Source organism: Roseivivax sp. CAU 1761 (assembly GCF_054482755.1).
In genome coordinates this window covers 1-56577 of record NZ_JBTLRM010000019.1, presented here as the reverse complement: position 1 = coordinate 56577, position 56577 = coordinate 1, and the positions used below count along the sequence as shown (strand labels likewise).

General features: G+C 64.7%; 52 protein-coding genes and 3 pseudogenes (1 of these 55 only partly in view). 22 read left to right on the top strand and 33 right to left on the bottom strand.

What is annotated here, in order from left to right:
- The 3 genes from ACXYMW_RS12720 to ACXYMW_RS12710 all read left to right on the top strand — a co-directional run.
- A protein-coding gene (locus ACXYMW_RS12720) for a hydantoinase B/oxoprolinase family protein (protein ID WP_459035703.1) crosses the window boundary here: on the top strand, window positions 1–744 show its final stretch. It extends 879 nt beyond the left edge of the window; 744 of the gene's 1623 nt are visible here — the last part of the coding sequence; the start codon falls outside the window, past its left edge; it ends in the stop codon at window positions 742–744.
- A 20-nt stretch (window positions 745–764) separates the two neighbouring features.
- Window positions 765–1106, top strand: coding sequence for a GYD domain-containing protein (locus ACXYMW_RS12715; protein WP_459035702.1), 342 nt, complete (start codon window positions 765–767; stop codon window positions 1104–1106).
- Window positions 1107–1206: 100 nt separating this feature from the next.
- Window positions 1207–2142: a LysR family transcriptional regulator gene (locus ACXYMW_RS12710; RefSeq protein WP_459035701.1), complete on the top strand. Its 936-nt coding sequence runs from the start codon at window positions 1207–1209 to the stop codon at window positions 2140–2142.
- Between the two features lie 326 nt (window positions 2143–2468).
- Here ACXYMW_RS12710 and ACXYMW_RS12705 read toward each other — a convergent pair whose 3' ends face one another.
- From ACXYMW_RS12705 to ACXYMW_RS12690, 4 genes are all read right to left on the bottom strand, one after another.
- On the bottom strand, window positions 2469–3296 hold the full coding sequence (locus tag ACXYMW_RS12705) for a TRAP transporter large permease subunit (RefSeq protein ID WP_459035700.1): 828 nt from the start codon (window positions 3294–3296) through the stop codon (window positions 2469–2471).
- Entirely contained in the window at window positions 3283–3471 is a 189-nt protein-coding gene (locus tag ACXYMW_RS12700) for a TRAP transporter large permease subunit (RefSeq protein ID WP_459035699.1), read from the bottom strand. The genes ACXYMW_RS12705 and ACXYMW_RS12700 overlap by 14 nt, the downstream gene beginning before the upstream one ends.
- A gap of 226 nt (window positions 3472–3697) precedes the next feature.
- A complete protein-coding gene (locus ACXYMW_RS12695) occupies window positions 3698–3838 on the bottom strand; it encodes a hypothetical protein (RefSeq protein ID WP_459035698.1) in 141 nt (46 codons plus the stop codon).
- Window positions 3832–4152, bottom strand: coding sequence for an aminotransferase class I/II-fold pyridoxal phosphate-dependent enzyme (locus ACXYMW_RS12690; RefSeq protein WP_459035697.1), 321 nt, complete (start codon window positions 4150–4152; stop codon window positions 3832–3834). Before ACXYMW_RS12690 ends, ACXYMW_RS12695 begins: the two co-directional genes overlap by 7 nt.
- A gap of 270 nt (window positions 4153–4422) precedes the next feature.
- Here ACXYMW_RS12690 and ACXYMW_RS12685 point away from each other — a divergent pair, with 270 nt between their 5' ends.
- Window positions 4423–5322, top strand: coding sequence for a fumarylacetoacetate hydrolase family protein (locus ACXYMW_RS12685; RefSeq protein ID WP_459035696.1), 900 nt, complete (start codon window positions 4423–4425; stop codon window positions 5320–5322).
- 38 nt (window positions 5323–5360) lie between these two features.
- Here ACXYMW_RS12685 and ACXYMW_RS12680 read toward each other — a convergent pair whose 3' ends face one another.
- From ACXYMW_RS12680 to ACXYMW_RS12670, 3 genes are read right to left on the bottom strand one after another with little or no spacing between them, the layout of a single operon-like run.
- Complete coding sequence (locus ACXYMW_RS12680; RefSeq protein WP_459035695.1) at window positions 5361–6053, bottom strand: GntR family transcriptional regulator; 693 nt, start codon at window positions 6051–6053, stop codon at window positions 5361–5363.
- Window positions 6054–6109: 56 nt separating this feature from the next.
- Entirely contained in the window at window positions 6110–6883 is a 774-nt protein-coding gene (locus tag ACXYMW_RS12675; protein ID WP_459035694.1) for a glutathione S-transferase family protein, read from the bottom strand.
- The gene (locus tag ACXYMW_RS12670) at window positions 6883–7440 is read right to left on the bottom strand and encodes a cupin domain-containing protein (RefSeq protein ID WP_459035693.1); all 558 of its coding nucleotides are present in this window, start codon (window positions 7438–7440) and stop codon (window positions 6883–6885) included. Before ACXYMW_RS12670 ends, ACXYMW_RS12675 begins: the two co-directional genes overlap by 1 nt.
- Window positions 7441–7609: 169 nt before the next feature.
- On the opposite strand from ACXYMW_RS12670, the gene ACXYMW_RS12665 reads away from it, so the two are divergent.
- The 3 genes from ACXYMW_RS12665 to ACXYMW_RS12655 all read left to right on the top strand — a co-directional run bounded on the left by ACXYMW_RS12665 (window position 7610) and on the right by ACXYMW_RS12655 (window position 11323).
- The gene (locus ACXYMW_RS12665; protein ID WP_459035692.1) at window positions 7610–8542 is read left to right on the top strand and encodes a TAXI family TRAP transporter solute-binding subunit; all 933 of its coding nucleotides are present in this window, start codon (window positions 7610–7612) and stop codon (window positions 8540–8542) included.
- A 100-nt stretch (window positions 8543–8642) separates the two neighbouring features.
- Entirely contained in the window at window positions 8643–10562 is a 1920-nt protein-coding gene (locus ACXYMW_RS12660) for a TRAP transporter permease (protein WP_459035691.1), read from the top strand.
- Window positions 10559–11323 carry a sulfite exporter TauE/SafE family protein gene (locus ACXYMW_RS12655; protein WP_459035690.1) on the top strand — a complete coding sequence of 255 codons (765 nt, stop codon included), beginning with the start codon at window positions 10559–10561 and terminating at the stop codon, window positions 11321–11323. The genes ACXYMW_RS12660 and ACXYMW_RS12655 overlap by 4 nt, the downstream gene beginning before the upstream one ends.
- A gap of 155 nt (window positions 11324–11478) precedes the next feature.
- Here ACXYMW_RS12655 and ACXYMW_RS12650 read toward each other — a convergent pair whose 3' ends face one another.
- From ACXYMW_RS12650 to ACXYMW_RS12620, 7 genes and pseudogenes are all read right to left on the bottom strand, one after another.
- The gene (locus tag ACXYMW_RS12650) at window positions 11479–12144 is read right to left on the bottom strand and encodes a FadR/GntR family transcriptional regulator (protein WP_459035689.1); all 666 of its coding nucleotides are present in this window, start codon (window positions 12142–12144) and stop codon (window positions 11479–11481) included.
- A 173-nt stretch (window positions 12145–12317) separates the two neighbouring features.
- Window positions 12318–13844, bottom strand: a complete 1527-nt coding sequence (locus ACXYMW_RS12645; RefSeq protein WP_459035688.1) for a tripartite tricarboxylate transporter permease — start codon at window positions 13842–13844, stop codon at window positions 12318–12320.
- A gap of 2 nt (window positions 13845–13846) precedes the next feature.
- Window positions 13847–14296: a tripartite tricarboxylate transporter TctB family protein gene (locus ACXYMW_RS12640; RefSeq protein WP_459035687.1), complete on the bottom strand. Its 450-nt coding sequence runs from the start codon at window positions 14294–14296 to the stop codon at window positions 13847–13849.
- A 173-nt stretch (window positions 14297–14469) separates the two neighbouring features.
- Window positions 14470–15435: a Bug family tripartite tricarboxylate transporter substrate binding protein gene (locus tag ACXYMW_RS12635; protein WP_459035686.1), complete on the bottom strand. Its 966-nt coding sequence runs from the start codon at window positions 15433–15435 to the stop codon at window positions 14470–14472.
- 548 nt (window positions 15436–15983) lie between these two features.
- A complete protein-coding gene (locus ACXYMW_RS12630) occupies window positions 15984–17504 on the bottom strand; it encodes an aldehyde dehydrogenase (NADP(+)) (RefSeq protein ID WP_459035685.1) in 1521 nt (506 codons plus the stop codon).
- A 2-nt stretch (window positions 17505–17506) separates the two neighbouring features.
- Window positions 17507–18232 carry a ribonuclease activity regulator RraA gene (locus ACXYMW_RS12625; protein ID WP_459035684.1) on the bottom strand — a complete coding sequence of 242 codons (726 nt, stop codon included), beginning with the start codon at window positions 18230–18232 and terminating at the stop codon, window positions 17507–17509.
- A gap of 667 nt (window positions 18233–18899) precedes the next feature.
- Window positions 18900–19257 (bottom strand): annotated as a pseudogene (locus ACXYMW_RS12620) (IS3 family transposase); the annotation flags it as partial.
- 72 nt (window positions 19258–19329) lie between these two features.
- Here ACXYMW_RS12620 and istA point away from each other — a divergent pair.
- Both istA and istB read left to right on the top strand, forming a co-directional pair.
- On the top strand, window positions 19330–20568 hold the full coding sequence (gene istA, locus ACXYMW_RS12615) for an IS21 family transposase (RefSeq protein WP_459035683.1): 1239 nt from the start codon (window positions 19330–19332) through the stop codon (window positions 20566–20568).
- Window positions 20568–21383 carry an IS21-like element helper ATPase IstB gene (gene istB / locus ACXYMW_RS12610; RefSeq protein WP_459035682.1) on the top strand — a complete coding sequence of 272 codons (816 nt, stop codon included), beginning with the start codon at window positions 20568–20570 and terminating at the stop codon, window positions 21381–21383. Before istA ends, istB begins: the two co-directional genes overlap by 1 nt.
- Window positions 21384–21420: 37 nt before the next feature.
- Here istB and ACXYMW_RS12605 read toward each other — a convergent pair.
- The 3 genes and pseudogenes from ACXYMW_RS12605 to ACXYMW_RS12595 form a co-directional block, all read right to left on the bottom strand.
- Window positions 21421–21914 (bottom strand): annotated as a pseudogene (locus tag ACXYMW_RS12605) (beta-keto acid cleavage family enzyme); the annotation flags it as partial.
- A 208-nt stretch (window positions 21915–22122) separates the two neighbouring features.
- Window positions 22123–22980, bottom strand: coding sequence for an alpha/beta fold hydrolase (locus ACXYMW_RS12600; RefSeq protein WP_459035681.1), 858 nt, complete (start codon window positions 22978–22980; stop codon window positions 22123–22125).
- Complete coding sequence (locus tag ACXYMW_RS12595; protein WP_459035680.1) at window positions 22977–23357, bottom strand: hypothetical protein; 381 nt, start codon at window positions 23355–23357, stop codon at window positions 22977–22979. The genes ACXYMW_RS12600 and ACXYMW_RS12595 overlap by 4 nt, the downstream gene beginning before the upstream one ends.
- Window positions 23358–23637: 280 nt before the next feature.
- On the opposite strand from ACXYMW_RS12595, the gene ACXYMW_RS12590 reads away from it, so the two are divergent.
- A complete protein-coding gene (locus tag ACXYMW_RS12590; protein ID WP_459035679.1) occupies window positions 23638–24513 on the top strand; it encodes a dioxygenase family protein in 876 nt (291 codons plus the stop codon).
- Between the two features lie 96 nt (window positions 24514–24609).
- Window positions 24610–25500 carry a LysR family transcriptional regulator gene (locus ACXYMW_RS12585; RefSeq protein ID WP_459035678.1) on the top strand — a complete coding sequence of 297 codons (891 nt, stop codon included), beginning with the start codon at window positions 24610–24612 and terminating at the stop codon, window positions 25498–25500.
- Window positions 25501–25540: 40 nt separating this feature from the next.
- Here the strand turns inward: ACXYMW_RS12585 and ACXYMW_RS12580 are convergent, their stop codons facing one another.
- The 12 genes from ACXYMW_RS12580 to ACXYMW_RS12525 form a co-directional block, all read right to left on the bottom strand.
- Complete coding sequence (locus tag ACXYMW_RS12580; RefSeq protein ID WP_459035677.1) at window positions 25541–26239, bottom strand: ABC transporter ATP-binding protein; 699 nt, start codon at window positions 26237–26239, stop codon at window positions 25541–25543.
- Entirely contained in the window at window positions 26232–26975 is a 744-nt protein-coding gene (locus ACXYMW_RS12575; protein WP_459035676.1) for an ABC transporter ATP-binding protein, read from the bottom strand. The genes ACXYMW_RS12580 and ACXYMW_RS12575 overlap by 8 nt, the downstream gene beginning before the upstream one ends.
- Entirely contained in the window at window positions 26968–27972 is a 1005-nt protein-coding gene (locus ACXYMW_RS12570; RefSeq protein WP_459035675.1) for a branched-chain amino acid ABC transporter permease, read from the bottom strand. The genes ACXYMW_RS12575 and ACXYMW_RS12570 overlap by 8 nt, the downstream gene beginning before the upstream one ends.
- A 4-nt stretch (window positions 27973–27976) precedes the next feature.
- Window positions 27977–28846, bottom strand: coding sequence for a branched-chain amino acid ABC transporter permease (locus tag ACXYMW_RS12565; protein ID WP_459035674.1), 870 nt, complete (start codon window positions 28844–28846; stop codon window positions 27977–27979).
- A 56-nt stretch (window positions 28847–28902) separates the two neighbouring features.
- Entirely contained in the window at window positions 28903–30075 is a 1173-nt protein-coding gene (locus ACXYMW_RS12560) for an ABC transporter substrate-binding protein (protein ID WP_459035673.1), read from the bottom strand.
- A gap of 43 nt (window positions 30076–30118) precedes the next feature.
- A complete protein-coding gene (benD, locus tag ACXYMW_RS12555; RefSeq protein WP_459035672.1) occupies window positions 30119–30898 on the bottom strand; it encodes a benzoate diol dehydrogenase BenD in 780 nt (259 codons plus the stop codon).
- A complete protein-coding gene (benC, locus tag ACXYMW_RS12550; RefSeq protein WP_459035671.1) occupies window positions 30895–31917 on the bottom strand; it encodes a benzoate 1,2-dioxygenase electron transfer component BenC in 1023 nt (340 codons plus the stop codon). The genes benD and benC overlap by 4 nt, the downstream gene beginning before the upstream one ends.
- 71 nt (window positions 31918–31988) lie before the next feature.
- Window positions 31989–32516, bottom strand: coding sequence for a benzoate 1,2-dioxygenase small subunit (benB, locus tag ACXYMW_RS12545; RefSeq protein ID WP_459035670.1), 528 nt, complete (start codon window positions 32514–32516; stop codon window positions 31989–31991).
- Between the two features lie 12 nt (window positions 32517–32528).
- Window positions 32529–33917, bottom strand: a complete 1389-nt coding sequence (gene benA, locus ACXYMW_RS12540) for a benzoate 1,2-dioxygenase large subunit (RefSeq protein WP_459035669.1) — start codon at window positions 33915–33917, stop codon at window positions 32529–32531.
- A 27-nt stretch (window positions 33918–33944) separates the two neighbouring features.
- A complete protein-coding gene (locus tag ACXYMW_RS12535) occupies window positions 33945–35093 on the bottom strand; it encodes a muconate/chloromuconate family cycloisomerase (RefSeq protein ID WP_459035668.1) in 1149 nt (382 codons plus the stop codon).
- Window positions 35094–35892: 799 nt separating this feature from the next.
- Window positions 35893–37086, bottom strand: coding sequence for a Fic family protein (locus ACXYMW_RS12530; RefSeq protein WP_459035667.1), 1194 nt, complete (start codon window positions 37084–37086; stop codon window positions 35893–35895).
- 835 nt (window positions 37087–37921) lie between these two features.
- A complete protein-coding gene (locus tag ACXYMW_RS12525) occupies window positions 37922–38254 on the bottom strand; it encodes an antitoxin Xre/MbcA/ParS toxin-binding domain-containing protein (protein WP_459035666.1) in 333 nt (110 codons plus the stop codon).
- Between the two features lie 565 nt (window positions 38255–38819).
- Here ACXYMW_RS12525 and ACXYMW_RS12520 point away from each other — a divergent pair.
- The 6 genes from ACXYMW_RS12520 (at window position 38820) to ACXYMW_RS12495 (ending at window position 44372) form a co-directional block, all read left to right on the top strand.
- Window positions 38820–39674, top strand: coding sequence for a transketolase (locus ACXYMW_RS12520; protein WP_459035665.1), 855 nt, complete (start codon window positions 38820–38822; stop codon window positions 39672–39674).
- Complete coding sequence (locus ACXYMW_RS12515) at window positions 39671–40702, top strand: transketolase family protein (protein ID WP_459035664.1); 1032 nt, start codon at window positions 39671–39673, stop codon at window positions 40700–40702. Before ACXYMW_RS12520 ends, ACXYMW_RS12515 begins: the two co-directional genes overlap by 4 nt.
- Window positions 40703–40746: 44 nt before the next feature.
- Window positions 40747–41499: an SDR family NAD(P)-dependent oxidoreductase gene (locus tag ACXYMW_RS12510; RefSeq protein WP_459035663.1), complete on the top strand. Its 753-nt coding sequence runs from the start codon at window positions 40747–40749 to the stop codon at window positions 41497–41499.
- Window positions 41500–41566: 67 nt separating this feature from the next.
- Window positions 41567–42532 carry a TRAP transporter substrate-binding protein gene (locus tag ACXYMW_RS12505; protein WP_459035662.1) on the top strand — a complete coding sequence of 322 codons (966 nt, stop codon included), beginning with the start codon at window positions 41567–41569 and terminating at the stop codon, window positions 42530–42532.
- Entirely contained in the window at window positions 42532–43104 is a 573-nt protein-coding gene (locus tag ACXYMW_RS12500) for a TRAP transporter small permease (RefSeq protein ID WP_459035661.1), read from the top strand. The genes ACXYMW_RS12505 and ACXYMW_RS12500 overlap by 1 nt, the downstream gene beginning before the upstream one ends.
- An 11-nt stretch (window positions 43105–43115) precedes the next feature.
- Window positions 43116–44372 (top strand): TRAP transporter large permease, encoded by a 1257-nt coding sequence (locus ACXYMW_RS12495; protein ID WP_459035660.1) that lies wholly within the window; start codon window positions 43116–43118, stop codon window positions 44370–44372.
- Window positions 44373–44379: 7 nt separating this feature from the next.
- Here ACXYMW_RS12495 and ACXYMW_RS12490 read toward each other — a convergent pair whose 3' ends face one another.
- Window positions 44380–45366 (bottom strand): LysR family transcriptional regulator, encoded by a 987-nt coding sequence (locus ACXYMW_RS12490; RefSeq protein WP_459035659.1) that lies wholly within the window; start codon window positions 45364–45366, stop codon window positions 44380–44382.
- Window positions 45367–46471: 1105 nt separating this feature from the next.
- On the opposite strand from ACXYMW_RS12490, the gene ACXYMW_RS12485 reads away from it, so the two are divergent.
- The gene (locus tag ACXYMW_RS12485; protein WP_459035658.1) at window positions 46472–48853 is read left to right on the top strand and encodes a PAS domain S-box protein; all 2382 of its coding nucleotides are present in this window, start codon (window positions 46472–46474) and stop codon (window positions 48851–48853) included.
- Window positions 48854–48991: 138 nt separating this feature from the next.
- Here ACXYMW_RS12485 and ACXYMW_RS12480 read toward each other — a convergent pair.
- Together ACXYMW_RS12480 and ACXYMW_RS12475 are read right to left on the bottom strand one after the other, a co-directional pair.
- A pseudogene (locus ACXYMW_RS12480) lies at window positions 48992–49346 on the bottom strand (DDE-type integrase/transposase/recombinase); the annotation flags it as partial.
- Window positions 49347–49472: 126 nt separating this feature from the next.
- Window positions 49473–49970: a lactoylglutathione lyase family protein gene (locus ACXYMW_RS12475; protein ID WP_459035657.1), complete on the bottom strand. Its 498-nt coding sequence runs from the start codon at window positions 49968–49970 to the stop codon at window positions 49473–49475.
- A 103-nt stretch (window positions 49971–50073) separates the two neighbouring features.
- On the opposite strand from ACXYMW_RS12475, the gene ACXYMW_RS12470 reads away from it, so the two are divergent.
- From ACXYMW_RS12470 to ACXYMW_RS12455, 4 genes are all read left to right on the top strand, one after another.
- The gene (locus ACXYMW_RS12470; protein ID WP_459035656.1) at window positions 50074–50964 is read left to right on the top strand and encodes a LysR family transcriptional regulator; all 891 of its coding nucleotides are present in this window, start codon (window positions 50074–50076) and stop codon (window positions 50962–50964) included.
- A 187-nt stretch (window positions 50965–51151) separates the two neighbouring features.
- Window positions 51152–52513 (top strand): MBL fold metallo-hydrolase RNA specificity domain-containing protein, encoded by a 1362-nt coding sequence (locus ACXYMW_RS12465; RefSeq protein WP_459035655.1) that lies wholly within the window; start codon window positions 51152–51154, stop codon window positions 52511–52513.
- A gap of 81 nt (window positions 52514–52594) precedes the next feature.
- Window positions 52595–53080: a VIT1/CCC1 transporter family protein gene (locus tag ACXYMW_RS12460; RefSeq protein WP_459035716.1), complete on the top strand. Its 486-nt coding sequence runs from the start codon at window positions 52595–52597 to the stop codon at window positions 53078–53080.
- Window positions 53081–53328: 248 nt separating this feature from the next.
- Complete coding sequence (locus ACXYMW_RS12455) at window positions 53329–55962, top strand: cation-translocating P-type ATPase (protein WP_459035654.1); 2634 nt, start codon at window positions 53329–53331, stop codon at window positions 55960–55962.
- 14 nt (window positions 55963–55976) lie between these two features.
- Here ACXYMW_RS12455 and ACXYMW_RS12450 read toward each other — a convergent pair.
- Window positions 55977–56577 (bottom strand): VIT1/CCC1 transporter family protein (locus ACXYMW_RS12450; RefSeq protein WP_459035653.1); only part of this gene is annotated, 601 nt, incomplete at its 5' end.

Here is a 56577-nt window from a genome sequence, read left to right as displayed (position 1 = left end):
TGCGTGAAATCGGCGCTGACCTCGGACGACGTGCCGTTCAACGACGGCGTTTCGCGGGCCATAACGGTCACCGCGCCGGAGGGCTCCCTGCTCAACCCGCGGCGGCCGGCAGCGGTGCGTGCCCGGCTGCTGGCCAGCCACCGGGTGTTTAACTGCGTGATGAACGCGCTAGCACAGGTCTGCCCGAACCGGGTGATCGCCGAGGGCTTCGACACCACGACGCCGATCTGCCTGACCCACAAGGGGCCGGCGGGCTACAACATCTATCTCGAGATCCTTGGTGGCGGCTACGGCGCCGGGGTCGAGACCGACGGCGCCGACGGCGTCGACTGCCCGCTGTCGAACTGCGCCAACATCCCCATCGAGGCGCTGGAGATGGACTACCCGTTCCTGCGTATCGAGCGCTACGCGCTGCGCCCGGGATCCGGCGGACGGGGCCGCAACCGCGGCGGGCTGGGCTTCGAGCGCAGCTACCGCATTCTCGACCACGACGTCACCTTCTCGACCTATTCCGACCGCTTCGCCACCGCGCCGCGCGGCCTCCTGGGCGGCGAGCCGGGGCAGCCCTGTTCGATGCATGTGGAGCGCGCGGGGAACCGGATTCAATTGTCCTGCCGGGCCTCGTTCCGGCTGCGGAAGGGCGACCTGCTGGTGGTGCGGACCGGAGGCGGCGCGGGCTACGGCGCCCCGGAAGAACGTTCCCCGGATCGCGCCGAAGCCGATCGGCGCCTCGAACTGACCTGAATGAAGTTAGGAAATCTGAAATGACCGTGAAAGTCCTGTACCTCGTAAAATACGAGAACGACCAGAAGGCAGCGATGTTGAAGGCGCCGGACATGCGAGAACGCGCTGCCATTCACCGAAAGGCAATCGCCGATTTCGGGGGCACGCCGATCGCCCAGTTCGGCGCCTTCGGCGAATACGATATGGTGTACATCTACGAAATGCCGGACAATGCGCATCTTGCCGCGAACCTGCACCTGACCGACTCCTTCGGACTGGCGAAGTACTCAAAGGCCATCGTCCTGATGGATGAGACAGAGTTTGCGCAGTCGATGGCAGTGGCGGCGGAGACCGCGACCGACTATTCTCCCGCCGTTACCTAACGCGGGTTGGCGGCCGCGGTCCTGCGGCGCATAGTGCCGCTCACCCGCTCCGGGCGGACACTCCGTTGCCACAGTCCCGCGCCGCCATATCAAGACCTCCATGCCCAGCCATCCCACCTTCCACCAGCTGATCGCCTTCCGGACCGTGTTCGAACAGCGCAACATCACCAAGAGCGCAGAGGTCCTGAACTCCTCGCAACCTGCGCTCAGCCGCAGCATCAAGGAACTCGAGGACGCGATCGGGCGACCGCTCTTTACCCGCACGACCCGGTCGGTAAGCCCGACCGCTGCAGGTGAGGAACTTTATATCTGGGCCGTCCGACTGCTCGAAGACCGGGACCGCTCGATCATTGCCACGCGGGATGTCGCCGATGGTCGCACCGGAAAAATCAGTATCGGATATATCGATTTTGCGATCGTCGGGCGGCTGCCCGAGTTCATGCGGCGCTTCAGCGAGGCGCATCCCCATGTCCACCTGGATCTTCAAGGTCTGGTGACGCAGGAGCAGCTTCGACTGCTTAAGATCGGGGACATAGATATCGGCTTCGTCAGCGGAAAGCCCCAACACCCGGGAACCGTCCAACGCGAACTCTACAGCGAAGGGCTGGTTGCAGTGCTTCCAAGTCACCATCGCCTGGCATCGAGGCCGAGCCTTGTCCTGTCCGAACTGGAAAACGAGGCATTTGTAACCGGTGGTCACCAGTGGCGTTATTACACCGACCTCGTTATGGCGCTCTGCCGCGAAAGAGGCTTCCACCCACCCGTTTCACAAATTGCGCCTAATCGGGACGGAATTTTAAGCCTGATACTCGCTGGGGTCGGCATTACTGTATATCCGGAATGCATTCGAAATTCCCCGCGCCATGGGTTGAGTTTCGTCCCCATAGAGGATGTCGGCCGCCCGGTTGTGATTTCGGTTGTGTGGACTGAAGAAAACAAAAATCCCGCAATGCGCCGTCTTCTCTCCCAGATTCTTTCACCGGAGCAGAACTTGGGAACCGTTGTGACCCGCTCCACCAAAAAGTCCGCGAGTTGACGTCAGGGTCTGAACCCATGTGCCCCCTTTCAAACGACGCGGCGGTGTAATTCCCGCGTATGTGTCGGTCGGAGAAGTTGGGCAGCCTGCGGGACGAGGTCGCCGGGATTGTCCAGAACATCCTTCGCGAGACCGCCTTCCGAGACATCGCGCACTTCGTGCCGTGGTTCACCGAAGCCGAGTTCAGCACCCGGTTTTGAGAGGCGCCCCGCCCGCGCATCAGCCGTGCTTGGTTTCGCGGAGAGTGCCCGCGCGGCCGGAACCGATCCCTACGCTAGCCGCTGGTCACCGCAGGGTCAGGCTCTCACCGGATCGCCGGCCTTCACCTAGTTCTGGATCATCAAGTCCGGCAGCAGGCTAGTCAGGCTCGGCGCCAGGATAAGCAGACCGAACAGCGCCGTCTGCATCAGCATGATCGGCAGAACGGCCCGATAGATGTCCTGGATATGAAGTTCAGGCTGCACGCCCTGTAGCACGAAGAGCAAGAAGCCGAATGGCGGTGTGATGGTCGCCAACTCAATCTGGATCAAGAGCAGGACCGAAAACCAGATCGGGTCGATCCCGAGCAGTTTGATGATCGGGTAAAACACCGGAATCGTGATCATCATGATCGAAACGCCGCCGATATTGCAGCCGAGAAACATCACGATGCCCATGGCGATGACCACGAAGAGCAGCGGCGTCAACTCGATCATCAGCACGGCATCGAGCAGGCCGCGGATCACCTGGGAGCCGGCGAGCAGCTGGCTGAACGCGGAAGACCCGACAATGATCAACAGGATCATCGATGTCGTTGTAACGGTGCTCATTGCGGCGTCGCGGAGCAGCGGCAGGGTGAGCCGGCCGTAAAGGCCCACCGTCACAGCTGCACCGGCGACTCCGCGAGCGGCAGCTTCTGTCGGGGTCGCGATGCCGAGGAAGATGGAGCCGGTGACGATTACCATCAGCAGCAGCAGCGGGATCAACCTCAGGGTGCCGAGCAGGCGCTGTGACAGCGGTAGGCTCTCGCCCTCGTAGGCCGGCGCGAGGGCCGGGCGGGTCAGGGCGCGGAGGTAGAAATAGAGCGCGTAAATTGCAGCCAGGCAGGCCGGGCAGGATGATGGCGAGCAGGAACTTCGAGATCGACACCATTGCGAGCGATCACAAGAGCACACCCAATGCGCTCGGCGGGATCAGGATGGCGAGCCCAGAGGAGCCGAGGATCGGGCCGGCAATCATGCTAGAATGGTAGCCCATGCGGCGCATTTCCGGGGCGATGGTCAACCCCAGCAATGCGACCGAGGCCATGCTGGCGCCGCTGACCGCGCCGAACACGGTCCCGCCGCCCACGGCAACGACGCGTGATCGAGCAGCTTTGAACGATTGCGCTGATGGCGAGCCTGTCAGTTGGCGGTTCGCTCCCGCCAAACCGGATCGTGTCGCTTCAGGCTCAGGTCCGGGCCTTCTCGAAGGCCGAGGACAGGCCCACCCACATAGCCTCGGTCAGGCTCGCCTCGCGCCCCTGCAGGCCGGCGCCAGGTATGCCGAAGCATCCGAGATGCGCGCGAACTGCATGTCAGGGCTTCAGGATCACGCGATCGGGGGTCGAGCGCAGCACCGACCGGTAGGCTTTCGCCGCGTCGCCCAACCCGTAAACCGTCTTGGGATTGATCGGAAAGGGCTTCAGCAGCCCGTGTTCGAACTTCGGCTTCAGCACGTCGAAGATCCGCGCACCATGCACGCTGTCGAGAACCAGAGTGTCGAAGCGGTCCACAGGCCGTCCAGCATCGCCTCGAAGGTGATCTCGCGCCTTATCGGATCGTAATAGGGCAGCTGCGCGAACCGGGCGCCGGCGGCGGTCAGGATCGGGACGTAATTGCCGTAGGTCGGGGTCTGCAGCCAGACCGTGGGGCGGCCGGGCATCTGGGCCAGAAGTTCGGCCATGACGCGCAGCGCCACCGCCCCGCCCGACGTCTGCGCCGCAACCCGGGCCGCGCCGTAGGCGGGGCCCAGGATCTCGTGCCCCAGCACGGCGCAGCGCCTGGTCCCCTGACCGCCTCAGGCAAGCCCATCGTCGATGTCAACACTGCCAAATGAACGAAGGCCCCGCCAACCGAATACTTCCAGCGATGCTTGGCCGGGCGGGCGGTTGGCTCAACTTCGGCATCGATTTTGCCCATCGTTGATGCCGCGATGCCGGCACCGCCGGCCCGGTGGCAGTGCGACTTACATAAAAATCGATTTTAATTGCAATAGATGTGGATAATCGCTAACTTTGACTGAGTAGCAAGGAGATCGGATATGAAACTACTGGTGGGCGCCCATGCAGGCCGCCGCTCGGTCTTTCTCGTGCGGGGGGATGCCGCGCATGACCTCACCGTCCGGTTCGGCGATGTCGGGGAAGACCTTTCCGGACTCATCGCCCGGCCGGATCTGATGGCGGAGATCGCCGGAGCCGAAGATGCGGGCCCGTTGGTGCCGCTCGACAAGATCACGCCGGAACTGCCGCTCGCACGACCCCCCAGCATCATTTGCCTCGGGCTGAATTACATCGAGCACATCAAGGAAGGTGGCTACGAGATCCCCGACTATCCGGCTCTTTTCATGCGCGGCCCGAACTCCATCATGGCCGCCGGCGCACCGATGGTACGCCCGGCCTGTTCGACACGCCTGGACTACGAGGCCGAGCTGATGGTGATCGTCGGCCGCGGCGGCCGCCACATCACCGAAGCCAACGCGCTGAAACATGTGTTCGGCTATACCGTGTTCAATGACGGTTCGGTGCGCGACTACCAACGCAAGACCCACCAATGGACGCCGGGCAAGAACTTCGACAACACCGGCGCCATTGGTCCGGTGGTCGTGACGCCGGACGAACTGCCCGAGGGTGCAGCTGGCCTGCGGATCGAGAGCCGTGTCGGCAGCGAGATCCTGCAAAGCTCTAACACCGCGAACATGATCTGGTCGGTGAGCCGAGCCATTGCGATCATTACAGAATACACGACGCTAGAGCCGGGCGATATGATCGCCATGGGCACGCCGCCGGGGGTGGGCCATGCCAAGAGCCCTCCGCGCTGGCTCACGCCCGGCGAGACTGTGGAAGTCGAGATCGAAGGCATCGGCATCTGCCGCAGCCCTATCGTGGATGAAGACCGTCCCGCCACACCGGCGCAAATGTCATCCGCTCCGGTCGGCGCCTGAGCGTTGCGGGCTGAGGGCGCGCCCGGACGGGGGCGCCCTCAGCCGATTACAGCGTTCGGCCGGTCCTCAAGCAGCTCGGCCAGGAAGGCGCCGGTTTGGCGGTAATGCGCCAATAGCCGCGCCGAGGCGAGGTCTGCATCTCGCGCGATTGTCGCCTCAAGAATATACTCGTGCTCCTCCGCGACGTTGCGCTTGACGTAGTTCAGCGACTTTCCCGCGATGTATCGATAGCGAATATTGAGGTCGTAGAGCTGAGAGCAGAGTTTCAAGAGGATCGGCGAGGCGCAGCGCGCCAAAAGCGCCATGTGGAACTCCTTATGAGCCTCCTCAAAGGCCTCCGCCTCGCCGCCGGCGCGGCGCACCATCCGGTGATGCACCAGCACGAGAGCTTCTTCATGCGCCTCATCCATCTGCGCGATGCTTTGACGCAACGCCATATCCTCAAGGGTACACCGTAGACGCAGGATCTCATGGAAGTTTGCGGGCCCTACCGTGGCGACGCGAAAGCCGCGCTGATCGATGCGTTCGACAAGGTTGTCGGAGGTCAGAAGGCTCAGCGCCTCCCGGATCGGCGAGGCGCCCAGGCCCAGCCGTTCGCGCAGCCCGTCGATCTTGAGCTTCTCCCCGGGGGCGATCCGCCCGAGCACGATCAGCCGGCGCAACTCCAGGTAGGCGCGCTGCGTGGCGGACCCGTCGGGGGTTCCGTTTGGTGGATAGGATTCCAGGACCATTCCGGCAGGATTATCGATTTTCCTGCCGGAATCAACCGCCGGTTTCTGGGTCCGGCTCATACCGGCTCGGTCGCGTCGTCGGCCAGCAGCGCCCGTAGCTTGTGGGTTTCGGACAATCGCGTGCCGGGATACATCGCCTTGGCGTAACCCGGTCGTGCCTTAAGACGTTCGAACCAGTCAGCGACCAGCGGGTAATCCTCTTCCCAGATCCACGCCATGCCAAGATCATGAGTCCGGTCGATGAGCGGCGCGGCAACCGCATCGGCCAGCGTGAAGCGCTCCCCCGCGAGCCATGGTCCGGCCTCCAGAGCGCGCTGCATCCGCTGGCTGGTGAGCGTCAACTGGTCGATAGATTCCTGCACCGCAGCCTTGTCGAAACCGCGCTCTGACATCTTGAGGTAAAAATGCTTGCGCAGCGGACGCGGTCCGGCCTGCTGTTCGGCAAACTCCTCGTTCGTCAGCCCGTCGAAACGGTCGAGGAAGGCGCGGTTGAACGATGGCACGCGCACGGCGTAGGTAGGCACTTCCTCGAGAAACCGCATCCAGGCACGCATCCGCGCGCGCGATGCCGCATCGGGCCCCGAAAGCGCCGGCTCCGGGCAGACCTCTTCAAGGTATTCGCAGATGACGCTAGAATCGATGATCGGCTGGCCGTCGTGCACCAGCGTCGGCACAACCCCGTTCGGGTTGAGCTTCAGATACTCGGGGTTGAGTTGGCCCTTGTTGGCCAGATCCACGAGGCGGCTATCGAATTCGATCTCCTTTTCGGCTAACACTATGCGGACTTTCTGGCTGCAGGTCGAATGGTGCGCATGATAGAGCGTGAACATTATCCCTGCCCTCCCGGAAGCCTTCCGGTGCCATCGATCAGCACGAAGGCTATCGTGCACGGCTGATCATAGCAGTTCGACCAGGCGTGGTTCGTCCCGCGCTGGATCACCACATCCCCGGCCGACAGCTCCACATCGTCCTTTTCATCGTCCATCAGCATTTTGATGCGTCCCGAGACGACCACCGCGTAGTCGACGGAGTCGGTGCGGTGCATGAAGGGATGGCGGTCGTTGTCTTGGATATTCGCCGCGGCGCCCATTTCGGCAAAGGCCGCACGGCCGTCGAGAGTTTTCAAAACCTCGGGATCCTCGGGCTCGAAGGTCACGTAGCGAAAGACCGAACCGCCCTTCGGCGGGTGCAGGACGAGCGGTCCATCGACGGTTTCCTCGGGGCCGTCGAAGGGCGCCGGGGTTTCATGCGTCTGCCAGAAGTTGGTCAGCGTCACGCCGGGGCGGTTGGGTCGCTGCAATATGCAGGTCGCAGGCGCGTCGGAGACGACGACGGCGCGGCCGGCGGCGTCGTGGCCGGTGACGACGCGCCGAATGCTGGTGGTCATGGTGAGATCTCCCGTCAAGGTTTCTCGGGCCAGTGTATCCGACATCGTCCGGATCGCAATAAAAATCGATAATTATTCCTCCGGCTACAAAAATCGATAAAAATGTTGACTTAGGCTTCGATATCGAGAAGATCGAGGCAGGGGAGACAGTCTTTTATTGGGAGGAGCCATGAAAATCATACGACGCCTTGCCACCGGCGCCGCGCTTTGCGCGGCCGTCGCAGGCCCCGCCGCCTCCGTCGCAGCTGAAGAGTTGCGCATCGGCACTGCCAGCCTCGGGGGCGCATTCTACCCCGTGGGTCAGGCGATATCGAACCTCGTCAACAAACACGCCGACGGGCTGACCATGGTGCCCGTTGTGACGCAGGGCGGCACCGAGAACCCGCGCCTCGTCGGCAGCGGCGAGGTCGACGTGGCCATCGGCAATGCTAACACCTCGTTCTACGCGCTCAAGGGACAGCCGCCCTATGACACGGCGATTGACCTGCGCGCGCTCGGAACCCTGCACTCCAGCATTCTGCACATCGCGACTCTGGCCGGCTCGGACATCGAGAGCGTCGAGGACCTCAAGGGCAAGCGCGTCGCGGTCGGCCCCGCAGGTGGCGGCACCATCAACCTGCTGCGAAACGTGCTCGAGGCGCATGACATGGAGTTTTCGGACATCGCGCCGAGCTTCCTGTCCTATTCCGACGGCTTCAGCCAGCTCGCCGACGGATCCGTAGATGCCAGCATCGCCCTGGCGGGCTATCCCACCGCGGCGGTAATTCAGACCAGCACCACCAACGAGCTGGCCTTCGTGCCCATCACGGACGAGGCGATGGAGCGGATCATCGAGGCGCATCCCTATTATTCGCCGGTCGAGGTGCCCGCCGACACCTACGCCGCGCCGATCGAAGGCCGGGCACTTGGAACCCGTAACATCCTGATCGTCCATGCCGACATGGACGAGGACCGCGCCCACGCGATTACCGCGGCGGTCTACGGCAATCTCGAGGAATTCGCCGCCGAGAACGCCAACGCCAAACAGATCGTGGCCGACAATGCCTTCGACATTGCCGTGCCGCTGCACCCCGGCGCGCAACGGTTCCACGAGAGCCGCTGACGCCACCGTCGGCGGCCGGCCCTCCCCCGGCCGCCCGACACTTGCATCCGCGCGGCGCGGCCCCGGCCGGCGCCGCCCTGGCCAAAGGGGCAGCACCGCCATGGCTTCCGCTCACCTTTCCCTCGCCTTCGTCATCCGCTGGCTGGCCATCCTTCTGGGGATCTGGCATCTGGCGCTGGTGTCGGGGTGGGTTTCTCTCTCGACGCTCGAAGTTCGCATCGCCCATCTCTCGGTGATGCTGGTGCTGGTCTTCCTGTCGCTCGCCCGATCCCGCGCGGAAAGCGGCGAGGGCCAGGGCCGGATCGGTCACGCCATCGACCTCGGGCTCGCCCTGGCGGCCGCCGCGACCGGATATTATCTTTACGACCGCTGGATGGACATCGCGTTGTCGGGCGGCCTGACGACGCACACCGACGCGCTGGTCGGCATGGCGGTGATCGCTCTGGTGATGATCGCGGCGCTGCGTAAGATCGGCTGGTTCCTGGCGCTGATCGTCTCGGCCTTTCTGGTCTATCCGCTGGTCAGCCCGTGGCTTCCCGGTGTCTTCGCCGCCCGCGGCTACCCGGTAGAGCGTCTGGCGGGATTTCTCACCACCTCGTCCGAGGGCGTCTACGGCATCCCGCTGGGGGTCTCGGCGACCTACATCATCATGTTCTCGATTTTCGGGGCCTTCCTGTCGACATTCGGCGCGGGCGAATTCTTTTTCCAGATTTCGCGCCGCATTACCGGCGGCGCGCGCGCCGCGGGCGCCAAAACCGCGGTGATCTTCAGCACCCTTCTCGGCATGGTCTCCGGCTCCGCGGCCGGCAATGTGGCGGTCACCGGCACGATGACGATCCCGATGATGAAGCGCGAGGGCTACGAGCCGCACCAGGCCGGGGCTATCGAAGCGGTGGTCTCGACCGGCGGGCAGATCATGCCGCCGGTGATGGGCGCCGCGGCCTTCATTATGGCCGAGATCATCGGCGTCCCCTATGCTTCCATTATGGCGGCGGCGCTGATTCCGGCGCTGCTTTTCTTCGCCTCGATCTTCTTCGTGGTCCACCTCCAGGCTGTGCGGCTTGGCATCGGTGCGGGCGATGCGGGCGATAGCGACGCGGAAGGTGCGCAGGCAAGCCTTGCCGCCGTCTTGTTGCCGGGATTGCGCTTCGTGGTGCCCTTCGTGCTGCTCGTAGCGATGATGGTGCAGGGCTATTCGCCCTTCCGCGCCTCGTTCGTTGCGCTCGGCACGCTGCTGTTGGGCTGCGCGTTCTACGAATTACGCGACCTCGCGAGCGCCCGCCGCTTTGGCGCACGCATTCTCGAGGCTCTTGAGGCCGGCACTATGTCGGTGATGTCCATTGCGGTAGCTTGCGCAGCCGCAGGCATCATTGCCGGAGTACTGGCAATGACCGGGCTGGGATCCAAGATTTCGGGCCTGATCGTGGCTGCCTCGGGCGGTCTGCCGGTGGCGGCGCTGCTCCTGACCATGCTGACCTCAATCGTGCTCGGCATGGGTCTGCCGACGACCGCGGCCTACTTGATCCTGGCAACGGTGGTCGCCCCAGCGCTGGTCGAGATGGGTGTTCCGGTCATGACCGCGCATTTGTTCGTCTTCTTCTACGGCTGCATATCCACCATCACGCCGCCGGTGGCACTGGCCTCCTACGTGGCAGCCGGCATCGCCGGGGCCGAGATCAATCGCACCAGCTGGACCGCCTTCGCCTATGGCATTACCAGCTTCGTGCTGCCCTATATGTTCTTTTTCGGCCCCGGTCTGCTTATGGACGGCAGCTGGCACGAAGTGGCTCTGGCGGCGGCGTCGGGGCTGGCAGCGGTTTTCTGTTTCGCAATCGCCGTGACAGGTTACTACGTACGGCCCCTGAACGCCGCACTGCGGGCGGTTTTCGCGGCGACCGGGGGGCTGCTGATGTACCAGTCGCTGCCCACCGACATCATCGGCATCGCGATCCTTGCCGGGGCAGGACTTTTGCTGCGCGGGCGCGGCCCGCGAGCGGCGCTGAACGGCCGGTCGGGGTGACGCTGGTGCCCCTCGACTCGCCGGAGGGTCTGGCGGCGGTTTTCGCCGCGCTCTTCCTCGGCGGCCTCGTGAAAGGGGCAACCGGCGCAGGGCTGCCGGTCGTCGCCATCCCGGTGATCAGTGCAGTCTACGACGTTCGGGTGGCGGTGGCGCTGATGGTGACCCCCAATATCGTTACCAATGTCTGGCAGATTTGGCGGCACCGCGCCGAGGCCGTCGCGGGCGGATTCGGCTGGCGCTTCGCCGCTTGGGGAGCGCTCGGCGCGGCGGTGGGCACGGTACTGTTGGTTCGGTTGCCGCTTTCGGCTGTGCAACTCGCGATGGCGGCGCTCATTTTGTGCTACATCGCGCTACGGATAGCGCGGCCGGACGCTGCGATCACGGCGGGACAGGCTGATCGCCTCGTCGGCTGGGCCGGCTGCACCGGCGGGGTGCTTCAAGGCGCGATGGGCATTTCCTCGCCGGTCTCGGTGACGTTCCTCAGCGCCATGCGGCTGTCGCGCGGCGCATTTATTCACTCCATTTCGTGTTACTTTGCGATAATGAGTTTGGCACAGGCGGCGGTCCAACTGCCGCTGGGTCTGCTGACGCCGCCGCTTGCGCTTCTAGGTCTCGCCACGCTCGTGCCGATGCTGCTGGCGCTGCAGCTGGGCGACCGGATCGGTCGACGGGTCGGCGCGCAGGTCTTCGACCGCACGATCCTCGTGCTCCTGGCCCTGCTGTCGATCCGGCTGATCTGGGCGGAGGTCGCCGGCCATTGAAGCGGCCGACCGGATCGTTCGACCGTCGAACGGACCTCCCGCAGGTCTGAAAATGCGCTCGCCTCGAGAGTTCATCCAAGCTCAAACCGCAATCGTTCGGGTTTCCGGTGGAACGGCGGTACATTCATCGGCGAACTAATAAGCGCGGAGGGACATCAATCTTCCTGCGTGCCTACGAACATCCGATCCTTCGCGGCCGTGATATGGTGGCGCATCGTTGCTTGTGCCACCTCAGGCTGTTTCAGCCGTATCGCGTCGAGTACCGCTCGGTGTTCGGCCAGCACCAGTTCCTGCCGCCCGGGGGTGTCGAGCAGGGTCAGCGAGCGCGACAGCTTGACGCCGAAGGCAATTTGCTCGTGAAGCGATTCCAGCACTGAGGAAAAGAACGGGTTCTTCGAGGCCCGTGCCACAGCCAGATGAAGCCGCTGGTCGGCATCAACGCCAAGCGCGTTCTGCTGGTAGGTCTGCTCCATCAACTGATAGGCGGCGTACATGGCCGCCAGGTCTTCGTCATCGCGCCGCCGCGCGGCCCAAGCCGCTGCCGCCCCCTCGACATCGATGCGAAACTCGTAGCAGCGCTGAACGTCCGAGATGGAATCTAGCGGCACGAAGCTGACCAGCTGACGGTCAGGACTCCTCAGAACATAGCTCCCGGAGCCACGCCGCGATTGCACGATGCCATCGTCGCGCAATCGAGACAGCGCCGCGCGCACGATCGGACGTGATACGGCGAAGCTCTTGGCCAGCGCCTCTTCGGTCGGCAACCTGCTATGGACAGGGTACTCCTCCTCGAGGATCTTGCGCAGTAGCTGGTCGTACACTTGATCCGCCAGCGAAGGGCGCCTCGTATCTGACAACGTGATCTCCTTGTCTTTGCCGGAAACGTGTGCAGTGCCTGATTATACCGCGCAATCCAACGATGCAGCCACCGCCATCAGCGAGCTCACAAAGCGCGCGACCGCCCGCGGGAATGGGGCGGCCCCGAAGCGCTTGATTATTTCGTCTGGGCGACCTCAGGAGTCCCGGCCGGCTTTCGGATCACCAGGAAGTAGACAAAAACCAACGTCAGCACGACAAAGAAAAGGCTGTCGGGATTGGTCACGAAGGTCGTCGGATCGCCGTTCGACAGCGCCAGCGAGCGCCGCAGGAACTCTTCGAGGTTGGGTCCGAGGATGTAGCCCAGCAGCATGGTGATCACCGGAAACCCGTTGCGCCGCAGATAGAACGCCAGGACCCCCATGCCGAGGGCCATGAACATCTGGAAGGTCGAGTAGGTGGACACAAAGCTGCCGACGACGGCCAGCAGGGCGATGACGGCATAGAGCACGTCCTTCCGGATCAGGACGATGCGGATGAAGTACGGTCCGATCAGGTAAAGCGTCAGCGGGATGAGCACCACGGCGCTGAACAGCAGGGCTGCGAGCATCGGCGCGATCAGCCCGGCCTGGTCAGCCATCAGCTGCGGGCCCGGCTGTATGCCATTGATGACGAGAACACCCAGCATGATTGCGGTGATCGGATCGCCGGGGATGCCGAAGGTCAGCATCGGCACCATGGCTCCGCCGCAAACCGCGTTGTTGGCGCTTTCCGATGCGACGATGCCTCGCGGATTGCCTTTGCCGAAGGTCTCGGGCTCGTCCGACGTGCGGACGGCTTCGGTATAGGCTAGGAACGCCCCCATTGATCCCCCTGCCCCCGGCAGCGTGCCGACGGAATAGCCGATCAAGCAGGACTTGAGGTAGCATCCGAGGCCGATCTCTCGGATCTGCGAGAGCGGCGGCACGAAATCCTTGCGCCGGATTTTGGTCTTGCTCGCAGAGGCGGTGGCGGCGCTGATGTCGCTGGACGAGCTGGCCTGCGTCAGGATTTCGGCGATGGCGAAGGTCCCGATGATAACGGGCATCAAGGCAATTCCGGCGGTCAGGTTGCTGTAGCCAAAGGTAAAACGTGTGATCGGCTCCATCGCATCCAGTCCGACGGTGGCCAACATCAGTCCGATACAGGCCGCCAGCCCGGCCTGCGGGATACGCCCTCGCTGAGCGATCACCACCACGATGATCGCGAAGGCCAGCAGAGAAAACTTGCCTGTCGTCTTCACCAATAGCGCAAGCTGAGCGACGAAGGGGGCAAGCGCGATCAACAGCAGCGCACCGACGGCACCGCCGAACATCGAGGCGAGGGCAGCGTGGCCCAGTGCCAGCGCGCCCTTGCCCTGCTGCTGCAAGGGATAGCCGTCCAGTGCGGTCATCATCGATGAGGGCGCGCCAGGGATGTTGATCGTCGTCGCGGTGATCGACCCGCCGCACATCCCCGCCATGTAGATACTGGCGCAGGCCATCAGTGCTGTTTCGACGCTTAGCGTGTAGGTGACCGGCAAGAGCAGGGCCATCGCCAGCGTCGCGGTCAGGCCCGGGATGGCGGCGAAGATCGTGCCGATCACGAAGCCCAGGATCACGTAGGTCAGGTTGAGCGGGTCCAGCAGCAGGCTGAAGCTGCCGAAGACTTGCAGAATGAAATCCATGATCAACCCCAAATCGTCGGCAGACGGACGCCGAACAAATGCTGGAACATCAGGTAGGTCAGCCCGACGATTGCCGCCGCGATGAAAGCCTTTTGCACGAGCTTTTCGAAGGCCGAGAACAGCAGGATCAGCGCGAAGACGAACATCCAAGACGAAAGGAAGAACCCTGCGGTCCTGAACGCCGTGATGTAGGCGAAAATCGCGGCGATGACCCACAGGTGGGTATAGGTGCCGTGGCCATCTGCGCGTTGCTCGGCAGGAGCCTCGCGCAGTTTCCGCACGATCAGGATGCTGGCGAAGACGATGGCTGTGGCACCCACGACGATGGGAAAGAAAGAAGGCGTCAGGCCACTGGAGGAAAACGGCTCCCCCAGGCTCATGGCGGAGATGAGGTATCCGACCGACATGGCTAGAGTGACATAGAGAAATAACAGATGCCGGTTCATGAGCATCGACGCCTCCCGCGATGTTGAGGTGGGGGTTGGCGCGAAAGGCTGGCCCGTGTGATCAATGCGCTCGTCCCGACCGGTCAGAGTTTCATTGCAGCGGCCGCCTGTACGCGACGGAACCCGCGCGGGGTCCCGGAAACATGCCTCCGGTCCGAAACCGGAGGCATGCTTTGGATTCACAGGTCCAGATCGTCCATCAACTTGAACGTCCGGGTCTGCAGACCGTCGATCCATTCTTCGACCCCGTCCGAGCCCAGCCAGTCGGCGGTCACGCCGACCTGAGCCAGCCAGCTCTGGAATTCGTCGGTGTCATAGGCCGCCTTGAACGAGGTCTCGAGCGTCTCGACGACCTCGTCCGGAGTGTTCGCCGGGGCTGCCAGGATCAGAAAGCTGCCGGTTTGCAGATCGTGGCCCTTGGACTTGATCGTCGGAACGTCGGTGTAGGTTTCGTTCTGCACCGACGACAGCTCGATCACGCCCTTGGCATCGCCGGATTCGATGATGCCGCTGAAATCTCCGAGGCTTGAGATCGCCGCGTCCAGCTCGCCCGACAGCAGCGCCTCGGCCTCGGCGCTCGACGAGCCGGCATAGGTGATGACGTTGAAATCGACGTCCAGCAGCTCTTCGAGCTGCATGGCCGACAGGTAGGGGCCCGAGCCCTTGGGGGCCACGCCAAGCCGCACTTCGCCCGGGTTCTCCTTGGCCCGCGCGACAAGCTCCTCGAAGGTCTCGATACCCGTGTGCTTGGAGACGACGATGGCGTCGGCTTCGGTGGTGATGCGGGCGATCAGTTTCATGTTGTCCAGCGCGTAGCCGGGCACCATCTGCCCCCGCGGGAGGGTGATGACGCTGTCGTAGGTCAACACGCCAATGGTGTGCCCGTCGGGACGCGCATTCGTCATTTGGATCAGGCCGGTCGCAGTAACGGCGCCGGCAATGTTTTCGACGTAGATCGACTGCGGCAGCTCTTGCTCCGCGATGTTACTGATCTTGCGCGAAATCGCATCTGCACCGCCGCCTGCAGGCCATGGTACGATCAGCCGAATATCCCGGGTTGGGAAGTCGGCGGCAGCCGCCGAAGCGGCCACCACGCAGGCCCCCAAAGCCAGCGCGATCTTGCTTTTCACGTTTCCTGAAAACATGGTTTCTGTTCCTCCTAAAGATATCGCTTCCCAGACCCGCCTGGAGAAGCTGGTTGACCTGCGGCACAGGCCGTCGGTTGCGCGCCGTCGCGTAATTGGCTTTCGGGCAGCGCGGCCGATGGGCTCCCCACGGCTCGCGCAGCGGTCAGAGCGGAAATTTGGGATCCGCAATGGCCGGCATTCCGCGCGCCCTAACCCTTCGGGCTCGGTTTTTGCGGTGCGGCAGAACCGCGACACGAAGAACGCCTGGTAACCTCTCCCTCATTACCGGTTGGCGACACCTGAGCCTCGCCCCATGCAGTGGGCCCTCCAGACGTCTCCAAGGACCATAGAGGCGTCCTTATTACAAATCAATACATATTTTTACTAATTGTGCCTCATTTTGCTCAGGAAAAATGTCAGAGGGTCGCAAAAACGGGCGGGACTTGCAACGGGCGTGGCCGAAGCCCAAACAAAATGTAAATATATGTTATATCAGGGGGCACCCACCAGCTGGAACCGCGCTGCCAATCGAAGGGCGCGGACCCCGCTGGCGGGTGCCGGCATCGTCACACGTCGACGAGATCAGACGGAAGAAGCGCCTCGGGAATGTTCTGGTAGCAGACTGGGCGCAGGAATCGGCGGATCGACAACGTGCCGACCGAGGTGGCGCCAAAGTTGGTGCTGGCCGGGTACGGACCGCCATGCACCATGGCGTCACAGACTTCCACGCCGGTCGGGAAACCGTTCGCCAGCACACGTCCCGCCATGCGTTCGAGCGTTGGCAGCAGATCGCGTCCAAGACCGATATCACCATCATCCATCTGGATCGTCGCGGTCAGCTGCCCCCTGAAACTTGATGCAACTTCAAGCATCTGCGCCTTATCCTTGACGCGAACTATCAACCCTAGCGGGCCGAAAACCTCTTCGGACAGCTCCTCATTGGACAGCCAGAGTTCGGCCGACACCTCGAAGAGATAAGGCGCGGCTGTACGGCCGTCGCAAGAGGTGGTCAGCAGTGATTTCACGCCCACCCCTTCGGACACCCGGCGGGCGCCGTTTCGATAGGCTTCCGCTATGCCTTCGGTCAGCATGGCCTGCCCCGCCACGCTCGTCAGTTCTTGCGTTGCAGCCGCGACAAAGGCATCGGCCCCGGGGCCGTCGATCACGACGGCGACCCCCGGGTTAGTGCAGAACTGACCGACCCCCATGGTCAGGCTGCCTGCCCAGCCAATACCTAGCTCCGAACCCCGTGCGTTGGCGGCCTCGGGCAGGACGAACATTGGGTTAACGCTACCCAGTTCGCCGTAGAACGGGATCGGCTCGGGGCGAGCGGCGCACAGATTGTAGAGTGCGCGTCCGCCGCCGATGCTGCCGGTGAATCCGACGGCCTTGATGCGCGGATCTGTCACGAGCGCCGCGCCCACAGCACGGTTTCCGCCCTGGACAAGGCTGAAGATGCCGGCATCCATGCCCAGCTTGTCCAGCGCCGAGACGATTGCGTCAGCCACGACCTCGCTCGTGCCCGGATGGGCTTCGTGCCCCTTGACGACGACCGGGCAGCCCGCGGCCAGCGCCGCTGCGGTATCGCCACCGGCAACCGAAAAGGCGAGCGGGAAGTTTGAGGCCCCAAAGACGGCCACCGGCCCCACCGGGCGCTGCATCATCCGCAGATCCGGCCGGGGCAGTGGCTGGCGGTCGGGCAACGGTCCGTCGTGGCGACGATCGAGGTAATTTCCATCGCGGATATGTGCCGAGAAAAGGCGAAGCTGCCCGGTGGTGCGTCCGCGCTCGCCCACCAGGCGAGCCGCGGGCAATCCAGTTTCCGCGACGCCAACCTCGGTGATCTGATCGCCGGAGGCGTCGATCTCATCAGCGATGGTCTCGAGCAGTCTCGCCCGTTCTTCTCTCGTGGCCGAGGCGAAACCGGGGAAGGCCGCATCGGCGGCGGCACAGGCCTCGGCCACCAGTTCGGGCGAGCCCATCGCGTATTCAAAAGCCTCGCCGCTAGCCAAAGCGGAAGGAAATGTGGTTTCCGCGCCGACGCGCTGCCCTGCGATCCAATGCTCTCCGTGTGGATTGAACGTCATGCTTACCGTCCCTTCATTCCGCGCCACTCGTTGTACTTCATGAGATTTTCCTCATCGGTTCCGGGATAAAGCCCGATAATCCCCGCGCCTTCGTTGACACGCTCGAGCACGAAGTCCTCGTAGGCTTCCATCTCCGTGCATTCCGCCGCGATCTCCTCGGCCAGATGCGCCGGAATCACCATCACACCGTCGCTGTCGCCCAGCATCACGTCGCCGGGGAAAACCGGCGCGTCGCCGCAAGAGATCGGCACGTTGATCTCGATCGCCTCGTGCAGTGTCAGGTTGGTGGGCGCCGAAGGGCGCGCGAAATAGGCCGGCATGTCGAGCGCGCCGATACCTGCGGCATCGCGAACCCCCCCATCCGAGACCACGCCCGCGACGCCCCGGTTCTGAAGCCGGGTGACCAGGATCGAGCCGGCGGTCGCGGCGCGGCAATCCTTGCGCGCGTCCATCACCAGCACCTGGCCCTTGGGGCAAGTCTCGACAGCAATGCGCTGCTTGTGGTCGCGATCGCGGAATACGGTAATCGGGTTGCGATCCTCGCGTGCCGGGATGTAGCGCAGGGTAAAGGCCTGACCGACCATCGTCACCGGCTTGCGCTCGACCTGCGTAACGCCCTGCACGAACTGGTTGCGCAAGCCCCGCTTGTAGAGCGCCGTGGCCACCGAGGCCGTGGAAACCTGGCGCAACTTTTCGCGCGTTTCGTCCGACAGGATGTATTCGCTCATTGTCTCTTCCTATGGTGTGCGGCTGCCAGCCTTGGGTGAAGCGGGCTCGGTCTCGCCCTCGATCCGTCCCGGCGGCATCGCGCCGATGCGAAAACTTGCGCGAGGCACATGACGTCCCCTTGGCGCTGGATTGATCCCTACGGGCATGCGCCAGATGTGTCAATATTTGTAATAAAAATTCACGGTCAAGGGGCGCAGGTAAGCGGGTATGTCCGACAAATTTTTACTTATCAGTGGTCCTGCGCATGCGGGCTTACCTTGTAAGACGCACGGCCAGGCTCCTGCCCTTCTCCGCAGCGTGCTGCCCACGTCGACATTTCGTACATTCTCAAAAAATGGAAACGAACAACATCATCCAACTCACAGCCCATGGACGCCCTAGGAGGCTTGCAATCCTTCGCCTCAAGAAGCGGCGCAGTCCGGCCTCGCTGACTGCCCGAGAGATCGCCTTGGCCTCGACTACGCCCGGAGCGCCCGGAACTTTCCCTGCCCCGGCCCTTAACTCTGCTCGAGGGAGCCGCAGCGATGTCTGACCGAAAGTTCGATGTCTTCATCTGCACTTGCAACTCGGCCCGGTCGATCTTCGCTGAAACCTTGCTGCGCAAATAACCGGGCGATCGGTTCGAGGTGTTCTCCGCCGGGACGCGACTGAATAGCCCCGCGTTTCTTAGACGCCCTCGTGCCTCAGTTTCTGCTGCCGCTCGAACTCGAGGGGCGACAGCATTCCGTTCCGCGCGTGCTTGCGCTTCGGGTTGTAGATCATCTCGATGTAGTCGAGCGCGTCTCGCCTCGCTTCCTCTCGAGTGCGGTAGGTGCGCCGCCTGATCCACTCACGCTTGAGCAGGTTAAAGAAGCTCTCGGCGACGGCATTGTCGTGGCGGCTGCCTCGACGGCGCATGGAATGCTCGAGGTCGTGAGCTTTCAGGAAAGCGGCCCATGCTGGTGAACTGGCTGCCCTGATCGGAATGGATAAACTTCTCAGACTTCGGCTTTCTCCGCCTTGTGGCCCTGAGCAGAGCCTGGAGCTGTCGGGCGCCATGGAAAACTACCCCCCTGACGACATGAGGAACTGACCCCCTTTGTCGGAAGGAGGTCACATGACGGAAGAAGTGTCGGAGATGCTGGCACTGAAGGCGCGTGGTTGGGGTTCGAAGCGCATGGCGGCGGAACTCGGCGGCTCGCGGAACACCGTGAAGCGATGGTTGGCGACGGGAGGTTGGCGTGCGCCGTCACCAGTGGTGCGGGCGAAGGCGCTCGGCGGCCTGGAGGATTGGGTGGCGGAGCGCTTTCGGCGGCATGCCGGGAACGCGGACGTCGTGCGCCAGGAGCTGGCTGCGGAGATGGGCATCACGGTCAGTCTTCGGACCGTGGAACGGGCGGTCGCGCCGTTGCGGCAGGAGCTTCGGGCTGAAGCGCGGGCCACGGTTCGCTTCGAGACACGTCCCGGTCAGCAGTTGCAGATCGACTTCGGCGAGCGCCGTGTGGAGATCGGCGGCGCGAAGGTGAAGGTGTTCTTCTTCGTGGCCACCCTCGGCTACTCCCGGCGCCTGCATGTGCGCGCCTTCCCCGGGGAACGCCAGGAGCACTGGTTCGAGGGCATGGAAGGCGCCTTCCGCCGCTTCGGCGGTGTGCCGGAGGAAGTGCTGCTCGACAACGCACGCGCCCTGATCTCCCATCATGATCCGGTGACGCGGGAGGGGACGATCAATCCCAGGTCCCACGCCTTTGCCCGCCACTGGGGCTTCCGGGTCCGGGCCTGCGCGCCGTATCGGGCGCGCACGAAGGGAAAGGACGAGCGCGGCGTGGGCTACGTGAAGCGCAATGCCATCGCCGGGCGCAGGTTCGAGAGCTTTGCCGCGCTCGAAGCGCACCTGGAAGCCTGGATCAGGGAGGTCGCAGATGTGCGTGTCCACGGCACGACCGGTGAGCCGCCCTGCCTGCGGTTCTCCCGGGAAGAGGCTCACCGGCTCAAGCCTGTCGCCGGCATCCCGGCATTCCTGACCAGTCGCGACCTCGTCCGTCGGGTCTCGTCCGACTGCGCGGTCGAGGTCGACGGCAACGCCTACTCGGTGCCCTGGCGGCTGATCGGAGAGCGGGTCAGTGTGCTGGTCACCGGCACGGAGCTGCGCGTCAGCCATGCCGGTCAGGAGGTCGCGTGCCATCGGCTGAGACCCGGGCGCCGGTCCCGGATCGTGGACAGGACCCACTTCGAAGGCATCACGGGCAGCCCGCTGGCCCGCGCCGGAGAACAAGTTGACCCCGAGACAGCCGCCGCATTGCCGGAGCTTCTGCGGCCGCTCAGCGAATACGAAGCCGTGGCGGGAGGATCCTGGTGATGGCCTTCGAGACGCCAGACCACCTCGAGCGGATGCTGACACGGCTCAAGCTGACCGCGATCCGCGACCAGCTCGACGGGCTCCTCGACGAGGCCGGTCGCGGTGAGCTGACGACCCGCGAGGCCCTGACGCTGTTCTGCGAGCGGGAGATTGCCCGCAAGGACCAGCGCCGGATCGAGATGAGCTTCGGGCTGGCCCGCTTCCCCTTCGTGCGGGACCTCTCCGGCTTCGACTTCGAGGCCCAACCCTCGGTCGACAAGGGTCAGATCCGCGACCTGGCCACCGGGCGCTTCATCGCGAACGGCGAGGCCGTGCTGCTGCTGGGACCTCCCGGAGTGGGAAAGACCCATCTCGCCGTCGCAATCGGCCGGGAGGTGATCGTGGCGGGCTATACCGTGCTCTTCGTGCCGGCCATGACGATGGTCGCCACCCTGGCCAAGGCGCACGCCGAGGGGAAACTGGATGAGAAGCTGACGCACTTCGCCAAGCCGAAGCTGCTTATCGTCGACGAACTCGGCTATCTGCCCTTCGAGCCGGACGCAGCGCACCTGTTCTTCCAGCTGGTCAGCCGCAGATATGAGCGCGGCGCACTGCTCGTCACCTCGAACAGGGCCATCGGCGAGTGGGGAAGCGTCTTCGGCGACGCTGTCGTCGCCACCGCGATCCTCGATCGAATGCTCCACCACAGCCACGTCATCACCATCCGGGGCGAGAGCTACCGATTGCGCGAGAAGCGCCGGAGCGGCCTTTTGCAAAAGGCCGCTCCGGCGCACTCCACCATCAACATATCAAGCAGCGAGGGGGTCAGTTCTTAGTGTCGCCAGGGGGGCAGTCCCTGATGTCGCTGGACAGCGTGCCCGCCAGCTGACCCTTCTCAGCCATCCCCTTCGCTTTCAGGATATGGCTCAAGTCGAAGGCCTCGATCTCCGGCTTCACGTCGTGGGCCAGCATTTCGGAGGCCAGCCAATCGACCAGATCCGGCGGGTTCTCGTAGACACGCGTCGGGAAATTGTTCGACCCGACAGAAAGGGAGGCCATGTCCGGCCGGGGGGCAGCATGCCGCCCCGTGTCCGACCGGCGCCCGACCGGCCGCCGGTCGAGAACTGCACGATCATGCCGGGGCAGTGTTTCTCGATTCCCTCCTTCAGAGCGGCGAACTTCTCCGGGTCCGAGGAGGGCGTTTGATCATCGTGGCGCACATGGGCATGCACGATGGTGGCGCCGGCCTCGAAGGCTTCGTGAGTCGACTCCAGTTGCTCCGACACGGTGATCGGAACCGCGGGGTTGTTGGCCTTCGTCGGCAGGCTGCCGGTGATGGCCACGCAGATGATACAGGGCTTGGTCATAGTGGCTTCCATTCTGGCGCCTCACCCCAGTGGCGGGGCGGTGGGTCTCAGGGGCGGCTTGGTGTCTCGGTCGCTTTGCGCGTGTCGAGGCGCTCACGCTCCTCCTTGGTGAAGAACATCAATGCCGCCTCGGCCTGCGTATGTCTCCTGCACCCCGGACAGGGATTATCGGCGTGCTGGCACATGGCTCCTCCTCCCGTGCTGTGGATCAGGCCGCATTCGCGATGGCTGTCGGCATTTTCCCGAGCGCCTCGACGAAGAACGGGCGGAAGCCTTCGGGGTGTTCGCTCATCGGGAAATGGCCGAGTTTGTCCATGACGGCGAGCGTGGCGCCGGGGATGGCTCTGGCGGTGCGCGCCGCATCCTCGGGCGTGCAGGTCAGGTCATAGGCGCCGACGATGATATGAACAGGCGTCCGGTCCGTGTCGATCGTGGGCAGGCGTGCGATCAGGCTGTCGTCGCGCGTGTAGAAGCTCAGATCGCCGCGGAAGACGCCCGGCCCGCTCTGCATGAACATCCAGAGGGTGTTCCAGCGCTCGGTATCGGGCGCGTAAGGAGAGATGTTGGCCGAGACCAGCGCCGCCCCCATCTCACCGCCGTGGGCGTCGGGACGGTGGAACCAGTCGATGTCATACCAGGCCGGCTGGAAATCCGATGCTTCGATGGCGATGAAGCCGCTGAACCGATCCGGGTGGAGCGCGGCCAATTGCAGCGCGATCCGTCCGCCCATGGAACAGCCCGCCAGCACGGGGCGCTCCAGCCCCAGCCCTTCGATCACGGCCAATACCGTCTCGATATAGGCCTCGGTCGTCAGCAGGTATTCCTGCGTCTCGAACCCCTCGGGGGGCAGCGACTTGCCGTGCCAGGGCATGTCGAAGGCGATGAGGCGGTTCGACGCCGCGATCTCGGCATCGGTCATCAGGTGGCGCCACTGCCGGGTGTCGGCTCCGGCGGTGTGCAGGCAGAGCACGGGACGGCCCTGACCGGCCTCCTCGAAATAGATGCGACGCGGTGCGCCGGCCACGGTGACGGTCAGGTAGCGTCCGGTGATGGGTTCGATGGTCATGCCGCTTGCTCCTCCTTCTCGCGTGCGAGGGTCAGGACCTCCTTGAAGAAGCGTAGGTTCTTGACGAGGGAGAGGATGTCACCGTCGATCCGGCCGCGGCCGATCTTCACCAGGCCAAAGATGTCGTGGAAGCCGGGTTCAGGGGGCGACTGCCAGAACTTGTGCAGCACCTCGGCATCCGCGCGCAGGGCAAAACGCCACGGTGTCTTGCGGCTGGGGCCGGGGGTGACGGACGCCAGCCGACCCTTGTCGAAGGACAGATAGAACTCGTCGCCGTCCACCTCGATCAGCACCGTTTCGGAGAAGAGACGCCCGATCCGCAACAGGTGCGGCGTGCCGTCGAGCCTGGATTGAATTGCCTTGAAAGTGTCGATCACCTGAGCCTCCCGCTGTCACGTCTCGGGCTTGTGCTGCCATGATCGGAGGCGTTCGGGCCATGCCACTGCGGGTATGGCGCGATACTTTCCCTTGTCTTCCGGTCTGCCGGAGGAATTTTTCGAATTGTTTCAGGCTATCGTTCCGGGGCGCCCGGCGATGGTATTACCCGATACCGCCGAGGGCATTCCGAGACGGGCGAAATTCGGGAAACTCTTGGTCCGACGGGAGGCGATGCCGCGTCCCGCACCGGAACAACGGACCGCCAGGAGGAGGAACCCCATGGGCATCGTCAATCAGGACAATATCACCGACGTGGTGATTGACAGCCTCGGCAAGCATGGCGAGATCACGGATCGTCAGCGTGAAATTGCGACCGGGCTGATCAAGCACATGCATGCCTTCGTCAAGGATGTGAAACTGCAGCACAACGAATTCCTCGCGGCCTGCGACTACCTCGCCCGCGCGGGGAAGCTCTGCGACGACAACCGGCAGGAATTCATTCTGCTGGGCGACATCCTCGGGGTCGAGGTGCTGGTCGACATGATGACCAACCCGGTCGAGGGCGGCGAGAGCGAGTCGACCGTGCTGGGTCCGTTCTACCGCGAGAACCCGCCGGTTCTGCCAAAGGGGGCGTCGACCATCCAAAAGCATTACCAGAACGAGGAAACCGCCTTTTTCGAGGGCTACATCCGCGATGAGAACGGCAATGGCGTCGCCGGCGTGACGCTGGACGTCTGGGAGGACGCGCCGAACGGCATCTACGAGAACCTCGACCCCGATCAACCGGAATACAACCTGCGCGGCCGGTTCGAGACCGACGAGACCGGGCATTACGCCTTTGTCGCGGTGCGTCCCGTGCCCTATCCGATCCCGGATGACGAGACCGCGGGCGAGCTCTTGCGCTTCATGGGCCACCACCCGAACCGCCCCGGCCACATGCACTTCATCATCTCGAAGGACGGCTACCGCTCGCTGATCAGCCAGATCTACGACGCCGACAGCGCCTGGCTGGAAGACGACAGCGTGTTTGCCGTGAAGGAGAGCCTGATCGGCAAGTTCAAGCCGGCGGCCAAGGACCTGGGCACCGACCTGCATTTCGAATTCGATTTCGTGCTGAAGGCGCAGACCGCCGTGCAGGCCGTCGCCGCCGAGTGACCACCGGAACCTCCCTGTGAACTGGCCCCCGGACTTAGGGGGCCTTTTTTCGTTTGGCGCGATCGCCTAACGTAAATCATTGGGGAGCGGGGAAAAATGAACCTCAGGCAGTTGACCTACTTCATCGCCGTCGCAGAAGAGCTACATTTCGGACGCGCGGCAGAACGGCTCGACATGGCGCAACCCCCGCTCAGCCGCGCGATCAAGCAGCTCGAGGACGAGCTGGGTGCGATCCTCTTCAACCGTGGACGCAGCGCGATCACCCTCACCCAGGCCGGCGAACGGCTGCTGGCGCGCGGCAAGGCGATCCTCGCCCAGATGGAAGACACCCGGCTGGAGGTGCGCAGGCTTGGGCAGGGTGCCGAGGGGCGCCTGCGGATCGGGTTCGTCGGTTCCTCGACGTTCGGCATCCTGCCGAACATCATACGGTCCTATCGCGCGAATTACCCCGAGGTGAACCTTAGTCTGAACCCGATGAACAATGCTGAATTGCACAGAGCTCTGGTTTCGCGCGAGCTCGACGTTGTGTTCGCCCGGCCGACGCTGAAGGATCCGGAATTCCTGTCGAAGCACCTTGTCGAGGAGAAGCTAATCCTGGCGCTGCCCGATATCGTCGACACGGGCGGGCGCACGGTGGCACGGCTCGAACGCCTGATGACCCACAATCTGGTCCTCTATCCGGAACGTCCGCGGCCGAGCTACGCCGACTTCGTCCTGAAGGCGGTCGAGGATGCGGGGTTCGAGGCGCCTCTACGGATCTGGTGCATGGATCTGCAGACCGCGCTCAGCCTCGTCGCCGTCGGCGAAGGGGTCTGCATCGTGCCGGAATCCGTGGCCAATGCTCCGCGCAAGGGCATGAAATTCCTGAAGATCGAACCCGAGATCGCCCGGACGGAACTGTCGGTGAACTACCGTCTGGACGATCAGGGCGTGCATGTGAAGAACTTCGTGAGCATTGCGCTGAAGGTGGCGCGCAAGACGTTCTGAGGTGATCGTTTGCGCGGCCCGAATGCCCGGCCGCGCGGGGTCACACGCCCAGCCAGGTATGCTGCGCCTGGTCATCGGCCCGGATCTCTTCCGCACTGCCGGTCCAGACCACCTGACCTTTGCCGACGACGACCACGTCATCTGCCAGGGACGTGGCGAAACCGAAATTCTGCTCGACGATGATCATCGACAGACCTTCGGCCTTCAGCTCCAGAAGCTTGTCATGGATCAGCTTGACGATGATGGGAGCCAGCCCCTCGGTCGGCTCGTCCAGGATCAGCAGCCGCGGGTTCATCAGCAGCGCCCGCGCGATGGCAAGCATCTGCTGCTCGCCGCCCGAAAGCTGCGTGCCGCCATTCTCCATCCGCTCGCCCAGACGCGGGAAAAGGTCCAGCACGCGATCCATCGTCCAGTCCGGGGCGCTGCCGCCGAACCGTTTCGCCGCGATCTCGAGGTTCTCGCGTACAGTGAGCGACGGGAAGATGTCTCGCGTCTCCGGCACGTAGGCGATGCCGCTTTTCGCCACGTCGAATGACCGCGCCGGGATCGGCTTGCCGTCGAACACGATCTGCCCGGACTTCAGCGGCAACAGCCCCATGATCGTCTTCAACGTGGTCGATTTGCCCGCGCCGTTGCGCCCGAGGATGGCCAGCACGCGGCCCGCCTGCGCCTCCAGCGACAGGCCATGCAACACCTGCGTCTCGCCGTAACCGGACTCGATGGCGTTGAGTTCAAGCATCTTCCCAGCTCCCCAGATAGATTTCCTTGAGCAGTTTCGATCCGCGCGCCTCTTCGGGCAGACCGTCGAAGACGACCTCGCCGTAGTTCAGCACGGTGATCGTGTCCGCCACGTCAAAGGCGAGGTCCATGTCGTGCTCGATGATGAGCATGGTCAGGTCGCGCGGCAGGCCCGCCAGCAGGTCGTGAAAGCCATTGGACATCTCGGGGCCTACACCGCTGGTGGGTTCATCCATCAGCAGGACCAGCGGCCGCGTGGCGAGGGCAACACCGACTTCAAGCTGGCGACGCACGCCGTAGCTGATCTCGGACACTTTCGCGTGGAGGAAGGGCATCAGGTTGACCTGTTCCGCCACCTCCTCGACGATCTCGCGCACCTCCGGTTTCGCGAGGCTATCGGACCAGAGCCGCGTCGCGTGGCCGGTATGCACCGCCGCCGCGAGGCCGAGGTTCTCCTCGACCGTGAGCCCGTCGAAGAGCGTGTTCTTCTGGTAGCTGCGCGACAGGCCGCGGCGGGCGCGTTTCGCCACCGGCAGCGCGGTCACGTCCTCGCCCGCCAGGTGAACCGACCCGCTGTCGGGCGTCAGTTCGCCCACCAGCTGATTAAAGAGCGTCGTCTTGCCCGCCCCGTTGGGCCCCAGGATCACCCTGCGCTCGCCGCGTTCCAGTTTCAGGGACACATTCCGGGTGACGTGAACGGCGCCGAAGCTCTTGTTCAGGTTGCGTGTCTCAAGCATCGCTCAGCACCTCCTCGGGCTCTTGTTTGCGTGATGCGTCGGCCAGGCGGCGCTCCAGCCGGGCGCCCCAGCGCGCCTCGATCCAGCCGAAAATGCCGTTGGCGCGGCTCATCACGACGGCGATCAGGATCAGGCCGACGACGAGGTGCCAGTAAGTGGTGAGGCCGCTCAGTTCGTGTTTCAGCATGACGAAGGCGGCGGCCCCGACCAGCGGGCCAACCAGCGTGCCCAGTCCGCCCAGGATCACGACGACCAGCGCCTCGCCCGAGACGGTCCAGCCCAGCAGCCCAGGCGAAATATACATAATGTGCTGTGCGGCCAGCGCGCCGGCGAGACCGGCGATCATGCCCGACAGGCCGAAGACGTCCGCCTTGACCCGCCAGACCGTCAGCCCCAGCGCGCGCATCCGCTGTTCGTTGTGCATGACACCGGTCAGCGACCGGCCCAGCCCCGACCGCAGGACCAGGCCCGCCGCGCCGTAGACACCGACAAGCACGGCCAAGCAGAACAGGGCAAAGCTGCGGCTGTCGGTCAGGTCGATCCCGATCAGGCTCAGGTCCAGCCTCTCGATACCGCCCATGCCGTCGCCGCCGCCAAAGATCGGCGCCTCGAAGACATAGGAATAGGCCATCTGGCCAAAGGCCAGCGTCGCCATGATGAAGTAGATTCCGTGGCTGCGCGCACAGACCGCGCCGATAACCCAGGCGGCAGCCCCGGCGAGCGCGACAGCCCCAGCCATCGCGACCGGCGGCGCCAGCCCCACCTTGGTCGACAAGGTCGCATAGGCGTAGGCCCCGACGCCCATCAACGCACCGTGGCAGAGCGAGACCATGCCGCCGAACCCGGCCACCAGGTCGAGCGCCAGAACCAGCATGGCGAGGATCAGGATCTCGGTCAGGATTTCCAGCCCGAAATACTCCGCGGTCAGCGCCTGGAACAGCGCACCGGCGGCCAGCAGGCCGAGGACTGCGTAACGAAGAGGCGTGTGACGAAACATCGTCTTATCCTTTCGCGGGGAACAGGCCGACCGGCTTGATCACGAGGATCGCAGCCAGCAGGGCGTAGATGAGGACGGAAGCCAGTTGTGGCGCCAGAACTGCTCCGAAGGTCTGAACGAAGCCGTAGATCAGAGATCCGGCGATGGCGCCCTTGAGCGAGCCGAGACCGCCGATCACGATGACGATCAGCGTCGGGATCAGGATCTGCAGGCCCATCTCGGGCGTCACGCTCAGCAGCGGCGCCGCAACGACTCCCGCCAGCCCGGCCAGCGCGCAACCGAGGCAGAAGACGATAAAGAAAAGCCGCTCGACGTTGATGCCGAGGCAGGAGGCCATGGCGTCGTTGTCGACACCCGCGCGGATCATCGCGCCGATCTGGGTCCGCCCCAGGACGAAGGCGAGCGCGCCAAAGATCGCGAGCCCCAGAAGGATCACGAACAGCCGGTAGGTCGGATATTCGACGCCGAGGAACACCACGCGGCCCTCGAGCAGCCCCGGTGCGTCAAGCGCCAGGGCAAGGTCACCCCAGAAGATGCGCGTGAGATCCAGAATGGCGAAGATAAGCCCGAAGGTGACCAGCACCTGCGCCATCGGCCCGGATCTGCGCATGCGCTTGATGAGGCCCGAGTAGAGAAGGACGCCCACGCCTGCGACCGCGACGGGCGCCAGGAAAAAACCCATCCAGTAGCCGCCGACCGCCGCCAGGGATGCGCCGAAATAGGCCCCCATCGCGTAAAGCGATCCGTGCGCCAGGTTCACGAAATGCATCAGCCCGAAGATGACCGTCAGGCCGATGGAAAGCAGGAAAAGAAGCATGGACAGTTGCAGCGCGTTCAGCGTTTGCAGCGTCCAAAAGCCAAGATAGTGTGTCATGGGAAGCCTCCTCCGAAGGGTTGCCCGGCCGCTCCTCCACGGCCGGGCCTTTTGGATCAGTTCGAAACGGGCGCCATCGCGCAGCCATTCACGGGATCCTGTTCTGCCGGGAGTTCCGCGAGGACCTGCTGGGTCAGGCCGTTCTCGCCTTCGATGGTCTCATAGACGTAGATCGGCTGGACCAGGTTGTTGGTGGCAGGGTCGATCGACAGCGTGCCGCGCGGCCCGTCGAAGCTGACCTGCCGCAATGCGTCAGCGAGCGTGGCGCGATCGGTCGCGTCCGTCTTCGTTGCCTCGACCAGCGCGCGGGCCGTGTCGTAGCCATGCACTGCGTATTCCGAGGGCACGCGGCCGGTGGCGGCGGTGAAGGCTTCGGCAAAGGCTGCGTTTGCGGGGTTGTCGATTGTGGGGACGTAGTGCAGTGCCGTCACGACGCCCTCGGCCGCCGGCCCTTCGGCCTCGACGTAGAGGGCCGAGGTCAGGAAGCCCGCGCCGTAGAGAGGCAGATCGGCCTTGAGACCGAAGCTGTCATACTGCTTGACGAAGGAAATCGCCTCGCCCCCGGCATAGAAGACATAGACCGCGTCCGCCCCGCTGGCCTTGGCCTGCGCGAGATAGGGGCCGAAATCCTGTGTTTTCTGGAAGGGCGTAAACTCCTGCCCGACGATCTCTCCGCCCGCGGCCGTGAAGCTCTGCACGAAGCCGTCGATCATCTGCCGGCCCGCGGCGTAATCCGGGGCGAGGGTGTAGACCTTCTGCACGCCCTGCCCGTGCAACCATGTGCCCATCGGACGGTTCACCTGCCCGTTGGAGAAGGACATGCGCGTGATGAAGGGCGAGCAGTTCACGCCTGTCGCCTCGTCATTTCCGGCGTTGGCCACGATCAGCGGCACGCCCGCGCCGTGTACCATGTCGCGCACCGCGCCGAGGACGCCCGAGCTGACGATACCGGCCATCACGTCGACCTTGTCCTGAAGGATCAGCTTCTTGGCCTTGCCAAGCGCGACCGGCGGTTTGACCTCGGTGTCCTCGCGAACGATCGTGAAGGTCGCGTCTGTCTGGTCGCCGAATTTTTCGAGCCCGAGGTTGAAGCCCGCCTCGATATCGTTGCCGAGGGCGGCATAGACGCCCGAGAAGGGCAGCAGCAGGCCGACCTTGATGTCTTCGGCAGCGGCAGGCATAGCGAGGCCGGTGGCGAGCCCGAGGGCCGCCAGGATCGTGCGTTTCATTGTTGGATCTCCTCCGTTTGGTATGGCGGCCCCTCCTCAGGGCCTATCCAAGATCGCCTCCACCGACCGGCACGGTGACGCCGGTGATGTAGGAGGCATCGTCCGACGCCAGGAACAGGATCGGGCCTGCCTGCTCGTCGAGCGTTCCGTATCGATTCATGAACGAGGACTGGATCGTCTGGTCGATGATGGTCTGATACCAGTCCTCGCGCTGTTCCTCATCCGCGTTGGGGTTGCGCGGCACGACGCGTGGCGGCGCCTCTGTTCCTCCCGGCGCGGTGGCGACGACACGGATGCCGCGTTCCGCCACTTCCCAGGCGAGGCTTGCGGTGATTGCGTTCACGCCCCCCTTGGCCGCCGCGTAAGGCACCCGGTTGAGTCCGCGCGTCGCGATGGACGAGACGTTGACGATCACGCCCGCCTCGCGCGGCAGCATGTGGTCCAGCGCCGCCCGGCAGCAGTAGAGCGTCGGGAACAGCGACCGCCGCACCTCGGCGTCGATCTGCTGCGGCTCGTAGTGTTCGTAGGGCTTGGCCCAGATCGTTCCGCCCACGTTGTTCACCAGAATGTCGATGCGCCCCCAGAGGTCGACGGCCGTCTGCATCGCCGTCTCGCACCCGTCCCAGGTTTCGAGGTCGACGCTGATTGCCTCGGCTTTCCCGCCCGCTTCGCGGATGGCGGCAAGCACCTCATCGCGGGCGGGCGAGCGGTCGACGATCAGCACGCGCGCACCTTCGGCCGCGGCGCGTTCCCCGACCCGACGGCCGATGCCCTGGGCCGCGCCGGTGACGACCATCACCTTGTCATCGAAACGGCGGGTCATGCGGCGGCGGCCTTGGCTTCGGCTTCGGTGGGGTTGAACTTCTCGTAGTGGAAATTGGCGGGCTCGACCCCGAGCTTGCCGAAATGCGCGCGCACCGCGTCGACCATCGGCGGCGGACCGCAGAGGTAGACGTCGCAATCGCCGCCGTTCAGATCGTCGCTGGCCAGGTGATCGGTGACGAAACCTGTGCGCGCGTGGTCGCCCTCGGCCAGAACGGTGATCACGGTGACATTGCCGATCCGGTCGGCCAGCGCGCTTACGCGGTCGAGTTCGACAAGATCGGCGGCCCGACTGACCGCGTAGTAGAGCGTGATCGGATGGTCCGAGCCCTGTTCGGCTACCTGCTCCAGCATCGACAGGAACGGCGCCAGGCCGGTTCCGCCCGCCAGCCAGAGCTGCGCGCGCTCGATGGGTCGCAGGTAGAACGCGCCTATCGGACCGGTCAGCGTCACGGTGTCGCCGGGTTGAACGCGATCGCCGAGGTAACCGCTCATGACGCCACCCGGCAGATTGCGGATGAGGAACGTCGCCTCCTCCGCCCCCGGCGCCGAGGAAAACGAATAGGACCGGTGGGCGTCCGTGCCCGGCACTGTGACACTGACGTATTGCCCCGGCAGGAAACTGACGGGTTTGCCCAGTTTCACCCGGAGGCTGAAGGACGTCTCCGACAGCGCGTCGACGCCCAGCACTTCGCCCTCGACCGCCTCGGGCGCGGTCTTGCACACGGCGGACGACGCGGGGACGCGCAGCACGCAGTCGCTTTCGGGGATCATCTGGCAGGTGAGGACGTAGCCCTGTTCGGCCTCCTCGTCGCTCATGGACTCGTCCATGTAGAATTCCAGCTCGTATTCGCCCTTTTCGGCGAAACACTTGCAGGTCCCGCAGACGCCGTCGCGGCAATCCATCGGCAGGTTGATCTTCTGGCGAAAGGCCGCGTCGGTCACCTTTTCGTCTTCATCGCACTGGATGACACGGGTGACGCCGTCCTCGAAATTCAGGGCAACGGAATAGGTCGTCATGGCATGCTCCTCCCTTGGCCGCGCACCGGCTGTCGGTGCGCGGTGGCGCGGTCCGGTCCGGAGGGACGGGATCAGATGTGGTAGACGTCGATCACGTGGTGGATGTGATCGTTTTTCAGGACCACCTTCTTGTCGGTGATCAACGGGCGCGGCCCGCTTGTGTCGATCGTGTAGAACGACGTGCCCCAATGCTGGTCGGTCTCGCCGTAGCGATAGCTCAGCGTGTGCCAGTTGAAGCGCAGCCTAATCTCGGCGCCCTCGCGGCCAAGGACCTCGATGCCCGAGAGGTAGTGGTTGGTGCGGGGCTCGGGCAGGGACGTGGCCGAGGACCGGTCGGTCTTGATCCGGAAGATACGATCCTCGATGCCCTGTTTGTTGGGGTAATACATCAGCGACATCTCGCTCTGCGGATCTTCCGTCAGCGTGTCGTAATCGTCCCAGGACGGCATCCAGAACGGGCACTCCTTGTGGTAGAAGCCCAGCCAGGTGTCCCAGTCGCGGTCATCCAGGGCGCGGGCCTCGGCAAAGAGGAAGGCCTGGATCGCCTCATAGCTCATGGCGGTCTTGTCGGCGGGGCGGTCAAGCGTTGCTGTGTCCATGGTGTCTCCTCCTCATTCGGCCGCGACGCGCGCATCGGGCGCGGTGTCACGTTCCCTTGCGATGGCCTCCCCCATGCGCTGCGACCAGTTGCTGTGCTGGATGACGAACAGGCCTTCGTCCTCGGTGCGGGCGCCGGACAGGATCGGCTGGATTCCCAGCGCCTGCGCGTCCTCGTCGGGGCCTTCGATCCACTGGGTCGCGCCGCGGGTCAGGTCGTTCCACTTGGCATGGGCGGCGCCGGCATAGCCGCGCTGCGTCGCCCGGAATTCCTCGGTGTCGTCCGGCGTCGCCATGCCGGAAGCGTTGAAGAAGTCTTCATACTGGCGGATGCGGCGGGCGCGGGCCTCCTTGCTCTCGCCCTTGGGCGCGATGCAGTAGATCGTGACCTCGGTCTGGTCGACGCTGATCGGGCGGAACACGCGGATCTGGCTCGAGAACTGGTCCATCAGGAACACGTTCGGATAGAGGCAGAGGTTGCGCAGAACGCCCACCATCCACTCGGCCTTGGTCTGACCATATTTCCCGGTCCATTCCTCCAGACGCGGGTAGTTCGGGCGGTTCGTCGGGTCGGCCCATTGCGTCCAGAGCAGGATGTGACCGTTCTCGTAGGCGTGGAACCCGCCGCGCTGCTTGGCCCATTTCGAGGCATCCGTCGCCTTGATCTGGTCCTCCTTGCCGTCGTCAGTGCGGTGCGCGGTGGTGGCGACGTAGTTCCAGTGCACGGCCGAGACGTGGTAGCCGTCCGCGCCATTCTCGGCCTGCAACTTCCAGTTGCCGTCATAGGTGTAGGTGGACGAGCCTCGCAGCACCTCGAGCCCCTCGTCGGCCTGGTCGACGATCATGTCGATCATCTTGCGCGCCTCGCCGAGGTAGTCTTCCAGCGGCTGCACGTCGGCGTTGAGCGACCCGAACAGGAACCCGCGATAGTTCTCGAACCGCGCCACCTTCGTCAGGTCATGGCTGCCATCCTGGTTGAACTGCTCGGGGTAGCCCGCGCCCTTGGGGTCCTTCACCTTCAGGAGCTTGCCGGTGTTCGAGAAGGTCCAGCCGTGGAACGGGCAGGTAAAGGTCTTCTGGTTGCGGCGCTTGAAGCGGCAAAGCTGCGCGCCGCGGTGCGAGCAGGCGTTGACCAGCGCATGCAACGCGCCCTCCTTGTCGCGGGTGATGACGACGGGCGTGCGGCCCATGGTCAGCGTGAGATAGTCGCCGGGGTTCGGGATCTGGCTTTCATGCGCCATGTAGATCCAGTTGCCCTCGAAGATGTGCTTGATCTCGAGCTCGAAGAGCCCCTCGTCGGTGAAGATGTCCCGGCGCGCCCGGTAAATCCCGTTCTCGGGATCTTCCTGCACGGCGCCCTCGATGCGGGCCTCGAACTCGTCGAGATTGGATTGCGTGAACATTTCTGGGTCTCCTCCTTCGTGTTGCGATTATTCGCCCGCGACGGCATGCAGGCTGCGGCCACGGTCGCGGCCGTAGAAGGCGATCTTGTCGGGGTCGAGCGCGACGCCGATCCCCGGACCACGCGGGATCTCGACGCAGAAATCGCGGTAGACGAGGGGATCTGCGAGAATCTCGTCGGTCAGCAGAAGCGGACCGAAGAACTCGCTGCCCCAATGCAGCGTCTCGACGGTAGCGAAGAGCTGCAAAGCCGCTGCCGTGCCAAGGCCTGTTTCCAGCATGGTGCCCCCGTAAAGGCCCAGCCCGGCAGACTGTGCGATGGCCACGACCTCGGAAGCGCGCTTCAGCCCGCCGGATTGCGCCACTTTCACCGCAAAGACATCGGCTGCCCGGGCGGCGGCGACCTCAAGCGCATCCTCGGGCCCGTTCAGCGCCTCGTCCGCCATGACGGCGATCGCGTATCCGTGGGTGAGCTCTGCCATGGCGCTGCGAAACCGGGCCGGAACGGGTTGTTCCACCAGTTCGCAGCCGGCATCCTGAAGCCCCCTCAAACCCCAACGCGCATCCTGCAAAGACCACGCCGTGTTCACGTCGACCCGCACGCTGGCGGCATCGCCGACGGCGTTCTTGATGCGCGCGACATGGGCCACGTCCTGCGCGACCTCCCGCTTCCCGATCTTCAGTTTGAAGACGTTGTGGCGACCAGTCTCGATCATCTCCTGCGCCTCGGCAATATCGGTGTCCGAGTTGCCCGAGGCCAGAGTCCAGGCCACCGGGAGGCAGTCATGGACGGACCCGCCGAAGAGCTGCGAGACCGGCACGCCGAGCCGCTTGCCCAACCCGTCCCAAAGCGCGATTTCCACGGCCGTCTTGGCGATACGATTGCCCTTCACCAGCCGATCCATCATCTGGATCGCGCCGTTCACGTCGTCGCCGTTCCGACCTGAAAGCGCCGGGGCGATGTAGGTGTCGATGGCGGAGCGAATGCCTTCGGGGCTTTCCGCGCCATAGCTCAGCCCGCCGATCGTGGTGCCCTCGCCGATGCCCTCGCTGCCATCCGCGAACAGGATCCGGACCAGAACCGCGGTCTGGACCCGCATCGTCGCCATCGAGAGCACGTGCCCCCGGATGGTCGGGATATCGAGAATGGTCGTCTCGATCTGGTCGATCTTTGTCACTGGGGTCGTCCAATCTGCGTGTTCCATTGGACTGCAGCTTGCTCACCAAGACCGGGTTCAGTCGATGATGGCTGGGGTCTCGAGTGATACCCTGGCGAGGGGATGGACTGCGTTTGGGACCAGCAAGCGATGCGGAAGATCGCTTCCATTTGAATGTCCGGTTTAATTCACCGGCGTAAACGCATCGCGCTTGCAGCGAAGGCCCGCAATTCCCCCACTTTTACAACGCTTCCGGCACGAGCCCGAATGAGCATCAAATCGCAGGTCGCCGATCTCACCTGCGGTCCGATGCAGTCCTCCGGCGGAAGCGACCATGCCCTGCGCATCGACCGCCCCGGTCTCGGATGCCGAACTGGTCGCCCTGACCAGTACCCGGCAGGAGCCGAGCGTCTTCAGCAACTTGATGGGCTAGATCGAACGGGGCGAGATACGGCCCGTGCTCGCATAAACCTAAGAGCCGCGCGCGGCGCAGGGGGCGTTGATCGAGAGGGTGCATATGGACAAGATCGGGTTCTCGGTCGCGGGATGACGCTTGGCCCAAGCCGGGACGCTGGCCGGTCCTGGCATGCAGCGTCGCGATCTCAACGGCCGTTTTGGCCTCGAACTCGGCGCTGTGGTTGGTCCGTTTTCGGCCACGCTTTTCGTCCCGGCCATCGTCTACGAGAAGCTGCCTGGGACGCCCACGAGATGCCGCAGAGCGGTCGAAGCAGCGCATAGCAATTCATTTCCCAGCCGGTGGAAGATTTCCGCAGGCCTCTCGACCAGCCGGATCAGAAAAATGCAGGCATCGACCAAACGATTACTGCTCTGGAAAGAGGCCCGGCATCCAGCGCCCCGCAAGCGTTGCGGGGAAGGCCAGAACCAGCGGCGCGCGCGAGCTGTCCGATGTCAACGCGCCGGCATCGATCAGGGCCGATGTCACGCGTCGCGCCGTCCGCTCGCTCACCCCGAGCATATCGGCCACCGCGCCGCGCGGAAGTTCGCCTTCGTACAGGATCGCGCGCAGGACGGCGTCGGATTTCGGGGGCAGCCGTCCGCCCCGCATTTGTTCCTGCGCCCAGATCATGATCCGGTCGCGCAGCCGGTCCGGCTTCATTAAGCCTTCCATGCAGTCCACCTGATCGATGCAGGTTTGCAGGAAGAATTTCGTGAACGACGCGAGCGCCGCTTCGCTGAGCGTGCCGCGGCCGTCACGGTCGCCGCGCCGCGGCTCGTCGCAGGCCTGCAGATGCGTCTTGTAGGCCGCCTCATTGCGGGCCAGGCCGCGCGCGACCGACCAGAGCCCGCCGGTGTTCAGTGAGCCGCGCAGCATCGCAGAGGACATCAGGCGGGCGACGCGGCCGTTGCCGTCCAGAAACGGGTGCACCCACAGGAGTCGGTGATGTGCGCAGGCCGAGGCGAGGATCGACTCGATCCGGCCGGCCCTCCGGTAGGCCTGGTGCATCCGGTCGAGGAAGCGCGGCACCGCGCCCGGGCTGATCGCGACATGGCGACCGACCACGATATCGCGGTCCCTGAACTCCCCCGGCACGACAGGAAGGCGCTCGCCGGTGCCGGGCATCTCCACGTAGAGAAGATCTTCGGGCAGCAACTCGCAGAACCGCCGGTGGATCTCCCGGATCATCGCCGGAGATGTCGGCGGCTCGGTCAACCCGCCCTCGTCGATCCATCTCTGGACCGCGATATGCGCCTTGGCTTCGAGTTGCAGGTCGCGCTGCTCGGGATCGGCGCTGTAATCGTCCTGCAAGGCGCGCTCGATATCGATCGGGTGCGTGGCATGGCCTTCGATCAGGTTGCTGTAATAGCAGTTCATTGATCGGATGAGCGTGGCCAAAGCTGACGCGACCTGATCCGGCAGGCTGCTTCGGAAGGCGGCGGCGCGTTCCGCCAGATCGAGGGCCAGGTCGTTCAGCTCGGCGCGCTGGGGCGAACCCTCGCTGACCATCAGCGGCTCGAACAGACCGATCGTCTCCTTGTCGTCTCGTGGCGTCATGTGTCCTCTATTTGGCCGCTTCCTTGCCAGCCGTCAGTGGTAAGATTTCCTTAATATTAAATAAGTTTATTCAGAATGACACCAGGTTCATGGCCGGTTCTTTGGCCGGTTTCCCGGTCGCGTCTACTGGTGGCCACCCGAGGTGCTGCGGCGCGTCACCCGAGGAAACTGTGTGGCCCACCCCAATCCGGCCAGCGGGGAGCTCTCGGGCGTCGCGGAAGCAGGGCCGGTGCCGACCGGATGCGGCGTGCGGCGCCCCATGCGTTAGACGCATGCCTGTTGTGCACGTGCCACCGTTGTGCTGCGCTGCAGCGCAGCCTATGTCGAGGGATAGGCACACGAAGCGTGCACAGGAATTTGCCGGGCTCTCCTCCTCCCTGAGTCCCGCAATTATGCGGCGGCCCCACTCCTCCTCCCTTGGGGCCGCCGCTTTTTTCGCGGCGGTGCTGCGCAGAGAGCGTAGACCCCGGACTTTGCCCTCCCCGGGACGTACTCTTCCCCCACGGTCAGTGACGCGCATGCCGAGCGCGGTGTAGGCGTTCGGGACGTCGAGCTCGGCCGGAGCATTCTCGCACGCGTGGCCTATGACGGCCGGGATTGGATGAAACTGGCATCCACCCGGCGCAGGTTGATGGATGGCTGGCCCCCCGAGAACCCGGGCGCCCGCATGCCGGACGCGGTCGTCTCGCGCCCGAAACCGACTGGATGTAATCGTTGGCCGTGATGTCGCCTTGTTCCCGGGGCCCGCTTGCGAACGTCGCCGCACACTCCGAGGACAGGCAGTTCGTCCCCGTGCCACAGGGTCGTGCAAGCTGCAGGCCTCCTGCCCGCGAGTTCAGGTATACACACCATACTCGATCCGGGTCAGATAAGCCCGGACGGTTTCCACGCCGCCCGGCTCCCGCAGGACTTCGCCCGGCGTCCGATTCTCCAGGCCCATGGCGGGCCTCTGCAGCCAGGCGTGCGCAGCGCCTTCCGATCCCAGCACGCGTGCCGCAAGAGTGTGGATGTCCCGGGTCGCGTTCGCGGACACCCCAAAGGAGGAAGGACGGCCACGCGCCGCTTGTCGAACTCGAAGACGACGAGCCACGGGCCTCAGCCGCCCACCCATGAGCGCGGCAACCCCGAAACCCGCTGTGATCGCGAGGCAGACCGCCAGCAGGTTCATCTTTCGCGTCCCTTTCATCGTCGCCGTCCTCGTCACTGGTCACATGATCAAATTGGCACGGTAGCCCGTAAGCACGAATTTGGAACTCTGCCCACCCGGTCCCATTTGCACCTCCGCCCGACGCCGCATGATGGCCTGTGCGACCGTCATCGCTGCGATCGCCACGACAGCGCGCAGCATCCGCCGGCATTCGCACAAAGGTCCTTGATCGCATTTTGCCGCGTTACCGGCGCTTTACCGCATGGAGCGAGATCGACCATCTGGCCCGGAACTTCGGCGGGCAGCATTGCGGCAGCGGGTCATGGGAACCCTTCGGATGAACTGTCGGACTGTCATAGCGGACCAACTCCCCGCACAATAAGACACCGCCCTTCTGAGCCACGGCGAAGTAATCCGTTGCCGCTGCGGTGCGGCCTCGGTCGGCCCGGCCGGCGCCGTGCAGCATGGCCTGCCTCCTGGTTGTTAAGCCAAGCTACAGACCTCTGAAAGACTGCGTTACGGACGACGGCGCTGTGCCGATGGTAGACATCTCTCGACAGGCTTCCGGCCAGTTAGGGAGGACATCATGACAGCCGAACGTCGCCCGCACGCGACATCCAACGTTTCGCTGGCGCAGCGCGCCTGGAACATCCGCCGCAAGGCGCTCCTGATGGGCGAGGTGCAGGGCCAGGGCTATATCGGGCAGGCGCTCGGCGTCGCCGACGTGCTCGCCACCTCGTATTTCCATGCCCTCGAATACCGGCCCGAGGACCCGGAATGGGAGGGGCGCGACCGCTTCTATCTCTCCATCGGGCACTACGCCATCGCGCTCTACGCGGTGCTGATGGAAGCCGGCATCCTGCCCGAGGACGAGCTCGAGACCTACGGCATGGATGACAGCCGCATGCCGATGTCGGGCATGGCCTCCTACACGCCGGGGATGGAGATCACCGGCGGCAGCCTCGGCCACGGGCTCGGCATCGCCGTCGGCGCCGCGCTGGGGCTGAAGCGCAAGCAGAGCCCGGCCTTCGTCTACAACCTGATGTCGGATGGCGAGCTTGGCGAGGGCTCGACCTGGGAGGCGGTGATGTCGGCGGTGCAGTGGAAGCTCGACAACCTGATCTGCCTCGTCGACTTCAACGACCAGCAGGCCGACGGCAAGTCGACCGCGGCGCTGGCGCAGGGCCGCGAGGAAGAGAAGTGGGCCGCCTTCGGCTGGCACGCCCAGCGGGTCGACGGCAACGATCTCGACGCCGTGGTCGCCGCCTTCGACGCCGCCCGCGCGGCGCCCGAGGGCCGGCCCCGGGTGATCATCTTCGACACCCGCATGTGCAAGGGCGTGGGCTTCCTCGAAACCCGCGAGATCACCCATTTCGTGCGCGTCGAAGCCGACGAATGGGCCAAGGCTCTGGCCGTTCTGGACGAAGGAAAGCCGCAATGACCCTCGCCTCGATGCAGCGCAAATACGAGCCGCGCAAGGTGCCGGAAACGAAGGTCGCGACCTCGGCGATGATCGCCTCGCTGGCCGCCGAGGGCTACGACACGGTCTCCGCGCCCTTCGGCCACGCCCTCGTCGACGCCGCGAAGAAGGACGACCGGATCGTCGGGCTCTCGGCCGACCTCGCCAAGTACACCGACCTGCACATCTTCGCCAACGCGATGCCGGACCGGTTCTACCAGATGGGCATGGCCGAGCAGCTTCTGATGTCGGCCGCCGCCGGGCTGGCGCGCGAGGGCTTCAACCCCTTTGCCACCACCTACGCGGTCTTCGCCTCGCGCCGGGCCTACGACTTCATCGCCATGGCGATTGCCGAGGAGAACCTCCCCGTCAAGATCTGCTGCGCCCTGCCCGGCCTGACCACCGGCTACGGTCCGAGCCACCAGGCGACCGAGGATCTGGCGATCTTCCGCGGCCTGCCCAACATGACCATCGTCGATCCCTGCGATGCGGACGACATCATCGGCATGGTGCCGCAGCTCGCCGCCCATGACGGCCCGGTCTACACAAGGCTGCCGCGCGGCAAGGTGCCGAGCGTGCTGACCCGCCACAAGCCCGACTACAAGTTCGAGCTCGGCCGGGCGCAGACGATCCGCGAGGGCCGCGACGTCCTCGTCATCTCGACCGGCTTCATGACCATGCGAGCGCTCGACGCCGCGGTGGCGCTGGAGGCTGACGGGGTCGATGTCGGCGTGCTGCACGTGCCGACGATCAAGCCGCTCGACACCGAGACCATCCTCGCCGAGGCGGGCCGCGGCGGCCGGCTGGTCGTCACCGCCGAGAACCACACCGTGGTCGGCGGCCTGGGCGAGGCGGTGGCGCGCACCCTGATGACCGAGGGCGTCACCCCGACCTTCCGCATGATCGGCCTGCCGGATCAGTTCCTCGAGGCCGGCGCGCTGCCGACCCTGCACGAGATGTACGGTCTGACGGTCGACAGGATCGCCGAACGGATCAAGGGCTGGCTCTGAGAGCCCGCCCGTCACCTGACAATTCCGAAGGGAGGAGAGAGGCCATGGGGCTTCTACAGGACAAGTATGCCATCGTGACCGGCGCGGCCTCGGCCCGCGGTCTCGGCAAGGCCACGGCGCAGATGTTCGCCGAGCACGGCGCGCGGGTCGCCATTCTCGACCTCGACGGCGGCGCGGCGGAGGCGGCGGCGGCCGATCTGGGCGCGGGCCATGCGGGCCTTGCCTGCAACGTCACCGACAAGGCGGCCTGCGACCGCGCGGTCGCGGCGCTGCTGGAGCAATGGGGCCGCATCGACGTGCTGGTCAACAATGCCGGCATCACCCAGCCGCTGAAGATCATGGACATCGCGCCCGAGAACTACGACGCGGTGACCGACGTGAACCTGCGCGGCACGCTCTACATGAGCCAGGCGGTGATCCCGGCCATGCGGGCGCAGGGATCCGGCGCCATCGTCAACCTCTCCTCGGTCTCGGCGCAGCGCGGCGGCGGCATCTTCGGCGGGCCGCATTACTCGGCGGCCAAGGCCGGCGTGCTGGGCCTGACCAAGGCGATGGCGCGCGAACTGGCCCCCGACGGGGTGCGGGTGAACGCCATCTGCCCGGGCTTCATCGCCACCGACATCACCGCCGGCAAGCTTTCGGAGGAACAGCACCGCATGGTGCTCGCCGGCATCCCGATGGGCCGTGCCGGGGCCGCCTCCGATGTGGCGGGCTGCGCGCTGTTCCTGGCCTCCGACCTCTCGGCCTACTGCACCGGCACCGAGGTCGACGTGAACGGTGGCTCCTTGATCCATTGACGCTTTATAGCGGCACCCGGAGGAGGGTGCCGCATTCACCCAGTCTTCGCAAAGGGAGGACCCACTCATGAAGACCGCAATACTGGCCGTTCTGGCCGCCTCGACCGCCCTCGTCGGCACCGCGCAGGCCGATGAGGTGATCTTTGCCCACGGCGCCAACCCGGGCAATCCGCGCTTCGTCGCGGCGGAAAAATGGGCCGAGCTTTTCGCCGCCTGCAGCAGTGGCGCGCACAGCGTCAACCATGCGCCCTCCTCGACCATGGGTGACGATGCCGAGATGCTGACCTCGGTCACTGCGGGGATCATCCAAATCACCGCCAACAGCCAGGGCGCGATGAGCCAGATCGTGCCCGAGATCGGCCTTCTCGGCCTGCCCTTCCTGTTCGAGGACCTGCCGACCGCATGGGCGATCCTCGACGGCGAGGTCGGCACGATGATCGACGAACGGGCCCAGAATGCCGGGCTCAAGGTGCTGGGCTTCTGGGACAACGGCATCCGCCATGTCACCCACATGAGCAAGCATGTCGCGACACCAGGCGACCTCTCGGGCATGCAGATCCGCACGCCCCCCGACCAGATGACCGTCGACATCTTCGAGGCACTCGGCGCGGCCCCTGCCCCGCTGGCCTGGTCGGAACTGCCGAGCGCGCTGCAATCGGGCGTGTTCGACGGTCAGGAGAACCCGCTGACCAACATCCACTCGGCCAAGCTGCACGAGATCACCCCCTACGTCACGCTGACCGGGCACCAGTACCAGGCGACCCCGGTGGTGGCCGGCATGGCCTGGTGGTCGGGTCTCGACGAGGCCACCCAGGCCTGCGCGCTCGAGGCCACGGCCGAGGCCGGGCAGATGCAGCGCGACCTCGTGCTCGCCTCGGACGAGGAGCTGCGGCCGCAGATGGAGGCCGAGGGCGCCCAGTTCGCCGAGGCCGATCGCGCCGCCTATATCGCGGCCACCCAGCCGGTCTACGACGCCTATGCCGAGCGCTTCCCCGAGCTCGCCGCGGCCCTGCGCGAGGCGGCGGGCCTGTGATGCGGGCCGGGGACACACCGTCCCCGGCAGCGGACAAGGCGGGGCGCGCCACGCGCCCCGTCCTCCGCACCGCCCGGGGGCTGACCACCGCTCTGGACTGGAGCGGCCGGGTCATCACCGTCGCCTGCCTGCTGGCGATGTTCGTGGCGCTGCTGGTCAACGTGGTGCTGCGCTACGCCTTCGGCTCCGGCATCGCCTGGGCCTACGAGATCCACGCGCTGCTGCTGCCCTGGCTGGTGGCCGGCGGGCTGACCATCGCCTCGGCGCGCAGCGCCAATGTCTCGGTCACCCTCCTGGCCGACCTCTTGAGCGCCGAGCGCCGGCGCCTGCTGATGCTGGTGGTGCAGGCCGCGATCCTCGTCATCGCGATCAGCGTGCTCTGGAGCAGCCAGCCGATCCTCAAGGCCTCGCAGTTCCAGTCGCTGTCGACGCTCGGGATCAAGCAGGTCTGGGGCTATGCCAGCCTCGTCTACGCCTTCGCCGCGATGGCGGTGATCGCGCTTCTGTCCATCCTGCGCACGCTGGCCGGTGACGACGTCGCCGACCCCGATGCCATCGTCAGCCTAAGCTGAAGGAGACTGCCATGACCGCGCCCCTGATCTGGATCTTCTTCGGCCTGATGCTGCTGTCAGTGCCGGTGGCCCATGCCATGCTGGGCGGCGTCGCCGCGGCGCTGTGGCTGGACGGCAAGCCGATGGCGGTGATCGCCCAGCGGCTCTACACCCCGACCCAGAGCTTCCCGATGCTGGCCATCCCGTTCTTCATCCTCGCCGGCAACCTGATGATGTCGGGCAAGTTCGGCGTCTATCTCGTCAACGTCGCCCGGCTCCTGGTCGGCAACTTCAAGGGCGGGCTCGGGCAGGTGTCGATCATCGGCTCGGTGATGTTCGGCGGCGTCTCCGGCTCCGCCGTGGCCGATGCCTCGGCGCTCGGCAACGCGCTCATCCCGGTGCAGAAGGCCGAAGGCTACCCCTCCGGCTTCGCTGCGGCGATCAATTCCGCCTCCTCGACCGTGTCGGTGCTGATCCCGCCCTCGATCCCGCTGATCCTCTACGGGCTGGTCTCCAACGTCTCGATCGTCGACCTGTTCATCGCCGGCATCCTGCCGGGCGTGCTGCTGGGCGTGGGCATGTTCGTCGCCGTCGCGGTGGTGGCACAGGTGAAGAACCTGCCGCGCTCGCCGCTCGCCGGGGGCTTCCGCGCCTTCCGGGCGCAGATCGTCGTCGCCCTGCCGGCGCTGCTGATGCCGGTCTTCGTCATCGGCACCCTGCGCTTCGGCGTCGCCACGCCCACCGAGGTCAGCGTGATGGCGGTGGCCTATGCGCTGCTGGTCAGCGGTCTGGTCTACCGCGACCTGTCGCTCAAGGGCATGTGGAGCGCGGCCGTCGATACCGGCCTGATGACCGGCGCGGTGATGATCATCATCATGGCCTCCTCGACCATCCAGTGGGTGCTGACCGCCGAGCGGGTGCCGCAGGAGCTAGCCGAGTTCGTGCAGGCGACCTTTGCCGAGCCGTGGATGGTGATCCTCGCGCTGAACGTGGTGATGCTGATCGTCGGCGCCTTCCTCGACCTGCCCGCCGCGGTGCTGCTGCTGGGGCCGCTCTTCGTGACCATCGGGCAGGCCATCGGGCTCGACCTCGTGCAGCTTGGCCTGATGATGGTGGTGAATCTCGCCATCGGTCTCTACACGCCGCCGGTCGGCACCACCTTGTTCATCTCCTCGGCGATCTCGGGGGCCCGCATCGGCGAGACGGTCAAGGCGCTGCTGCCCTTCTACCTCGTCGCCCTCGTGGTTCTGCTGCTGATCTCCTACGTGCCGGCCCTGACCATCTACTAGGGCCGCACTACAGCCCCCAGGGCACCACCTCGATCAGCTCCGGCCCGGCTTCGGGCCGGAACTTGCATCCGAAGCCCGCCAGCAGGGACCGCGCCTCGGCATCGTGCTCCTCCGCCCTCCGGGTCAGCCATTGCGAGAACCGGGTGACGATCCGCCGGTTGAGATGGCGCGGCGGGCAGACGAACCAGTAGGCGGGAAAGTCGATCACCTCGAGCCCCGGGCTGAACGGCACCAGCTCGCCGCGCCTAAGCTCCGGCAGGCACTGGGTGACACTGTCGAGCGCCAGCCCGCCGCCCTGCTTGGCCAGCTCGATGGACATCGACGAGCGGTCGAAGCGGAAGGGATATTCGACCTGCGGCAGCGCGATGCGGTTGGCGGCGAGCCAGAGATCCCAGCGGTAGAGCGCCTTGACGCTGTCGATCAGCCGCGCTGCCGCGATCTGCCCGGCGATGTCGTCGGAGATCGCCCGCAACTGCGCCAGATAGTCGGGGCTGCAGACCGGCAGCACCAGATCGTGCAGGACGCAGGTGACGGTCAGGCCGGTCCAGCCGCCGAGCCCGTAGCGCAGGTCGAGGTCGACGGATTCGGTGTCGAAGGCCGAGAAATCCGGGGTGGCATCCACCCGGATGTTCCAGTCCGGGTTCTCGGCGGCGAAATCGGCGATCCGCGGCCCCAGCCAGCGCACCCCGAAGCTGGGGCTGACGCGCAGCGTCAGGTTGCGGGCGTCGCGCTGGCGGGTGATCGCGCTGCGGGCGTTGCGGATCGCGCTGAAGGCCTGCGTGGTGGTCTGGAACAGCCGGTCGCCGTCCAGCGTCAGCACCAGCCGGCGCTTCTCGCGCCGGAACAGGGCGACGCCGAACTGCTCTTCCAGGAGCCGCACCTGCTGGCTGACCGCCGAGGGCGACACGCCAAGCTCGGCGGCCGCCTTGGTCACCGTGCCGAGCCGCGCCACCGCCTCGAAATACTCCGTCGCCTTGAGATTGCTGTCCCGCATATGCCCGTCGCGCGTCCGCCTCCGGTCGCCACGGTAGGAGGACATCGGCAGGCGGGCCAGTCCGAAACCGGCGCGTCAAAATTTCCGGACCTGCGCATCCTTTGCCCAATGCCTGCATCTTGCGATGCCGTCTTCCTGGTGAACCGGTGGATCAGCGAAGAACGGCGGATCAGCGGCGGCGCCACAACAAGCTTCTCCGCCATCCCATCGGCGCGCCGGAATGGCCCGCAAGATCAGGCTCGCCTGAACCCGGGAGCAGATGGCCCGCGAGCTGATCCTGTACCGGCCCGTGTGCCAGGGAACCGTCCATCGGCCTGTCCACTCGAAGGATTGCCTGCGCCGCGAACGGGGGGCTCTTCCGAAGCCTCGAAAAGGCAGCCGCGCGCGTTACCGCCTCACGTTGAAACGCGAGATCTGCGGCTTGTCGTGTAAGCGCCCGGGCCAGAGGCGCTCGGACCCGATCATCAACGGCGCGTCCCGCCAGGAAGCCGGCGAGTTCCTCGTTCCCCCTGCGATCTCGAAACGAACGGGCTGCCGCGTCCAGCTCTGTGTGATGGCCGCTCGCTCATTGACCTGACCCGCGGCGTAGAGGTCCGGGACTTTTGGCGTGACGCGGTTACGGCCAAGGGGCGTGCCGTCGCGCCAATGCAGCTTCCTCGATCCGTTCGGCCGTGCGTTCGTGTAGCGGGGCCAGGCAACCCGAGGTCGGCAATGCGGACCTCCCTGCCGTTGGCCGCGAGCGTTCAAATTGCGCTGCTGTCGCGAAGGCCGTTGGAAAGGAGTGCGGGGCGTGATCGTTTGCTGCGTCGCCCACGAACGCGCGGGGTGCGAGGAGCCGACTTCAGCAAGTCGATGTGCGCCGTCTGGCCAAAGCGCCGCGATCGGCCCGAGTATGTGACCCAGGGGTCGCCTTGACGTTTCAGAACGGGTGATGCTTGCTCCTTGCAAGATGTCTCGCCATCGCAGAGCGTCGTCCGATCAAATTGCCCCTCGATACCCCGTGTGGCCGGTGGAAAACGGCGCGCCGAGGGTCATGTGTCTTCGTCATAGTGAGCACCCGATCGACCATGTCTATCTCCACCTCTGCGCATTCCGTTCCGTACGGATGGCGGTATCCGGTTTGGCGCAGGGCTCGGCGACCTTCGAGAGGTCACGCTTCGCGCGCGTCGAACCTGTCGCAGGGATTGCCGGCTTGGAGCAGGCAGCCGCAGGCAGTGACACAAAGCGCGTTGTCTGGAACAGACACAACCGCGAACGGCAGCACTTCATGGACAAGGAAAGCGCAATGAGCAAGGACGGTGACCCCTATAGCGACGTCGATGTCCCGTCCCTCGACCCGTCGGTTGCCAATGCCGTCCTGTCGCAACTTGTGGAGGGCGTGATCGTCACCGACCTTGATGGTCGCATCATTTTCGTCAACGACGCCGCGGAACGCCTGCATGGTGCCAAGCTTCTGGGCGTGATCCCATCGGAATACGCGTCGGCCTATTCACTCCTCACGGAAGACGGCCAACCGTATCCACCGGACCTGCTTCCGCTGTCGCGGGCCGTCCTCCGCGGCGAGACCGTCACCGATGCGAAGTGGCGCATTGTCCGGCCGGACGGCACCGTGGTCCATGCGATCGGTTCGGCGACGCCGGTTCGGGACCGCGAGGGGCGCCCAGCCGGAGCCGCCCTCACGATCCGGGACGATGGCCTGCGCCTGAATTACGAAGCTTCGCTGAGAGAGCATGAGATCCGCCTGCAGACCCTCGTCGACAACCTGCCGGGCGGGGTCGTGTATCAGATCGAGACGGTCGATGAAGGGCCCGAACGCCGGTTCACCTACATATCACCAAGTCACTTTGCGCTCACCGGGATTCCTGCCGAACGCGTGCTCGAGGATGCGCAGGTTGCCTACGACCTGATCCACCCCGATGATCGTCAGAGCCTCGCGCAGGCCGAAACGGAGGCGCTGGCGCGGCAGGAGGCGTTGGACATCGAGGTCCGCTTCATCCGGGCGGATGGCGCGATCCGGTGGTGCCGACTGATTTCGGCCCCCCGGACCAGCGCCGAGGGCGGCCTCGTCTGGGACGGCATGCAGATCGACATCACCGACCAGAAGGCGGCGGAGGAGGAGATCGAAGAAAGCCGCCGACGCATGGACGCGATCCTAAACAACACGCGCATGGCAGTGTTCCTGATGGATGCACGGCAGCACTGCGTCTACGCGAATGCCGCGGCGGAGGAGCTGACCGGATACAGCTTCGCAGAGATGGAGGGGCGCCCCCTGCACGATGTGGTGCACCACACACGCCCGGATGGCTCGCCCTACCCGCTCGAGGAATGTCCCATCGACCGCGCCTTTCCGGAACGGGCGCAGGTGGAGGGCGAGGAGTTGTTCATTGCACGGGACGGATCGTTCTATCCCGTGGCCTTCACTGCAAGCCCGGTGCTGGACGATGCCGAGAAGCCCGTGGGCACCGTGATCGAGGTGCGCTCCATCGCAGCCGAGAAGGCTGCGGCGGAGGCGGAGAAACTGCTTGCCCACGAGGTCGATCACCGGGCAAAGAACGCCCTCGCCCTGGTGCAATCCATCGTGCGGCTGACGCCGTTCGTGACGCGGGACGCTTACGTCAGCGCCATCGAAGGCCGGATCGCCGCGCTGGCCGGTGTGCACTCGCTGCTGGCACAGAACCGGTGGACAGGGGCGTCCCTTCTGACGGTGATCGAACGCGAACTCGCGGCTTACGCGGACGGCAATTCCGATCGTCTGCAGCTCTCCGGCCCGACCGCGACGATCAAGCCCGAGCTGCTGCAGCCTCTGAGCATGATCATTCACGAACTGGCGACAAACGCGGTCAAGTATGGCTCCCTCTCGGCGCCGGGCGGCTCGATCGCGGTGACCTGGACCCTCACCGAGCAGCTCGAAATCGTGTGGACGGAGCGAGGCGGTCCCGAAGTGTCAGAGCCGGAGACGATCGGTTTCGGCTCGCGCCTCATGGCAGGGGCCGCGAAGCAGATCGGCGGAAGCGTCGAGCATTTCTGGCCCAAGGAGGGCCTGCGCTGCCGGATATCGGTTCCGGCGGAGCGAATAATCCTCCTCCGCGACACCGATCGGTGGCACTCGACAGGCCCCGCATCCGATGTCTCGACGGTCGCTGGCAAGCGGGTGCTGATCGTGGAGGACGAGGCGCTGATCGCCTTCGATCTGGAACGTTTGCTTTCCGACGCCGGGGCAGAGGTTCTCGGGCCGGTCTTTTCCCTCGACCAGGCGACCGAGTTGGCCGCAAACGAGGACTTCGATTGCGCCGTTCTCGATGCCAATCTGGCCGGGTTCAGTTCAAGGCAATTGTGGGAGTCGTTTGCTGCACAAGGAAAGCCTTTCGTCATTCTGACAGGATACGAGAACCTCGATGCGCCCCCGACTTGCCGGGTGTTGCGGAAGCCGGTCGAGGAGGCCCAGCTGATCGCCGCTCTGTCGGCTGAGCTCCTCAGGACATCCTGATCGCGATCAAGGACGGACTGAAGGGCTTCCCTGCGGCCATCACCGCCGCAACCATCCGGGGCCGTCTGACGCGGGCGCTGGTGCAGTCAGGCAAATGCGAACCAGTCTCCGCCTAGGGAAGGAGCTCTGCCGTTGGTCCGCGCATAGGCCGCGCCACTCGGCGACGGCAGCGGCGCGGTTCAGCTTGAAGTTGGCGCGGGATGAAAGGCTGCGCTCCGAGTTGAATTGGTTCGAGAAGGGGGCATGCACGGCTGTGAACATCTGCAGGCTTCGCAGCCGTCTGAAACGAGGCATCGCGCACTCGCGTCGTCGGAACGACAAGTGGGAGTTCTCCGCACGATTGTCCGCCCAGCGGGCAGTCTCTTCGGGCACCCTCCACTATTGATTTGAGTGCCGCGCCGTAGGACCTCAGCTTATCGTTCACGATTGCCGCCGGTTTGCCGTGCTGACGCATCGCTCGCCGTAGGAAGTTCAACGCGGCCTTCCTGTCGCGTCACCTAGTCACTTAGCTCCCCAGGAACCCGCGGACACTTTCAGTTCATCGTAATTTCGGCCCGACCCAGTAGAATGCGATGTCCGGTTGTGCCGGCCCCGTGTCCCACGGAGCCAGCGCGGCCAGCTACTCGTAGGCGCCAGCGGAATAGGTGAGCTCGTAGCTGTGGCTGTAGAGCTCGAAGACGATGCCGAACGGGTCTTCGACATAGACCATCCGGTAGGGCTTGGTCCCCGGGAAGTATTCGCGCACCGGCATCCGCTGCCGCCCGCCGGCTTCCACGATGCGTTGGGCCAGGCCTTCGACGTCCGGGTCCTGCACCGCGAAGTGGAAGGTGCCATGACGCTTGTGCTCGAGCTTGTCCTCGGGCGCGTAGTTGCCGGGGAACTCAAAGATCTCGATACCTATGCCGTCGGCGGTCGACAGGTGCGCGATCCTGAGCGAGCCCCATCCGGGGCCGAACACGTCCGTGCACATGACGCCGATGGCGCTGTCGTCCTCCACCGCCTCGGAGGGCGCCATCACGACGTAGAAGCCGAGCACCTCAGAGTAGAATTTCACGGCGGCGTCCAGGTCCGGAACGGATAAGCCGATATGGGAGAAGGTGCGGGGTGTCGGGGCCATGTCATATCTCCATTCGCGTTGCGTTGGGGCAGATATGGACTGTGAATGCCGGTTTGTGAAATTATCATTCTCGATAGAGATCAGAACGCAGTATTATCATTAGATGTTGAACGCCACTTGGCTCGAGACCTTCACCACGCTTAGCGAAACCGGGCACTTCACCCGGACGGCGGAGCGTCTGAACATGACCCAACCCGGCGTGAGCCAGCATCTCCGGAAGCTCGAACAGCAGGTCGGACAGGCGCTGATCAGCCGGCAGGGAAAGAGCTTCATCCTCACTGCAGCGGGCGAGGCGGTCTTCGCCCTTGGCCTGTCCCGCCGGGCCGAAGAAAAGCGCCTGCGCGACGTCATCCAGGCGGACGATCGGGACGCGGGGCCGGTGTACATCGCCTGCTCCGGCAGCTTCGCGATGCTGCTCTACCCAACCCTGCTGCCCTGGATGCGCGCCGCGCCCGACCTGAACGTTCACCTCAAGGCGGCTCCGCAGGCCGAGATCCTGGCAGGTCTGCTGGAGGGACGTTTCGACCTGGGCCTGCTGGGGGCGGACCCCGACCATGCGCGACTTGAGGCCAAACATCTTGGACGCGAGGAGCTCTGTCTCGTCCTGCCGGCGGACGCAGCCGACACGCCCGTGACCTTCGGCGATCTCCAGAATCGGGGCTTCATCGCGCATCCCGATGGTTACGGCTATGCCGATGACTTGCTGCGGCTGAATTTTCCGGACGACTACCCTGGTGCCGATCGGCTGAGAGTGCGCGGTTCGATCAACCAGATCGGTCAGATCCCTGCCCCCGTGGCCAAGGGGGTCGGCTATACGCTCCTGCCCCGAAGCGGCGTGGAAGCTTTCTCCGACAAGGCGCGCCTCTGCGTCCGTCAGCTTTCGAAGCGCCGTTGGCACGAACTTTGGCTCGTCCTGCGCCGCGGTCGTCGCTTGTCGGCAAGGGCGCGCCATGCGCGGGACATCATCGAGGAAGCCGCCAAGCAACTCCGGTGAGCAGCAGGTCATCCGGTTCAAACGAAAGGCCAACACGAAATGCGCCCCCCCCTTGATTGCCGCTGACCTGAGCCTTGGCGAATGCGAGGTCTATAGGGCGAGCCCCTCCCTGGCGCCATGATCTGGATCAAGGTGCGAGGACCGCCGGGCTGCCACGCTCCGGACTACACGCCGCGGAGGGAGGCCGATGGACACGCCGCGCCTGACCATGCTGGGGGCCGCGGACACGGTCACCGGCTCGCGCTACCTGCTGGAAGCCGAGGGCCGCAAGCTGCTCGTCGATTGCGGGCTGTTCCAGGGCTACAAGACGCTGCGCCGACGTAACTGGAAGCCCTTCCCGGTGCCGCCGGCCACGCTCCACGACGTGTTCCTGACGCATGCGCATCTCGACCATTGCGGCTACGTTCCGCGGCTGGTGGCGGATGGCTTCTCGCGACAGATTCACTGCACCGCGGCGACCCGGGACCTGGCCGAGATCATCCTCAAGGACAGCGCCTTTCTCAACGAACGCGACGCCGAGCGCTCCAACCGCTATGGCTACACCCGACACGCGCCGGCCCGCCCGCTCTACAGCGTGGCAGAGGCCACCGAGAGCCTGTCGCTGTTCCACCCGGTGAGCTTCGACGAGATCCACCGCAGCGGCCCGATCGAGTACCAGTTCAAGCATGCCGGGCACATCCTCGGCGCCGCCAGCCTAAAGCTCTGGTATGGCAATCGCAGCATCGTGTTCTCCGGCGATATTGGGCGCTGCAACGACGTCACGCTGGCCGATCCCGAGGTTTTCGACGAAGCCGACTGCCTCGTCATCGAAAGCACCTACGGCAATCGCTTCCACGGCAAGGCCGAGGGTCTCGACCTGCTGGCCGATGTCATTTCCCGGACCGTAACCCGCGGCGGCAGCGTCATCATCCCGTCCTTCGCGGTCGGCCGCACGCAGCAGTTGCTCTACCTACTGAGCCGCCTCGAGCGCGCCGGCCGGCTGCCCCGCATCCCTGTCTTCCTCGACAGCCCGATGGCGATCAACGCCTCCGACATCTACTGCGCCCATCCGTCGGATCACAGCCTCGGACAAGCCGGGTGCCGCGCCGCCTTTGGAATCGCGCAGTACGTGCACGGCTCCGAGGAATCGAAGATGATCACCGCCAGCAAGTTCCCCAAAGTGGTGATCGCCGGGTCCGGCATGGCCACCGGCGGCCGGGTTCTGCATCACCTGAAAACCTGCCTGCCGGACCCGCGCTGCGCGGTAATCCTGTCGGGTTTCCAGGCCGGCGGCACGCGCGGCGCCAAGCTTGCTGCCGGCGCCGAAAGCCTCAAAATCCACGGCCACCATTTCGACGTCAATGCCGAGATCGTGCAGCTCGATCAGCTCTCGGCGCATGCCGACCGGGCCGGCCTGCTGGAATGGATAGCGCGCTTCCGGCGGGTTCCTCAGACGATCTTTGTGACCCATGGCGAGCCTGACGCCGCCGACGCGCTGCGCCTCGCGATCATCGAAAGGTTCGGCGTCCGGGCCATCGTTTCGGAACATCTGGAAAGCCACGCGCTCTGACCGGCAACGCGCCGCCACCGGGCGGCACGCGTCGGGCGGGTCCCCTGCCGCGGAGCGACCGCGCCGCCGACGCCCCCCCACCTGCGGGATGCGGTCTTTGGCGCCGTCGACGGGACGATCACGACCTTCGCCATCGTCGCCGGAGCCGGGCTGTCGCATCATGTCGTCATCGACATCGGCCTCGTCAGCCTGCTCGCCGACGGACTGTCGATGGCGGTCGCCGACTGGCTTGGGGTGCGCACCGACGCGGACAACGCCAGAAGCGACGGCGACGGCCCCGAGCGTTGCGACGAGGCGCGGCTGGCCGACATCCTCCTCCGCCACGGAATGGCCGGAGAGCGAGCCCTGCCCTGCGTCCGAGCCCTTCAAGACATGCCGCCGGGAGCCGCCGTCTCGGACCCCGCAGCGCGCCCGGCCCCGCGGCCGCCACCACCTTCGCGGGTGCTGTCAAACAAATTCGAACCAGTCACCGTTTGGGCAAGAAGCTTTGCGCCTACCCAACACAGAGGCCGCGCCACTCTGAGGTGGTCCCCACGGGACCGGCAGCAGGCCAAACAGCTCCCTTGATCTCCGTCAAAGCGCCCAGCCTGCGTGTGCGGGATGGTACAATAAAGGGAGCCCCAGATGACGCTAATGAACCGACCAGTCGAATTGGGGTCGTCGGATCGCGAAGCCCGACTCTGGCGCTCGATTTCGCCGCGGCCAATGTCATGGTGACCCAGGCCGCACGACCCGGGGAAATGCCCTCGGAGCCCGTGGTCAGCCCGGCTCCAACGAGGGGGAGCCCCCAGCACACCCAAGTATTCTGGCATTCAATGTCCGGCGACGACGTGCTGCAGGCCTGGTCGTCCGGTAGGGCGGGGCTCTCGGCGGACGAAGTGCAAAGAAGGCGGAAGCAATTCGGCTTCAATGCTCTTCCAGTGCTAAAGCCGCCGGGTTTTCTTGAGCGGCTCAGGCGGCAATTATCTAACCACCTCATCCAGGTACTTTTATTGGCGACTGCGGTAACACTTCTTTTGGGGCATCTGCTCGATGCCTTGGTGATCTTTGCCGTGGTATCGATAAACGCACTGGTGGGCCTAGTGCAGGAAGGGCGCGCGGCGAATGCCCTCGCCGCCGTTCGCAATTTGTTGCAAACGCACGCCTCCGTCCGAAGGGGCGGACAAAGCCTGCGAGTAGAGACGCGAGAGCTGGTACCTGGAGATGTCGTTCTCCTGGAACCGGGCGACGCGGTTCCCGCTGACATGCGCCTGATCGAAGCCGAGGGCCTGTCGGTCCAGGAAGCCGCCTTGACCGGGGAATCCGTGGCCGTCACCAAGAGCGTGAAGCCGGTCGCTGCCGAAGCGATGTTGGGCGACCGGGAGGGAATGGCATATACTGGCACTCAGGTGTCCAGCGGCCGAGGCTTGGGAGTGGTCGTGGCCACCGGAGTGGCGACTGAACTCGGGAAGATCGGGAGGTCGCTTACCTCGTTCGAAGATGTTCAAACTCCTCTGCTGCACCAGATCGAACAGTTTTCCCGCGTCTTGAGCACCACGATTATCGCTGCCTGTGGTGTCCTGTTTGTCGCGGCGTTGGTGATGTCGCAGATGCCGGTGGACTACGCGTTTTTGGCGATGATCAGCTTAGCGGTCTCTGCGGTTCCGGAAGGTCTTCCGGCCGTCATTACCATTGCCCTGTCAATCGGTGTACAAAGAATGTCCATGCGAGGGGCAATCGTGCGCCAGCTGCCGGCAGTCGAAACCCTTGGCGCAGTGTCGGTCATCTGCACGGATAAGACAGGCACCCTGACGATCAACGAGATGGTGGCCCGGTATGTCGTGCTCGATGCCGCGTCACCGGCAGTGGCTCTTCCGGACGCACAAGAGCAGGAACACAGCGAAAACTACCCACCCGGGCTTGCGGATCTCTGCGCAACAGGCGCCCTGGCGAACGACGCCCGGGTTCAGGGTGACGGGGCTTCTTCGACATTTCATGGGGACCCGATTGATGTCGCGCTGTTGTCTCTGGCGCGCAGCATCGAGCTCGACGTGGATCAACTCAGTCAGCGTAGCCCGCGGCTGGGCGAGATCCCTTTCGACACTGATGCCAGGTTCATGGCCGTGCTGGTAAAGGAGGGCGATGGTCGAACAATCCATGTGAAGGGAGCGCCAGAGGCTGTTTTCGCTCGTTGCTCGAAAATGCTCGAAGAAGCCGGTGCGGCTACATTTTCACCTGCCGATTGGAAGCTCAGGATCGACGAGTTGGCGGCCAAGGGTCTTAGACTCCTGGCCTTTGCACGGAAAGACGCAAACTCCGTCGAACAACTGGAAAAGGAAGACGTCCGCGAGCTTACGCTTCTTGGCGTGGTCGCGTTTTTCGACCCTCCCTCAAAGGAGTCGAAATCCGCCGTCGCGGCTTGCCAGGAAGCCGGGGTGCGAGTGAAGATGATTACCGGGGATTATGCCGCTACGGCGAAAGCCATCGCCGAAATGGTCGGGATACGACCGGTCGCGGAGGTTCTCACGGGAGCGGACATCGACCACCTGGAGGACGAGGAACTCCAGGACCGGGTCGGTTCGGTCGACGTGTTTGCCCGCGCCACCCCGGAACACAAGCTCCGTTTGGTGGAGGCGCTACAGGCTACGGGCAAGATTGTCGCCATGACGGGGGATGGGGTGAACGATGCCCCTGCCCTCAAGCGCGCTGAAATTGGGGTAGCGATGGGGCGGCGAGGTACCGATGTGGCGAAAGCCGCATCCGATATCGTCCTTACCGACGACAACTTCTCGACGATTGTAGCTGCCATCAGAGAAGGGAGAGTCGCTTACGATAATATCCGCAAGGTGATTGCCTGGACTTTGCCGACGAATGGCGCCGAAGCCCTCATCGTCATCATCGCAATTCTCTTGGGCGTGACCATGCCGATAAGTCCTACCCAGATTCTTTGGATAAATATGGTTACCTCAACCGCCCTGGGGCTAAGTTTGGCCTTTGACCCCCCGCAGTCGGACGTCCTGAGCAGGCCGCCGCGACATCCCGCGGCATCCTTGGTTGACCGAGAAATGGTCTGGAGGACTGTCCTTGTATCCGGCTATTCAGCCGTCGCCGTGTTCTGGGCGGTCGCATGGTCGGACGCGAAAGGATACGAAATTGGCCGGACACAAGCTCTCGCCGTGAATATCATCGTACTCATTGAGGCGGCGTACCTTTTATTCATCCGGCGTGTCTCCGGAAGAGGATTGCAGATCCTTCCATTCACCCGGGCCGTTGCAATTGGGTTGGTCACCGCCACGATTGCGCAAGTCTTGCTTACGTATTCTTCTCCTCTGCAGCTGGTCTTCGGAACGATCGGGCTGGCGCCAAAGGAATGGCTGGTCGCTGGAGGTCTGGCTGGCACTCTGTACGCGATTCTCGAATTCGACCGCATCGCAAGGTCATGGATCCGTATGCAGCCGAAGTCACGTTGACTTGGCGCCACGTCTCAGCCGGACAGTACGATTCCGGCGGCGTATGCCACTATTGCGGCCCCTCCCCCAATCAGGGTCGTTTCCACCATCGTATGGAGGCGCTTCCGGCTCGTCCAAGCCCCGCGGATGTATCCGATGATCACGAAAGCCGCCGCGGTAGCGAAGGCAGATGTTGCGAAAGGCCTCGGAAGATTCAGGATGAACGGCCACAACGGCATCATACCCGCCGTGACAAATGCCAAGAAGGTCGTAAGGGCTGCCCGCCCCGGGTGAATTGTACTTCCCCGGGTGACGGGCTGGGAAGCGGCCAAATCCGTGGCGACGCGGTCAAGGCAGGCTTCAAGTCGCTCGGGAGGTACTCCGGCCTCGAGTAATGTCCGCTTGGCCGCCAGGATGTCGCCCCCTCGGCCGGACCTTCCATGACGGACGGTGTGGTCTGCGTCAGTTCGCACTCCCAACCAGTCGGCGGCCGCCATCGAAATTCCGTCGGCCAGCACGCTGACAATGCCGATGACCACCACGATGTGGGTGGCCAGGCCCGCGCCGGCAGCTCCGGCCACGATTGCAAATGTCGTCACGGCACCGTCGACGGCGCCGAACACCGCGTCCCTGAGG

Excerpts from the sequence above, each read along its gene's own strand:
- ACXYMW_RS12715 (WP_459035702.1), top strand. The coding sequence starts at position 765 with ATGACCGTGAAAGTCCTGTACCTCGTAAAATACGAGAACGACCAGAAG.
- ACXYMW_RS12710 (WP_459035701.1), top strand. The coding sequence starts at position 1,207 with ATGCCCAGCCATCCCACCTTCCACCAGCTGATCGCCTTCCGGACCGTG.
- ACXYMW_RS12685 (WP_459035696.1), top strand. The coding sequence starts at position 4,423 with ATGAAACTACTGGTGGGCGCCCATGCAGGCCGCCGCTCGGTCTTTCTC.
- ACXYMW_RS12680 (WP_459035695.1), bottom strand. The coding sequence starts at position 6,053 with ATGGTCCTGGAATCCTATCCACCAAACGGAACCCCCGACGGGTCCGCC.
- ACXYMW_RS12675 (WP_459035694.1), bottom strand. The coding sequence starts at position 6,883 with ATGTTCACGCTCTATCATGCGCACCATTCGACCTGCAGCCAGAAAGTC.
- ACXYMW_RS12670 (WP_459035693.1), bottom strand. The coding sequence starts at position 7,440 with ATGACCACCAGCATTCGGCGCGTCGTCACCGGCCACGACGCCGCCGGC.
- ACXYMW_RS12665 (WP_459035692.1), top strand. The coding sequence starts at position 7,610 with ATGAAAATCATACGACGCCTTGCCACCGGCGCCGCGCTTTGCGCGGCC.
- ACXYMW_RS12660 (WP_459035691.1), top strand. The coding sequence starts at position 8,643 with ATGGCTTCCGCTCACCTTTCCCTCGCCTTCGTCATCCGCTGGCTGGCC.
- ACXYMW_RS12645 (WP_459035688.1), bottom strand. The coding sequence starts at position 13,844 with ATGGATTTCATTCTGCAAGTCTTCGGCAGCTTCAGCCTGCTGCTGGAC.
- ACXYMW_RS12640 (WP_459035687.1), bottom strand. The coding sequence starts at position 14,296 with ATGCTCATGAACCGGCATCTGTTATTTCTCTATGTCACTCTAGCCATG.
- ACXYMW_RS12635 (WP_459035686.1), bottom strand. The coding sequence starts at position 15,435 with ATGTTTTCAGGAAACGTGAAAAGCAAGATCGCGCTGGCTTTGGGGGCC.
- ACXYMW_RS12630 (WP_459035685.1), bottom strand. The coding sequence starts at position 17,504 with ATGACGTTCAATCCACACGGAGAGCATTGGATCGCAGGGCAGCGCGTC.
- ACXYMW_RS12625 (WP_459035684.1), bottom strand. The coding sequence starts at position 18,232 with ATGAGCGAATACATCCTGTCGGACGAAACGCGCGAAAAGTTGCGCCAG.
- istA (WP_459035683.1), top strand. The coding sequence starts at position 19,330 with ATGACGGAAGAAGTGTCGGAGATGCTGGCACTGAAGGCGCGTGGTTGG.
- istB (WP_459035682.1), top strand. The coding sequence starts at position 20,568 with ATGGCCTTCGAGACGCCAGACCACCTCGAGCGGATGCTGACACGGCTC.
- ACXYMW_RS12600 (WP_459035681.1), bottom strand. The coding sequence starts at position 22,980 with ATGACCATCGAACCCATCACCGGACGCTACCTGACCGTCACCGTGGCC.
- ACXYMW_RS12590 (WP_459035679.1), top strand. The coding sequence starts at position 23,638 with ATGGGCATCGTCAATCAGGACAATATCACCGACGTGGTGATTGACAGC.
- ACXYMW_RS12585 (WP_459035678.1), top strand. The coding sequence starts at position 24,610 with ATGAACCTCAGGCAGTTGACCTACTTCATCGCCGTCGCAGAAGAGCTA.
- ACXYMW_RS12580 (WP_459035677.1), bottom strand. The coding sequence starts at position 26,239 with ATGCTTGAACTCAACGCCATCGAGTCCGGTTACGGCGAGACGCAGGTG.
- ACXYMW_RS12575 (WP_459035676.1), bottom strand. The coding sequence starts at position 26,975 with ATGCTTGAGACACGCAACCTGAACAAGAGCTTCGGCGCCGTTCACGTC.
- ACXYMW_RS12570 (WP_459035675.1), bottom strand. The coding sequence starts at position 27,972 with ATGTTTCGTCACACGCCTCTTCGTTACGCAGTCCTCGGCCTGCTGGCC.
- ACXYMW_RS12565 (WP_459035674.1), bottom strand. The coding sequence starts at position 28,846 with ATGACACACTATCTTGGCTTTTGGACGCTGCAAACGCTGAACGCGCTG.
- ACXYMW_RS12560 (WP_459035673.1), bottom strand. The coding sequence starts at position 30,075 with ATGAAACGCACGATCCTGGCGGCCCTCGGGCTCGCCACCGGCCTCGCT.
- benD (WP_459035672.1), bottom strand. The coding sequence starts at position 30,898 with ATGACCCGCCGTTTCGATGACAAGGTGATGGTCGTCACCGGCGCGGCC.
- benC (WP_459035671.1), bottom strand. The coding sequence starts at position 31,917 with ATGACGACCTATTCCGTTGCCCTGAATTTCGAGGACGGCGTCACCCGT.
- benB (WP_459035670.1), bottom strand. The coding sequence starts at position 32,516 with ATGGACACAGCAACGCTTGACCGCCCCGCCGACAAGACCGCCATGAGC.
- benA (WP_459035669.1), bottom strand. The coding sequence starts at position 33,917 with ATGTTCACGCAATCCAATCTCGACGAGTTCGAGGCCCGCATCGAGGGC.
- ACXYMW_RS12530 (WP_459035667.1), bottom strand. The coding sequence starts at position 37,086 with ATGACGCCACGAGACGACAAGGAGACGATCGGTCTGTTCGAGCCGCTG.
- ACXYMW_RS12525 (WP_459035666.1), bottom strand. The coding sequence starts at position 38,254 with ATGAACCTGCTGGCGGTCTGCCTCGCGATCACAGCGGGTTTCGGGGTT.
- ACXYMW_RS12520 (WP_459035665.1), top strand. The coding sequence starts at position 38,820 with ATGACAGCCGAACGTCGCCCGCACGCGACATCCAACGTTTCGCTGGCG.
- ACXYMW_RS12515 (WP_459035664.1), top strand. The coding sequence starts at position 39,671 with ATGACCCTCGCCTCGATGCAGCGCAAATACGAGCCGCGCAAGGTGCCG.
- ACXYMW_RS12510 (WP_459035663.1), top strand. The coding sequence starts at position 40,747 with ATGGGGCTTCTACAGGACAAGTATGCCATCGTGACCGGCGCGGCCTCG.
- ACXYMW_RS12505 (WP_459035662.1), top strand. The coding sequence starts at position 41,567 with ATGAAGACCGCAATACTGGCCGTTCTGGCCGCCTCGACCGCCCTCGTC.
- ACXYMW_RS12500 (WP_459035661.1), top strand. The coding sequence starts at position 42,532 with ATGCGGGCCGGGGACACACCGTCCCCGGCAGCGGACAAGGCGGGGCGC.
- ACXYMW_RS12495 (WP_459035660.1), top strand. The coding sequence starts at position 43,116 with ATGACCGCGCCCCTGATCTGGATCTTCTTCGGCCTGATGCTGCTGTCA.
- ACXYMW_RS12490 (WP_459035659.1), bottom strand. The coding sequence starts at position 45,366 with ATGCGGGACAGCAATCTCAAGGCGACGGAGTATTTCGAGGCGGTGGCG.
- ACXYMW_RS12485 (WP_459035658.1), top strand. The coding sequence starts at position 46,472 with ATGGCGGTATCCGGTTTGGCGCAGGGCTCGGCGACCTTCGAGAGGTCA.
- ACXYMW_RS12475 (WP_459035657.1), bottom strand. The coding sequence starts at position 49,970 with ATGGCCCCGACACCCCGCACCTTCTCCCATATCGGCTTATCCGTTCCG.
- ACXYMW_RS12470 (WP_459035656.1), top strand. The coding sequence starts at position 50,074 with ATGTTGAACGCCACTTGGCTCGAGACCTTCACCACGCTTAGCGAAACC.
- ACXYMW_RS12465 (WP_459035655.1), top strand. The coding sequence starts at position 51,152 with ATGGACACGCCGCGCCTGACCATGCTGGGGGCCGCGGACACGGTCACC.
- ACXYMW_RS12455 (WP_459035654.1), top strand. The coding sequence starts at position 53,329 with ATGTCCGGCGACGACGTGCTGCAGGCCTGGTCGTCCGGTAGGGCGGGG.